The organism is Sphingobium sp. TB-6, from assembly GCF_012927365.1.
Taxonomy (GTDB): Bacteria; Pseudomonadota; Alphaproteobacteria; order Sphingomonadales; family Sphingomonadaceae; genus Sphingobium.
This window is the reverse complement of the sequence record NZ_JABBGL010000020.1, coordinates 1-57,671: the sequence shown is the minus strand read 5'-3', so window position 1 is coordinate 57,671 and position 57,671 is coordinate 1. Positions and strand designations below refer to the sequence as shown.

The following is a 57,671-nucleotide window of genomic DNA, read 5'->3' as shown; positions in this document are numbered from 1 at the left end:
CCTGCGCGCGATCGACAGCCTGCAGCTTACCGACGCCCGCAGCATCGCAACGCCGGTCAACTGGAACCCAGGCGAGCCTGTCGTCATCTCGCCCAAATTGTCCGAGGAAGAGGCATCGCGCCTGTTCCCGCAGGGGTACACCACCCTCAAACCCTATCTGCGGGTCGTCGATCTCGAGAAGACTGGTCAGTGATGAGCCTGCGGGAGAACAGGGCGGTCGCAAAACCCGCCACCGTGACGCGCGGTGACGATAATGACCTTGCCGACCTGTTCGCCCGCAATCAGGCTTGGGCAAATTCCAAGACTTTGGTCGATCCGAGCTTCTTCAGCCGCCTCGTCGGCCAGCAGCGGCCCAGCTACTTCTGGATAGGATGTTCGGATAGCCGCGTGCCTGCGACCGAGATCGTCAACCTCGATCCCGGCGAGATGTTCGTCCACCGCAACGTCGCCAATCTCGCAATGGAGAATGATCCCAACTTTGCAGCAGCGCTGCAATTCGCGATCGAGGCGCTGCACGTTCAACATATTATCGTCGTCGGCCATTATGGCTGTGGCGGCATTCAGGCCGCCATGGCGCCCGCAACCGCCGATGCGATCGGCGATTGGCTCGCACCGGTGCGGGAGGTTCACCACGCGCATCCCTGCAAGGCCGCACCTGATCAGGCCGACGCCAATGCGCTGTGCGAGCGGAACGTCGTCGCTCAGGTCGAAGCCCTCGCCGCCAACCGCCTCGTGCGTACTGCATGGGCGACCCAAGCCGACCTGACGTTGCACGGATGGGTTTATGCGATCAGCGATGGTCTGTTGCGCGCGGTCTGCGAGCCGGTCCACCGGGATGGTCGCGGCGTGCCTCCACCCGACGGCACGGCGCGCGCGCGATGAGCATGCTTCGCTCACCGTCGGCCTTGGCCGCTGGCCGTGGCGGAGCGCAGCTCGCGGTCGCCATTGCGGCCTGCCAACGGGCCATCACGTCAAGTCGCGTGCTCGATGGCGAGATCGCCTTGGCCGTGTTCCCCGCTTTGATCGAACTGCCGCGTATCGAGGCCGGGATCTGGTCGCAAGCCGACGGCACACGCGTGCGGGCGCTGCGCTATTCCGAAGTCCGCTCGGCAGCCGCGACCCTTGTCCCGCCAGGCTGCTGGATCGAAGAGGACGGCGCCCACGCAATCGTCGCGGGCGCGCAAGGATCATGGGCGGGCGACCATGCACATGGTGCGATTTCGCTCTGCATCGCGGCGCTAAGCGCGCGCGTCGCGGGAGCCGGCCATGATCGCTGAGCTGCCGAACAGCGCGCCAGCCAGTCGCCGGTGCATGCGAACTGCTTCTGTTCCCTCAAAATCTGGAGATTTACCGTGGCTGATCTAGGCTCAAGCACCTTACGGTCCTCTGTCGCAGGCGCCGTCGCATTCGAACTCCCTCCCCTTCCCTATGGCATCGATGCTCTGGTGCCCGTCCTCTCCGCGGAGACGTTGACGATCCATCACGGCAAGCATCATGCGCGCTATGTCGAGACGCTTAATCGTCTGCTGGCCGAACGGAATGAAGCGGCATCGACACTCGAGTCCGTCATTCGCGCCGCCCATGCGAACGGCGCGCAAGGGTTGTTCAACAATGCAGCCCAAGCCTGGAACCATGGCTTCTTCTGGGAAAGCATGACGCCGGCGCCCACTCAACCGGGCGATGTGCTCACCACTGCCATCAACGCCAGCTTTGGCGGGCTGGAAGCGCTCGGAACGCGCTTCGTTGCAGAAGGCGCAGGCCATTTCGCGTCCGGCTGGGTCTGGCTCGTGGCGCGGGGCAACAGGCTTGAGGTCATCTCAACCCATGATGCCGGATGTCCTGTTCTGGATGACGGTGTCACCCCGCTCCTGTGCTGCGACGTGTGGGAGCATGCCTATTACATCGACTATCGGCAGGATCGCGCCCAGTGGCTGACGCTGTGGTGGACCAAGCTCGCCAACTGGTCCTTCGCCGAGAAACAATATGACGCCGCCCTCGGCCGAGGCGAGCCCTGGCAATATCCGGCGCCGTCACCTGTTTCTGTCAAATGAAGAGGAAACGAGATGCTAGTCGATGTCTTTGATGGTCGCGACCATAAGAATGCCACACCCACCGGATGCTTCCATTTTGCGCGCTCCCCAACCCCGGGCGAGCAGGTCGAGATCAATGGCAAGATCCAGATCGTCACCCGCGCCTGGCATCAGCCCGGCCGCTGCTATGCCGGCGCGAAATTCGCCATTTTGATCAGCGAGCAGGTGGCACCGGTCGGCGAGACGGAACCGTCAACCCCTGCCTATGACGTGGCTGGAGAAGTAGTCTAGCGCGCGGTCCGCAGCATGAGACCGACGCGCTGCGGAAAGAAACCATCGAGCGGCGCGGAGAGGTATGTATAATGGAGAACCCGCAAGGGTCCGCGCCGGATCACAATATCGTCCTCGTCGTTGAGGACGAACCGCTTGTGCGCATGTTCGCCGCCGAAGCCCTTATGGATGAGGGTTATCGCGTATTCGAGGCTCATGACGCTCGTGATGCGCTCACGATTCTCGACCATCGTCGCGATATCGGCGTTGTCGTCACTGACGTCGAAATGCCGGGTGGCATGGACGGCCTGGCGCTCGCCAGCACGATCCGCGACCGCTGGCCCGAAACGGTCATTCTCGTAAATTCAGGACGCGTACGTCCCGAGCCCAATGCCTTGCCAATCGGCGCGGGCTTTATCGCCAAGCCCTATCGCATAAGCGAGCTGGTGGACCAGCTTGAGAGGTTGTTGGAGCAAAACGGCGTGCGTCGGCGCTCCGACGACGATATTCTCGAAGCGTGGTACGCGGCCGAAATCGCGCACGCCAAGGCCGATCCCGTCGATAAACCCACCCTTCGCGCGCGCGCCATGGCAGCCGAACAGATGGCGATTGCACGCTTTGGGTACGGTGCTCATTCCGCTGTCTATGATGCGCGGTTCCCCGACAGACCGCCGCCGCGCCCATAGGGGAATCACTCGGGTGACGAGCCGGCGCTTCCCATCGACAAGTCGATCGATCCAGCGAGCTTGCACAGGGACTGGTGGGGGTCGGTGGAATCGACGCCACAGGGAAAAAAGAGATCAAAGGTGGTGCCGACATCGATCGCGGTGTCGATCCTCAAGAAGCCTCCGGACTGTCGCATGAACGCATCAACCTGCGGGATGCCCAGTCCCGTACCGGCGCTCGCCTTGGTGGTAAAGAAGGGATCGAAGATTCTGCGCCTGACGCCCGCGTCCATGCCCGTACCATTGTCTCTCACGCGAACCCGGACGTAATGATCGGACCCTAGGTCGCGCGATACGGGTCGTGAAACCAGAGCGGTGCTAATCTCGATGGTCCCACCGTCGGGCATGGCATCCCGCGCGTTGACGACGAGATTCATGATCGCGGCGTTGAACTGCGGAAATTCAAATTCAAAATCCGGGACGTTGGGACCGAGCTGTACCACAATCCGAATACCCGATCCGGCAGCATATCGCAGCAGGCTTTCCAATCGTACCAGGGCATCATTGACGTTTTGAGCGTGGATGTCGCAATCATGGCCGCTCGCGAAGTTGAGTAGTCGAGCGGTCATCCGCAACCCGCGCTCTACCCCTTCCTGCGCGCCCACGAGAAAGTCGGTGAACAAAGAAGGATCGTCAGCATGTCGTTCGGCAAGACGCACCGCGGCGGAAATCACGCCGAGGACGTTCCGGAAATCATGCACGAAACCCCTGCTCATCTGACCTAGAGCGAGCATCCGCTCGATCGCGCTGGAGCTCAGTGCTGGTGGCGCGTGATCCTTATTGGTTGGCGTTGCAATGTCGCGCGCACGGCCTGACATCCCGAAACCGACCGACGAGCTCAATGGTGTATCGACCGGCATATGAGGGTGTCCCTTCCTGCCACATGACGCCGAGCGTCATCCCTACGCGATTCGTGTACCAACAATTGCGCGCAGGCTTAAAGGAAGTCGAATTAATATTATTGCCCGTTTGTAACACCAAAATTGCATATAAATCCCCTTTAGAGCAACACGGATAATATAGACGCCCTCTTCCGCTATGTGGACGCTCTGCTTGTGCCACCTCACCCTGCACGAATGCGAGCACATGCCCCTCGCCCTTCCCTAAAGGCTGGTTGTCGAACCCCCCATCGCTCGTCCCGACGCTTTCTACTTGGGAAGCGCGCATCGGCGTGTCCGGCAGTCTGATCGGCCCCGTGATCCACCCTCTTCCCATTTTTCGGGAACCTTTTGCGATGCGTCTCATCAAATGGACAAAAGGAAACGATCGACGATGGGTGACCACAAGTTGCTCGGAGCCGACTGGACAACGGATTCTTCGCAAAGCGGCGGCGGGAGATGTCCGACCAACAATAGTGATCCAAGAAGGAGGACCAGCAAGATGATCGATATCCCGAGCAGCAGCCGCCGCGCCGTTCTTACCCGTGGCGTGACCACGCTTTCCGCGGCCGGACTGGTCGCTTTACTTGGCGGCGGCGTTCCAGCTGCGGCGAGGCAAGCCGATCGGCCGGCGCAGGATGTGCAACTTCTCAACGCCGCCCTGGCGCTGGAGCATGAAGGGATCGCCGCCTATCAGATCGCCGCACAAAGCGGACTTCTGTCAGCGGATGTCCTCAAGGTGGGCATCACCTTCCAAAGCCATCACAAGACGCATCGCGATGATCTGGCGGCGGCAATCGGACGCCTGGGTGGCGTCGCTGCCACCAGCAAATCGATCGCTGACTATGCCGCTTCGCTCGGCGCAGGCGCCCTGAAAACCCAGGCTGATGTCCTCAAGCTCGCACTGCGCCTCGAGCGCGGTGCCGCAAACGCCTATCTGGGCATCATCCCGTCGCTCCAGGCGACCGAGTTTCATCTGCTCTCCGCGCGCCTGGCCGGCGATGAGGCATTTCATGCCGCGATCCTTGGGAATGTTCTGAACGAACCCATTCCGCAACAGGCGCCGATTTTCGGATAGGCTTTATGGCCGACGCCAAATTCCGAGCGGGAACACGCGCGCTCGCGCTTGCGGCGGTGATAGCGATCAACGGCGCGGCACTCGGGGGGGGCGGCGCGCCGCGCGGCGATGCGGTCCGCGGAGCCGACCTCTATCAGGCGAAATGTGGCGCATGCCATTCGCTTGATAGCAATCGCGTCGGACCGGCACATCGCGGCGTCGTCGGACGACGGGCGGGCCATGTTGCCGGCTTCCACTATTCAACGGCGCTCAGCGCGTCCCACATTGTCTGGACCCCCGCCAATCTCGACCGTTGGTTGACAGCACCGACAGTCATGGTGCCCGGCACTATGATGGGCTTTCGTGTGAGTTCGCCGCAAGAGCGGGCCGATATCATCGCTTATCTCGCGCAAAATCCATCCCGCCGGTGAGCGTCCGGCGACAACCAAGGGATTTCGGTCGCGGTGCCGATGACCCCAAGAAACGGAGAAACCTCATGGCGATCGATGACGCCGCAGATTTACCACGCGAAGCAGTCGGCATTTTTCACAGTTCGGAGCAGTTGCAGGACGCGATCGACGCGCTGCTCAGCTCGGGCTTCCATCGGTCCGAGCTCAGTCTGCTGGCAAGCGAACAGGCAGTCGAGGAGAAACTGGGCCATCGCTATTCCAGAGTAGATATTCTCGCCGACAATCCGGACGTGCCACGCGCCGCCTTTGTGTCGACCGAAGCGATTGGCGACGCGGAGGGCGGTATCATCGGCGGGCTGGTGTATGTAGGTGCGCTCGCCGCGGTCGGTGCGATCGTCGCAACAGGTGGTACGCTGCTCGCCGTCATCACGGGTGCCGCCCTTGCGGGTGGCGCCGGTGGACTCGTCGGTTCGGTGCTCGCCAAATGGCTCGGAGAGCATCATGCGCATTATCTCGAGGAACAAATCATACGCGGCGGACTGCTGCTGTGGGTAAGAACGCGAGACCCTGCGAGCGAGGTGCGCGCCATCGATATTCTGAGGAAATACTCAGCGGATCAGATTCACATCCACAGCCTGCCCCACGCCGCGCTGGACGCGTGAACGATCTGGAACACTTGCTGGCGGAGGTCCGGGCTTGCACCGCATGCGGCGACCTCTTGCCCCTCGGTCCGAGACCGGTCCTGCAGATGTCCGCAACCGCCCGCATACTGATTGCAAGCCAGGCGCCAGGCACCAAGGTCCACGCCAGCGGCGTTCCCTTTTCCGATCCGTCGGGCGATCGGTTGCGCGACTGGATGGGTATATCTGAGGATCAATTCTACGACGCCGCCCATATCGCCATCCTTCCCTTGGGCCTGTGCTATCCGGGGCGCGCTGGACAAGGTGACGCCCCGCCCCGCCCGGAATGCGCACGGCTGTGGCGGGAGCGGCTGCTCGCAGCAATGCCCGGGCTACGCCTGACGCTTCTGGTGGGAAGCCATGCCCAAAATCATGTGCTCGGTCCGGGACACCTTACCGAACGAGTCCGCGATTTCGCATCCTATCTACCCACCTTGTTCCCGCTTCCGCACCCCTCATGGCGCGTGACGATCTGGGCGCGAAAACACCCCTGGTTCGAGGAGGAGGTTCTTCCACACCTGCGCGCCGCGATCCGGCAGGCCTGGCCCGAGCTGGAAAAGATCGCGCGGCATCGCGGCGCCGCGACCGACGTGCGGGGCTAAGCGTTCGATGTCGGCCGCCCAACCCATCTACACGGTCGGACATTCGACACGGTCGATCGCGGATTTCGTCGCGCTGCTTCAAGTCGGCAAGGTGGAACTGGTGGTGGACATTCGCAGCATCTCCCGCTCGCGCGCCAATCCCCAATTCAACCGCGACACGCTGCCAGCCACCCTTGCGTCATGGCAGATCGACTATGAGCAGATCCTGGCATTGGGCGGCCTGCGCAAGAAATCGAAGACGATTCCGCGAGAGCTCAATGGCTTCTGGATCAATCCGAGCTTCCATAATTATGCGGACTATGCCCTGTCCGACACATTTCGGACCGGCTTGGATCTTCTTCTCGCGCATGCGGCGGATCGACGCTGCGCGATCATGTGTGCCGAGGCCGTCTGGTGGCGATGCCATCGCCGGATCGTGGCCGACTATCTCCTGCTGAAGCAGCAAGACGTCTTCCACCTGATGGGGCTTTCCCGCATCCAACCTGCCGTCATGAACGCCGCGGCACGGGCCGACGCGGGTGGTCTCGTTTACCCGGCTGTTGCTGCGGATTGAGCCGGCCCCTTCAGTGGGCATGATCGCCAGCGGCCTCTCTCCGGGCGAACACGCCTTCGACGATCGTCTGGGCATCGCGCTGAATCGCGCGCAAATGGTCGGCACTGCGGAAGCTCTCGGCGTACAGCTTGTAGATCGGCTCGGTTCCGGATGGGCGCGCGGCAAACCAGCCACCCGCGGTTATGATCTTGATACCGCCGAACGGTTCGCCCCCGGCAGGTGCGGCGGTCAGTTTCGCCTCGATCGGTTCGCCAGCGAGTTCGGTGGCGGAGATCCGATCGGCCGTGGCGCGGCGCAGCACATCCATCTGCTCCGGCGCTGCCGGTGCGTCGATCCGTTCGTACCAGAATTGCCCAAATTCTTGTGTCAGCGCGTCATAGGCCTGGTTCGGATCGGACCCGGAGCGCGCCGTGATCTCGGCTGCCAACAGGCCTAGCGCCAAACCGTCCTTGTCGGTCGTCCAGACCAAACCATCGCGGCGAAGTAAGGAGGCGCCGGCACTTTCCTCGCCAGCAAAGCCAAGGGTGCCGGAGTAGAGGCCGTCGACGAACCATTTGAACCCGACCGGAACTTCGACAAGCGGCCGGCCAGCGCGGTGCGCGATGCGATCGATCACACTGCTGCTCACCATCGTCTTGCCGATACCGCAGCGCGGCGTCCATTGCGGGCGATGATCGATCAGATACGCGATCGACGCCGCCAGAAAATGATTGGGCGTCATCAGACCACCTGTCCGCGTGACGATGCCATGGCGGTCGGCGTCGGTATCGTTGCCGAACGCAAGGTCGAAGCGGTCGCGCATGCCGATCAGCCGGGTCATGGCATAAGGCGACGAGCAATCCATTCGGATCTTCCCGTCCCAATCCGCGGTCATGAAGCCGAATGTAGGGTCGACCATGTCCTCGACGACAGTTCCATTGAGGCCGTACCGGTCGATGATCTTGGGCCAATAGTGCACGCTGGCACCACCCAAAGGATCGATGCCGAGTGCCAGCCCTGACCCCGCAATCACCTCCATGTCGATCACGCCGGCGAGATCCCCGATATAGTGATCCATATAGTCGTGGGAGTGCACGCGCACCGATTGGCGCGCCCGTGCATAAGGAACACGCCGGACATTTTGAATGCCGGCCTTCAGCAGTTCGTTCGCGGTGGCTTCGATCCAGCTGGTAACGTCGGACCCGGCGGGGCCGCCCGTCGGCGGATTATATTTGAAGCCGCCATCTTCCGGGGGATTGTGCGAGGGGGTGAGCACGACGCCATCGGCCAAGCCGGCCGTCCGGCCACGGTTATAGGTCAGGATGGCATGGGAGATGACGGGGGTCGGCGTGAAGCCCTCGTCGGCATCTATCATCGTCTCCACGTCGTTCGCGACGAACACCTCCAGCGCGGTGACAAATGCCGGGCGCGAGAGGGCGTGGGTGTCGACGCCAAGGAATAGCGGACCATCAATACCCTCGCGCTTGCGATGCAGGCAGACGGCCTCGGCCACCGCGATGATATGTGCCTCGTTGAACGCATTGTGGAACGCCGATCCGCGATGGCCCGAGGTGCCGAAATGGATGCGCTGCGTCGCCACCGACAGGTCCGGAACGCCAGCATAATAGGCATAGATCAGCTTGGCGGGATCGATGAGCTGGGCGGGCCTCAACAGCTTTCCGGCAGCCGGATCGATGAAATCGCCGCTCATGGCGCGACCGCATGGAAGCGCCGACAAGGTGAATATTTAACAGCAATATCTTTCATGTAAATGCCCAATAATATTCATTTGCTACATGAGATTAGCGGGCCGATGATGCCTCCTGCAAGATGGAGTTTGCGCACTCGCCCAAAAGCATCCGCGAACATCATCTCGAACATTGTGTGGTCGAGACGAATATTGAAAGCGCAATGGCCAGTTTTCTAACTGTTCGGCGCCTTGGAATTCATCCGGGCAGTAGCACGGCACGCTTCCAGGCACTGGGTTCTGCCCTCCGCTAAGCGACGGGGACCTGGCGCTCTGTCCGTCGCGACGACAGATCGCCGATCTGGCGTGAAATCGGGCCTTCGCAACCCTCGTAACGCGGAGTGAACCGCGGCGCGGCCGATCGCGGCGATTGTCGCATCTCTCTTCCCCGGATGCGAGGTGAATGGAGGCAAATATGTCCGCTTGTTCTGGCGCCGCGTTTCATCCCGGCATTTCCGCTGCTCCGCGCGGCGACGCCCGTTCCAAACTTGAGCTGGCCTCGGAGCTCGCCCTCGTCATGCAGCGCAATGATCGGCAGTTGCAGCGCACCGCCTGGCGGATCCTGCGCAATCGCGAGGACGCCCAAGATGCCGTCCAAAGCGCCTACCTCAACGCGTTGGCGGGTATCGGCAGCTTCGCAGGACGATCGACACTTTCGACCTGGTTGACGCGCATTGTCTCCAATGCGGCGCTTGCGCATGCCCGCTTGGTACAGAGGCGCCGAGCATGGCTCGAGCAGCCTACGTCGATCGCGGAGAGCTATTGCGAGACGCTAATGCGCGGCTCGATCCCGAGTTCGCCCGAACGGGCCTATGCGCGCCACCAGATCCTGCAACTGATCAATGATGCGATCGACCGGTTGCCCGCTCAGTTCCGCACGGTCTTCGTGCTGCGACAGATCGAGGAACTCGATGTTGGCGAGGTCGCCGAACTGCTCGGCATCAACACCGCCACGGTCAAGACCCGGCACCTGCGTGCGCGACGGCGGCTCCAGCGCGCCCTTGCTCCAGCGCTCGGAGCTGCGCCCGCGAGCATGTTCCCGTTTGCCGGCGACGCCCGCGACCAAGCGGTGGGCCGATCACCCGAGGCCGCACCGCTTGCAGACTGGTCGAACGCACGGGGAGAGATCGCATGAAACACGGTCGCGACGGCATCACTGTCGTGAAAGCGCCCGCGACGGCCCATGGTCCGCAGCATCTTCTTCACGCATTCTTCAAGGCCGCTTCCCCCAAGCCGCCGTGGGACGACACGGCGGCCATCCGCGAGGCGCTCTTCAGCGTCGAGCGGCTGGAGGAGCATGCCCACAGCCTTGCGCGCGCCCAGACCGTCAAGCCCCACCGACAATTAGGCCACCCGCTGCTCGACCGGCTCGCCGACAATGAAACAAGTCTCGTGCAATCCTATCGATCGATCTGTTCGGCCATCGTCGACAAGGCCGCCATCACCCCGGCCGGCAGAATGGCTCATCGACAATTTCCATCTGGTCGAACGCCAGATCCGAGAAGTGCGGCTCGACTTGCCGCCGCGTTATTATCGACAGCTGCCCAAGCTTGCCGGTGGTCCCTTCGCTCGCCTGCCCCGAGTCTTCGGTTTGGTCTGGGCCTATGTCGCCCACACCGATAGCCGCTTCGACGCGAACAGCTGGTGCACCTTCATCCAGGCCTATCAGGAGGTGCAACCGCTCACGATCGGCGAATTATGGGCTTCGGCGATCACCCTGCGCATCATCCTGATCGAGAATCTGCGGCGAATTGCCGAGCGGATCGTCTACAGCCGCGACGAGCGCCGGATGGCCGATGAGATCGCCGACCGACTGTTGAGCGCAGCGGAGAGCGACCAATCGGACACCGACCTGGTCGACCAACTCGGCCGGGAAGCGCCCTCCGATGCACTGGCACTCCAACTGGCCCATCGGCTTCGCGACCAGAACCCGGCGCTTACCGCCATGCTCGGCCGCCTCGACGAACGTCTCGCGACGGACGGGCGGACGATGGACAGCGCCATCCGCGACGAGCAGCAGAGGCAGATCGCGGCCAATGTGACGGTGCGCAACATCATCACCAGCATGCGTCACATTTCGGATGTGGACTGGGCCGTCCTCTTCGAGCGCGTCTCGCTGGTCGATCCTGTGCTTGCCACGGGATGCGCGTTCGCCGAGATGGATTTCGCCACCCGCAACCTTTATCGCACATCCGTCGAGCAACTCGCCCGAGGTTCAGACTGCAGCGAGTTGGATGTCGCGCGCCTGGCCGTCGAAGCCGCGGCCGCGGCAACCGAACGCCGCCGCAAGGATCCGGGATATTATCTAGCGGCCGAGGGCCGCCCGGAATTCGAGGGCACGCTGGGCTTTCGTCCCTCCTTGGCGACGCTCGCAAGCCGCGGCTATCGGGCGCTCGGCGTCGGCGGCTATGCCGGGGCGGGCGCGCTCATCGCCTTGCTCTTGCTGGGCTTCCCGGTGATCTTTCACGTCGAGGCCAGCGTCGATTGGATATTGCTCGGATTTCTCGGCCTCTTGGGCGCGGTACCTGCGATCGATTCCGCTGTCTCGCTTGTAAACCAGGGCTTGACCCACCAGTTCCGCGTCACCCAGATTCCCGGTCTTGAGCTGCGCGGTGAGGTTCCCGCCGAGTTGCGCACCCTCGTGGTCATACCCACCCTGCTGACCAGTTCCGACGCGATCCTCGAGCAGGTCGAGCAACTGGAAAGCCACCACCTTGCCAGCATATGCGGCGACATCCAGTTCGCGCTGCTTTCGGATTGGCGCGATGCGGCAAGCGAGACGGTCGATGGCGACGACATCCTCTTGCAGACAGCCATCGATGCCGTCGCGCGCCTGAACCAGCGGCACCCGCCCTCGCCCAGCGGCGCCAGGTTCCTGTTGCTCCATCGCCGCCGCGTCTGGAACGAAAGCGAAGGCCGGTGGATGGGCTGGGAGCGCAAGCGCGGCAAGCTCCATGAACTGAACCGCCTGCTCCGCGGCGCCAGGGACACGACATTCATCGCCCTCGCCGGGCAGCCGCCAACGGTATCCGAGGGCGTTCGTTATGTGATCACCCTGGACGCGGACACCCGCCTTCCCCCCGACACGGTGCGCCGGCTGATCGGCAAGATGGCGCATCCGCTCAACCACCCCATCGTCGACCCCGTCAAACGCCGCGTCATCGAGGGCTACGCCATCCTTCAGCCTCGCGTCACACCCAGCCTGCCAGTCGGAGCGGAGGGCTCGGCCTATCAACGGGCCTTTTCCAGCCCAAATGGCATCGATCCCTATTCGTCCGCGGTTTCCGACGTGTATCAGGACCTGTTCGGCGAAGGCTCCTATGCCGGCAAGGGCATCTATGCGGTCGATGCTTTCGAGACCGTGCTCGCCGATCGCGTGCCGGACTCGACCCTGCTGAGCCATGATCTGTTCGAGGGCGTATTTGCCCGGACCGGCCTCGCAACCGACGTCGAGGTCGTCGAATCCTACCCGACCCGCTATGACGTCGCGTCACTTCGCTACCATCGCTGGGCGCGGGGTGATTGGCAATTATTGCCCTGGATCCTCGGTTGGAGCGTGCTGCTCGGAAAATCGCGGCGCTTGCCCGCCCAGATGCCGGCTAGCGGCCGCTGGAAAATGATCGACAATTTGCGGCGGTCCGTCACGCCCTTGACCTGCGTGCTGGCGCTGTTGGCGGGATGGGCGTTGCCGTTCGATGCGGCCCTCGTCTGGACGCTCTTTTTCCTGGGGACGATTGCGCTACCGAGCCTGGCGCCCGTTTTCGCATCGGCAGGTGCCCGACATCCCGGCATCCCGGCACGCGTGCATTTGGCGAGGGTGTTGCACGATCTTGGCGACGCGCTCTGGCAAATTCTGCTGATCGTGACGCTGCTCGCGCACCAGGCCTGGCTGATGGCCGACGCGGTCATACGAACCCTGACGCGCCTGTTCATCACCCGCCGCAATCTCCTCCAATGGACACCCGCCGCCCAAGCGACGATCGGCCGCGATCCGAGCCTCGGCACCTATTACAGCTGGATGGCGGGCGCCGTTGTGACGGGCGTCGTCGCGATAGCTGGAACCGCGTATTTCGGGGACCGCACCTTCTATCTCGCTGCGCCCTTCGCGATCCTCTGGATCCTTTCGCCCGCAATCGCGCGATGGGTGAGCCGACCGTCCAGCGCCGTGCCGGAACAGATATTGAGCGATACCGACCGCCAGGCCCTACGACTGATTGCACGGCGCACCTGGCGCTATTTCGAGACCTTCGTCACGCCCCGCGACCACATGCTTCCCCCGGACAATTTCCAGGAGACGCCATCGCCGGTGCTCGCGAGGCGCACTTCACCGACCAATATCGGCCTCTACCTCCTGTCGACCGCAAGCGCCCATGATTTCGGCTGGGCAGGCGCTATCGATACAGCTGAGCGGCTCGAGGCGACGATGGCGACGATGGCGAAGCTCGACCGCTATCGCGGCCATTTCTATAATTGGTACGACACCGAAAATCTGCGCGCCCTCGATCCGCAATATGTTTCGTCCGTCGATAGCGGCAATCTTGCGGGCCACCTCATCGCGCTCGCCCGTTCGTGTGAAGATTGGTCCGTCCGCACACTTGATGATGCGGAACGGCTTGCCGGCATCTTCGATGCACTCTTGCTCGTGCGCGAGGAGGTCGAGGCCCTTCGCGACGCACGGCGCACCGAAACCGTCACGTGGCGGCAGCTCGACGATGAAGTCGCGCTCATCTTCGCTCAGCTGGAAACCACACCAGCCGAGGGCACAACGCTGGCCGAGCGGCTCCATCGGCTGGCTGCACCTGCGGAGATTCTCGTCGATCTCGCCAAGGCCTTCGCGGCGGAGCGCGGAGAGGACGCCTCGAACATCAAGTTTTGGGCGCAGGCGGTTTGCCATTCGATCGCCAGTCACCAACGCGACCTGTCGGCCGACGGCGATTTCGCTACCCGCCTGACCGCCATCGGTCGCAGCGCACGGGAAATGGCGTTGGCGATGGAGTTTGACTTCCTCCTCAACCAGGAGCGTCAGCTTCTTTCGATCGGGTTCGTGGTGCGCGACGGCGCGCTCGATGAGAGCTGTTATGACCTCCTCGCCTCGGAAGCCCGTCTGGCAAGCTTCATCGCGATTGCCAAGGGCGACCTACCCGCCCGGCACTGGTTTCGGCTTGGACACAGCGTCACCCCGATCAAGGGCGGTGCTGCATTGCTGTCTTGGTCCGGCTCGATGTTTGAATATCTTATGCCCGCCTTGATCATGCGCGCGCCGAGCCAAAGCATCCTTGGGCGCACCAATCGCGCCGTTATCCGCCGCCAACGAGATTATGCCAAGGCGCTGGCGATGCCGTGGGGCATTTCCGAATCCGCCTATAACGCCCGCGACCTCCATCGCACCTATCAATATTCCAACTTCGGAATACCGGGCCTCGGCCTCAAGCGCGGTCTCGGTGAGGATGCGGTGGTCGCGCCTTACGCCACAGCGCTCGCCGCGCTCGTCGAGCCGGTCTCAGCGGCGCGCAACTTCACCCACCTGGCACAATATGGCGCGCGTGGCCGGTTCGGATTTTTCGAGGCGCTCGACTTCACCACCCGCCGTCTGTCGGAGGGGCAAAATGTCGCGATCGTCCAGGCCTTTATGGCCCATCACCAGGGGATGACCGTCGTCGCACTAGCCGATACGGTGCTTGGCGGGATGATGCGCGAGCGGTTCCATTCCGAACCGATCATGCACGCGGTGGAATTGCTTCTGCATGAGCGCATGCCCCACGAAATCGCCGCGGCGCCGTCCTGGGCAAGCGATGCCAAGCCCGACGCGAAGATCCGCGAATTCGCGACGATCACCGCTTGGCGACACGTCGATCCGCATGCTGCTTCGCCGGCCACGCATCTCCTCTCCAACGGGCGCTACACTGTCATGCTGACGGCGGCTGGGTCGGGCTACAGCCGTTGGCGAGATCAGGCCGTTACCCGCTGGCGCGAGGACACGACGTGCGATGACTGGGGCTCCTATCTCTATTTGCGCGATGTCGAGAGCAATCAGCTTTGGTCAGCGACCTATCAGCCGACGAGCGTCGAGCCGGATTATTATTCCGTCGAGTTCAACGAGGAACGCGCGACATTCTTGCGCCAGGACGGCGATCTCCATACGGCGCTCGAGGTGGTCGTCTCGACCGAGGACGACGCGGAGGTGCGCCGCCTCACGATTACCAATAATGGACGCCGTCCCAGAGAGATCGAGGTAACCTCCTACGCCGAGATCGCCATCGCACCGCAAGCGGCCGATGTCGCGCATCCGGTGTTCTCGAAACTCTTCATCCAGACCGAGTTTGTCGCCCGCTTCGGAGCCATCCTCGCGACCCGCCGCCGGCGATCAGCGGACGAAACAGAGATCTGGGCGGCGCATCATTCGGTCGCTTCAGGTGACGTTGTCTCGAACGCGGAATTCGATTCCGATCGAACCCGATTTCTGGGACGCGGGCTCGGCGTTCGCACCCCGGCCGCAGCTATGGATGGTCGACTCCTCGCGCGCTCTACCGGTACGATTCTGGACCCCGCATTCGTCCTGCGCCGGCGGGTCCGCTTGGCGCCGGGTGCCGCCGCGCGCATCGACTTCTGGACGGTGGTGGCGGACTCGCGCGAAAAGCTGCTCGACGTTGTCGACAAAACGAACGACATCAGTGCCTTCGAGCGGGCGGTGACGCTGGCTTGGACGCAGGCTCAAATCCAGCTCCATCATCTCGGTATTGAGCGGGATGAGGCGAACGACTTCCAACGTCTCGCTGGCCATCTCATCTATGCTGGTCCATCCCTTCGATCCTCCTCGGAAATCATCACGAGCGGCGCAGGCCCGCAATCAGGCCTTTGGCCACAGGGGATCTCGGGCGATCTGCCGATCATCCTGCTGCGCATCGCGAACATCGAGGACATAAGGCTCGTCCATCAGCTGCTGCAGGCCATGGAATATTGGCGCAGCCGCAGGCTCGAGGTCGACCTCGTCATCCTCAATGAACGTGCCGCCTCCTATGTTCAGGATTTGCAGACGGCGCTTGAGACCACATTGCGCACCAGCCAGGCCCGTCCACCCGCATCGGCAGAAGGGCTGACGGGCCAGGTATTCATCCTGCGTGCCGACCTTGTTTCCGCCGAAACCAGTGCCTTGCTGGCCTCTGTCGCGCGCGTCAGACTAACAGGAGATGGCGGCGGTCTCGCTGAGCAACTCAACCGCATCAAGGCCCCGATCCCTCCCCTACGCACAGATCGCCGGACGGCCGCGCAAACGGCCCCATCGCAACCCGACACCGAGGCCGGGGCGCCGCTCGAATATTTCAATGGAATCGGCGGCTTTGCCGACGACGGCCGCGAATATGTCATCACCCTGGGCCCCGGCCAGTCGACCCCTGCGCCATGGATCAACGTCATCGCCAACCCGAACTTCGGATTCCAGATTTCAGCCGAAGGATGCGGCTTCACCTGGTCGGTCAATAGCCGCGAACACCAACTGACTCCTTGGTCGAACGATCCCGTCACCGACCGTCCCGGCGACGCCATCTATCTGCGCGATGAGGACACAGGTGAGCTCTGGTGTCCGACAGCGCTTCCCATTCGCGACGAAATGGGGGTCTATGTCACCCGCCACGGCTGGGGTTATAGTCGCTTCGAGCATATGGCGCGCGGCATTGCATCGGAAATGACGACGTTCGTGCCCAAGGCCGATCCCATCCGGATCACGCGATTGAAATTGCGCAATCAGAGCGATCGGCGGCGGCGTGTGTCCGTCACCGCCTATGTCGACTGGGTTCTAGGCACATCGCGGGCGGCAGCCGCGCCCTATGTCTGCACCGAAGTCGATCCGGACCTTCAGGCGATCTTCGCGCGCAATCCGTGGAACGCCGCCTTCGCCGGCAGGGTCGCCTTTCTGGACCTTGCCGGCCAGCAGACAAGCTGGACAGGGGACCGCCGCGAGTTCATCGGCCGCAACGGCTGCCTGTCTGATCCGGTCGGGCTAGCCGGATCAGCACGGCTGTCGGGCAATGCCGGGGCAGGTCTTGATCCGTGCGGCGCCATGGCAACAACGCTCGAGCTGGCGCCAGGCGCCGAGAGTGAAATCGTCATCCTCCTCGGCGACGCCACCGGGCCGGAGGAAGCCACCGCACTCATCAATCGCTATCGCGAGGCGGATCTCGATGCGGTGTTCACCGAAATTCACGATCAATGGGAAGAGCTGCTCGGCACCGTCAAGGTAAAGACACCCGACCGATCCCTGGACATCATGGCCAATGGCTGGCTCCTTTACCAGACGATCGCCTGCCGCCTATGGGCGCGTTCCGGCTTCTACCAGGCGAGCGGGGCTTATGGTTTCCGCGATCAGCTCCAGGACGGCATGGCGCTGGCCGCCCTGCATCCGTCCTTCACGCGCGAACATCTGTTGCGCGCCGCCGCGCGCCAATTCGCCGAGGGCGACGTCCAACACTGGTGGCTTCCTCATTCAGGCGCAGGCGTCCGCACCCGCATCTCCGACGACAGGCGCTGGCTCGCCTTTTGTGTAGCCCAATATCTCGACGTGGCCGGCGATGCCTCGCTGCTCGACGAGGCCGTTCCCTTTCTGGAGGGGCAGAAGCTGAAGGACGACGAACATGACAGCTTCTTCACGCCCACCGTCTCGGACCGAATAGCGAGCGTATACGAGCATTGCGCGATCGCGCTCGACGCCAGCCTCGCGCGTGGCGCCCACGGTCTTCCCCTTATCGGCGGCGGCGATTGGAACGACGGCATGAATCGGGTGGGCAGCGGGGGTCAGGGTGAAAGCGTATGGCTCGCCTGGTTGTCGCATATGGCGCTCACCGCCTTCGCCGCGATAGCCGAGGCGCGTGGTGAAGCGGCGCGGGCGTCGACATGGCGCGAAGCGGCGAAGGCATTGCAAAAGGCGCTGGAGGACAATGCGTGGGACGGCGGATGGTACCGGCGCGCATGGTTCGATGATGGCACCCCCATCGGGTCGGCGACGAACGACGAATGCCGGATCGATTCGATCGCGCAATCCTGGGCCGTCATTTCGGGTGCCGCGCAGTCAGAGCGCGCAGCGCGGGCGATGGACGCCGTCGCGCGGGAACTGATCCGCGACGATGATGGTCTTGCCTTGCTGTTCACGCCACCTTTTGATCGAACGCCTCACGATCCCGGCTATATCAAAGGCTATCCACCGGGAATTCGCGAGAATGGTGGCCAATATACCCATGGCGCCGTCTGGTCGATCATCGCGCTTGCGCGGCTCGGCCAAGGCGCGAAGGCAGCCTCTCTCTTTTGGCTTCTCAACCCGATCAACCACGCCCGCAACCGCTCCGATCTGCGCCGCTACAAGGTGGAACCCTATGTCGTCGCGGCCGACGTCTATTCCGCGGCGGATCATGTCGGCCGGGGGGGATGGACCTGGTATACGGGATCAGCCGCCTGGCTGTATCGCGCCGGGGTGGAAGAGATATTGGGGCTGCGCTTGCGCGGAACGGCGCTCCATCTCGATCCGTGCATTCCCGATAGCTGGCCCGGCTTCGAGATTTCGCTGCGGCGCGGATCGACCCGCTTCGAGATCCGTGTCGAAAATCCCTGGGGTGTCGCAAAGGGGATCGCCTCGGCGCGGATTGACGATACCGAGATCGCCGAGCGTCCTTTCGAGATCGATCTCCCCGATGACGGCAAAACGCATCAGATCCTGGTCGTCATGGGATGAACCGCCCGTCCGAACGGTCGGGCGCCGCCCTCGTATGGCAGTCGTTCGAGGATGCGGCAGCAATGGCGGCTCCGGTCGCCGACGTCGTCCAGTCGATCCTGAGGTCCGCGATCGCAGCGCGCGGTTCGGCCGTCATTGCTGTACCCGGCGGCCAGACACCCAAGCCGATCTTTCACCAGCTCGCCGTCCGCGACGTCGACTGGCCGCGCGTGACGCTGCTGCCGACCGATGACAGGCTGGTGCCAATCGACGATCCGCTTAGCGGGGCCGGCTTGATCCGTACCTATTTCGGCAGCACCGGCGCGATGCTCCTCACCTTGTTCGACGGCGAAGCCGATCCCCGGTCCGCCGGCGACACGGCCGACCGCAAGCTGCGCAGGCTACGATGGCCGCTGGACCTTGTGTGGCTGGGCATGGGCGAGGACGGACATGTCGCATCGATCCTCCCCGGACCCGATTTCGATGCCGCGCTGAACGCTCCCGCGCGCCGGCTCGCCTATGGCGTGACCCCCGACCCGCTTCCGGCGGCAGCGCCCGTCGCACGGGTCACCTTGACACGCGCCGCGCTTGTGGCGACCCGCTGCCTGCTCCTGACGATCACCGGCGAGACAAAGCGCGCCGTCGCGGAACAAGCGATCAGAGAGGGATCCTCGTCCAATCTCGCCATTGGACGCGTGCTGTCATCGATCCGCGCGCCGGTCGCGATCTACTGGGGCCGGTGAGCGCATTCAGCGCCGTGCCCCGATCGACCGCACGCACAAAGGCCCGTCCAGCACTGCCAAGATCAAGATCGGGCAATTCTTGGACGAACGAACCGATGGACGGCGTCCGCGACACCATCCTCCTCGTTGCTGGCCGCGGTCGCGCTCGCGGCCGTCCGAACGCTGGCGGGCGCCTGCCCCATCGCCACCGCAAATCCCACGCGGGCGAACATCGGTACATCATTGGGCATGTCACCAAGCGCGGCGACCTGGGCCAGTTCGACCCCGAACGCCCGGGCCAGCGCGGTTATCCCGTCGCCCTTGTTGGCGAGGTTGTGGGTCACATCGAGATAATAAGGCTGGGAACGCACAACCGCCGCTTGCTCGCCGACCATTGCCTTTGCGCGCTCCTCGAGCTCGCGGAGCAGATCATGGTCATCACTGACGCCGATGATCTTGTCGACACGGCCGTCCAGGCCCGCAAAATCGGTCCGGATTACCGGTGCGATTCCCGCTGCGAGCCGCTCGCGGGCGAGATGCGGATTGTCCAGTCGCGTGACGAACCACGCGCCATCGGCATAGACCCAGGGTGCGACGCCCGGTCTGTCGATCAACCGCAGGATCGTCGCGGCAACGGCACCTTCAAGCCGGTGGGCGAAGTGGATCGTGCCGTCGCGATCGAACAGGGTTCCGCCGTTGAATGCGGCAAATGGTCCACTGAGGTGCAACGTAGCAGCCAGTTGCAGAATGCCGCGCGGCGGTCGCGAGCTTATCAAGGTGGTCGCCACACCTTCAGCGGCCAAGGTCAGAATCGCATCGCGATTGACGTCGGACAAGCTCTTGTCGTCGCGCACCAGCGTACCGTCGATGTCCGATACGAGAAGCCGGATCTCCTCGGGAGATGACACACCTGATCTCATCGCGCGATCGGATGCCAGGCGCGTCCATCGCGAGCGAGCATTGCATTGGCCTCGTCCGGTCCATCGCTTCCGGCAGCATAGCATTGGGGCCGTCCCTCGCCACTGCCCCAGACATCGAGGATTGGCTGCACAACTGCCCAGGATGCCTCGATCGCATCAGCGCGCTGGAACAAGGTTTGATCGCCGATCAGCAAATCATAGAGCAGGGTCTCATAGCCGGTAAGCTTGCCCAGCTCGAAACGATCCGCATAGCGAAAATCCATGGTGACCGGTGCCGCCGCAATCGCCGGTCCCGGCAATTTAGCGAGGAAGTCGAAACTGATCCCCTCATCGGGCTGGATCTGGATGATCAAGCGATTGGGCGGGAGGCCGTTCATATCGCTATGACGAAACAAGGCGCACGGGACCGGTTTGAACTGGAGCACGATCTCCGTATCGCGCCGCGCCAGCGCCTTGCCGGTCCGCAGGTAGAAGGGAACACCCGACCATCGCGATGTGTCGAGCAAGAGCTTCACCGCAACAAAGGTTTCGGTGTCACTGTCCGGATCGACATCGGGTTCGTCCGAATAGGCACTTCGCGGCTCATCGCCGACGCGTCCCGCGCCATAACGGCCTCGCACAACGTCCGTCGTCACCTGCTCGGGCAAAAATTTGCGCATCGCTTCGATGACTTTGCTCTTCTCCGTCTGGACGGCGGCGGCAGCGAAGCTGTTGGGAGGCTCCATCCCGACCATCGCGAGAAGCTGGAACAAATGGTTCGGCACCATATCCCGCAGCGCGCCCGTCGCATCATAGAATTTCCCTCGCCGACCGACCCCGACAGTCTCCGCGGCCGTAATCTGTACATGATCGATATAGCGATGGTTCCACACCGCCTCGATCATCGGATTCGCAAAGCGCGCGACGAGGATGTTCCGTACCGTTTCCTTGCCCAGATAATGATCGATCCGATATATTTGGGATTCCCCAATCAGCTTTAGGAGGCGGTCGTTGAGCGTGCGGGCCGAAGCGAGATCGTGCCCAAACGGCTTTTCGATCAGGACACGACGAAAGCCCGCATCCTCCTTGAGCAAATCGGCCACCGATAACCGCTCGACAATAGGCGCGAAAAATTCCGGAGGCGTAGCGAGGTAGAAGGCGGCATTGCCGGCGTAGGCGAGCTGCTGGCCAAGCGCGCGATAGGTCGCCGGATCGTCGAAATCACCCTTTAGATAGGTGATGCGATTGCGCAATTTGCTCCAACCGGATGGGCTGGGATCGGTGAACGTGTCGAGACGGGCGCGCAGCGCCGCGTCATCCATAGCCTCATAGCCGATGCCGAGGATCCGCAGATCGTCTCCGATCCGGTTTTCGCGCCGAAGATTGGCGAGGGCCGGGACCAGCAAGCGGCGCGTCAGATCTCCGGTCACACCGAAAATCACCAGGGTCGCGGCGGGAGCCTGATCCGAATTGCCGGTCATCATTGCGGAATCTCGACATGCCCTCCGAAGCCGAAGCGCATCGCGGACAGGAGCTTGTCACCGAAGGTAGTATCGACGCGGCTGCGGTACCTCGCAAAGAGCGCCGCCGACAAAACATATGCCGGCACCGCCTCTTCCATCGCCGCATCGACCGTCCACCGACCCTCGCCGCTGTCCGCGACATGGCCGCTATATTTTTCGAGGGTATGGTCGCGCGCAAGCGCGGCAGCGGACAGGTCGAGCAGCCAGGAGGAAATGACACTGCCGCGCCGCCACACCTCCGCCACGTCAGGCAGAGCGATCGTGAACCGCTCGTCTTCGGGAAGCTTCTCCGACGCCCTGGCGTTCAGAATGTCGAAGCCCTCGGCATAGGCCTGCATCAGACCATATTCGATGCCATTATGGACCATTTTGACGAAATGCCCCGCGCCCGCTGGTCCGACATGGACATAGCCACGCTCGGCGCGTTTACTAGGACCATCGGCGCCGTTGGTACGCGTTATGGTCCCAAGGCCGGGTGCCAGCGCCTCGAAGATCGGGTCCAGTTCGTCCACCGCCCTGTCGGGGCCGCCGATCATCAGGCAGTAACCACGCTCGAGGCCCCAGACACCCCCCGAGGTGCCGACGTCAACATAGTCGATACCCAGCGCCGCGAGCGCTTTGGCCCGGCGGATGTCGTCCTTGTAGAAGCTGTTGCCGCCGTCGATCACGATGTCGCCGCGCGCGGCGATCGTCCCGAGCGCGGTGATGGTCTGTTCGGTCGCCTCGCCGGCTGGCAACATCACCCAGAATATCCCGGGTGTTGCCAGTTTGTCGGCCATATCCTCAAGCGAGGCGGCCGCGATGGCACCGTCCGCCACGACCGTCGCGATCGCTTGTTCCCCATGGTCCCAGGCGACGACCTCATGCCCACCGCGCATCAGTCGCCTGGTGATGTTGCCGCCCATGCGGCCAAGCCCGATCACGCCTATTCGCATGTCGTCACCTCCTGTTTTTCAGGCGAGCGCGGCGGCGATAAGCCGGCCGAGTTCGGCAAGCCCTTCCGCCTCCGCGCCGTGGATATGGACACGAAGCCATCGTCGGCCGCGTTCGGCCAGCACCTCGATGTCGCCAAGCGCCTGCGCCAACTGGACCGTGCCGAAGCTGGCGCGATGGTCGGGAATGGCGAGATCGGGATCAGCATCACGGGTGAGGATGAGGAACACACCGCCCGCCGGGCCGCCCTTATAGGCTTGGCCCGTAGAATGGAGAAATCGCGGGCCGAACCCCGCAACCGTCGCAACACGCAGAGCGTCGCGGACCATCACGCGCATCTGGCTCAGCGCCAGTTCATGCGAATCGCTGCGCTCGATATAGGCGAGAAATGCCGCATAGCCGCCGGACCCGAGCGCGTGAAAGTGCGCCTTCAACAGGGTTACGGCGTCTTCGGCCGGCCGATTTGCAAAGAAGCTGAGCGTTCCCGCACGCACGATCGGCGTCTGTGGAGCGACCGAACCCGTCCGTTCATAGGAATCGACCAACGCGCGGGCCTTCACCTTGGCGGCCTCCACATCGGGTTGATCGAACGGATTGATGCCGAGCACAGCCCCGACAACCGCGGTCGCGATCTCCCAGCGGAAAAACTCCTGCCCGATCTGGAGCCGCTCGGTGATCCCGATCCGCACCACGGGCTGCCCCGCCGCTTCCAGCGCCGCAACGCGGCCATCGAGCGCCGCATCCTCGTCGCCTATGAGCCTGAGATGGACGAACAGGCGATCCTGACCATAGGCGTCCGGCGTGCCGATGGGTTCGAGATCCACCGGAATGACGCCGATGCCGTGCTTGCCGGTCGATTCGGCGAGCAACTGCTCGAGCCAGGCACCAAATGGCGTCATTCGCGCGCTTGCCAGGATCGTCAGCTTGTTGCGCCCCGCCTTGGCGGCTTCGCCGATGATGACGCCAAGCCGAATACCGGAATTGACCGCCGGGGGCACGTCACCGCCACAGGAATCCGCCATGACGCAACTCGCCGAGAGCAATGCCGGCACGTCGACGCCGATCGCCGCCGCCGGCACCAGACCGAAGGGCGAAAGCACCGAATAGCGGCCGCCGATCTGCGGATCGCCGGCAAAGATATGCTCGAACCGGGCGGCGCGTGCGCGTTTTTCCAAAGCCGAACCAGGATCGGTGATGGCGACGAAGTGCGGCCCGGCTTCACCCTCGCCAACTGCCCGTTCGACCCGTTCACGGAAGAAACCGCGCAGCAGGTCCGGCTCCATCGTCGTGCCGGATTTGCTGGACACGATGAAAAGGGTTTTCGCCGGATCGATCGCGGCGGCGACCGTCTGGATCTGACCGGGATCGGTTGTGTCGAGCACATGCAACTTGGGATGACCGGTGGCATGGCCCAGCACACGGCTGATTACTTCGGCTCCCAGGCTCGATCCACCCATCCCCAGTAGGACTATGTCGTCGTAGCGGCGCGTCTCGGCGGCGAAGGTAGCCAGCGCGTCCCTATCCACCGCCTCACCGCGACCAGCGCGCAGCCAGCCCAACCAGCGGTTTTCATCGGCCTCCGTCCACAGGGTCGCATCTTCGCTCCATAGCCGCCGCGACCAGTGTTCAGCGCCCGCCCTCTCGAGCGTGGTGTCGACCAAGCCGCGCAGAGGCTCGGGCAAACTCGCTTCAAGCCGATTGATCGTCCCATCGAGCATCTCGCTGCGCGCCCTGGCGATCGCTTCAAAAAGCGCGTCGGCGGCATCGGAGAATTTATCTATGCCATCGACGACCAGGGCAGCGGTGACGCCCGCCATATCGAGCCCCAAACGGTCGGCCTCCGCGAGGATCACGCGCGCATCATCAATGTCCGTGGTCAGCGATTGGCTTGTCACGCCATGATCGAGAAAGGCCGCGATCGTATTGGGCGGCATCGTGTTGATCGTATCACGCCCGATCAGGCGCTCCACATAGAGCACGTCGCTAAAACTTGGGTCCTTCGTCCCAGTCGATGCCCAGAGCAGCCGTTGCGGCCGCGCGCCCTTTTTGGCGAGCCCCTGCCAGCGCGTGCTCGCCATCAGCTCCAGATAATATTGGTAGGCCAGCTGAGCGTTGGCAATCGCGACCTTGCCGCGCAATGCGGCAAGCGCGTTGGCCTCGGCGTCACCCGCCTTCCTTCGCGCATCGATCGTCGCGTCGATCCTGGTGTCGATCCGGCTAACGAAGAAGCTCGCTACCGAGGATATACCGGTGATGTCGTCGCCCCTTGCGACCCGGTCCTCGAGGCCGGCGATGAACGCCTCGGCCACCGCGGCATACATGTCGCGCGCGAACAGCAAGGTGATATTGACGTTGATCCCTGCGGCAGTGAGCGCCCGGATCGCCGGCACCCCTTCGCGGCTGCCCGGGACCTTCACCATCAGATTGGGCCGATCGATGGCGGCCCAGAGACGGCGGGCCTCGTCGATGGTCCCTTGCGTCGAGTGCGCGAGGAACGGCGAAACTTCGATGCTGGCAAAGCCGTCGGCACCGTTCAGACGGTCGTAAACCGGCCGCAGGGCGTCGGCGGCGGCCTGGATGTCGGTGATTGCGAGATGCTCGTAGATCTGGCTGATCGTCGCACCGCCGTCGTCGAGAACCGCGGCGATCTCCTCGTCATAGTCACGGCCGTGGCCGATCGCCTTTTCGAAGATGGACGGATTGGACGTAAGGCCGGTCACCCCGTCCTCTTCGATCAAGCGCGTGAGACCGCCTCCGGCGAGCAAGCGCCGGTCCAGAAAATCCAGCCAGACCGCTTGACCCTCCGCTTCGAGGCTGCGCAACCGATTGGTCATCATCTTTCCTCCGCGGACAACACGCTCCGGGCCACCGCGACGACATGATCGATGGTGAAGCCGAATTTTTCCCGCAGCCTGGCGTACGGCGCCGATGCGCCGAAACTGGCCATCGTCACGGTTGCGCCGCCGGGACCGACATAGCGGTCCCATCCCAGCGCGCAGGCCTGCTCCACCGCGACGCGGGCGCGCACCGCCGGCGGCAACACGGTATCGCGGTAGCGACGCGGCTGCTTCTCGAACAAGGCCCAGCAAGGCATCGAGACAACGCGCGAACGGACACCTTGCGCCATAAGGCGTTCATGCGCGCCAAGCGCCAGCGCGACCTCGCTGCCGGTGGCAAGCAGCAACAGTTCCGGATCGCCCCCATCTATGTCCGCCAGCACATAGGCGCCATGGGCAAGGCCATCGGCGGCCGCATAACGGTCCCGGTCGATGATCGGCAGCTTCTGCCGCGACAATATGAGGCAGCTCGGCGCTTGGCTCTGTCCCATGGCGACCCGCCAGGCTTCCACGGTCTCATTGGCGTCTGCAGGGCGGATGACATTGAGACCGGGAACGGCGCGGAGCGCGGCCAGATGCTCGATCGGTTGATGCGTCGGCCCGTCCTCACCAACCCCGATCGAATCGTGACTGAAGACGAAGATCGTGGGCAGTTCCATCATCGCCGCAAGGCGGATGGGCGGACGCATATAATCGCTGAATACGAGGAAGGTCGCTGTGAATGGCCGGAGATTCGAGAGCGCCATGCCGTTGGCGATCGCGCCCATCGCATGCTCGCGGACGCCGAAATGCATATTCCGCCCGCCCTGGCTCTCTGCGCCGAGATCGCCCGCGCCATCAAAGGTGAGCCGGGTCTTGGTCGAAGGCGCCAGGTCAGCCGCGCCCCCCACCAGCGCCGGCACATGCTGCGCGATCACGTTAAGCGCCTTTCCCCCGGCGTCGCGCGTCGCGATCCCAGTAGCGTCAGTCGCGAATTGCGGCACGTCGCTCTCCCAGCCTTCAGGCAAGGTGCCGCGCAGCATCGCCTCAAGCTGTTGGGCAAGTTCGGGATACTGCTTGTGATACTGACGCTGCATCTCCTCCCAGGCTTCGCGCCGCGGTCGTGAACGGTCGGCGAGGCTGGCGCGGACATGATCCGCGACCCCAGGCGGAACGAGGAACTGCGCGTCCTCGGGCCAACCATAGGCCCGCTTGGTTTGCCGGACCGCGTCCGACCCGAGCGGATCGCTATGCGCCTTAGCCGTGCCGGCGATCGGCGAACCCCAGCCTATGATGCTATCGACGACGATAAGCGTCGGTGCGTCCTTGCTTTCCCGGAACGCCGCCAGTGCCCGCGCGATCGTGTCGGTGTCATTCGCGTCATCGACGTGTAGGACATTCCAGCCATAGGCTCGAAACCGTGTCGTCACATCCTCGCTGAAGGCAAGGTGGGTATCGCCTTCGATGGTGATGCGGTTGCTGTCGTAGATCCAGCACAGGTGCGACAACTTGAGATGGCCGGCGAGCGATGCCGCTTCGCTCGCCACGCCCTCCATCATGTCGCCATCGCTACACAGCACATAGACGTCATGGTCGAACAGCGTGGCGTCGTCGCGATTGAAATGGGCCGCCAGCCAGCGTTCGGCGATCGCCATGCCGACGGAATTGCCGCACCCCTGTCCGAGCGGGCCGGTGGTCACTTCCACGCCCGTCGTCACCCCATATTCCGGATGACCGGGCGTCTTGGAGGATAATTGCCGAAACTGCCTGATGTCATCGAGGCTGACCGCCGGCTGTCCGGTCGGCCTGCCTTGCGCATCGATCTCCACTATCCCGGCGAGGTGGATAAATGCGTAGAGCAGCAGCGACGCATGACCATCCGAAAGCACGAAGCGATCGCGGTTTGGCCAGTCCGGCCGATCGGGATCATAGCGAAGGAAACGGCTCCACAGCGTATAGGCCAGCGGTGCCATGGCCATCGGGGTTCCCGGATGACCCGACGACGCTTTCTCGACAGCGTCGATCGCGAGTGTTCGCACCGTATTGATGGCCAGCGCGTCAAGGGTGCGAACGGCGTGCTCTTGGAGCTCAGTCGTCATATCCTCTCTCCAAAGCGCCAATCGCGGAACCGGAGCCCGAACAATCCGGCGGGGGCGGCCCCCCGCGAACTGTTGACCCGTTCCATGTCATAGGATCACACCCTGCGCGGCGCGGATCAGGTGCGCGACACCGTCTCGTCGGCCGACAAAGGCGGCATCGATCTCATCGAGGAAAAGACCGTGACCCAGCACACCGGGGATTGCAGACAAGTCTGACGCCAGACCTTCAGGATCGGCGAGCGCGCCGAAACCGCAATCGAGCACGATATTATTCTGGTCGGTGCGGTACGGAACATTGCCCGCCATCCGCATGCTGACACTTGCGCCCAACGCCTCGACACGATGCGCGACGAAGGTGGCCGCGAACGGCAACGTCTCAACCGGGAGAACACCGCGTCCGAGGGTCACGACTTCCTTGCTCGCATCGATGATGGCGACCATGTGCGCAGCCGCCGCCGCGACGATCTTCTCGCGCAGCATTGCACCACCATGGCCCTTGATCGCACGCAACTGCACATCGAGTTCGTCGGCGCCGTCGATTGCGAGATCGACACTCGCGAGGCTATTGAAGGGTCGGATCGGCAAGCCCGCTGCGGCGGCCTGACGCACTGTGGCATGCGATGTGGCGACAATCTCTATTCGCAAGCCGGCCGTGACGCGCCTCCCCAAACCGGCGATAAGGAAGGAGACCGTCGTTCCCGTGCCTAGGCCCACGAGCATACCATCCTCGACCCGCGCGATCGCGGCATCTGCGGCGGCGCGTTTGAGCGCCGCGATAGTCCCGGGGTCATGGAGACATTCCATCATGTCGACTGCTCCTGATGGCGCAGTTGACATCCAAGTCGTCTGTCTTGCTAAGAAGCCAGTGCGCCTAATATTGGTCCCGCGTTCGTGTGCGAACACGCATGCAGTGAGCACCCCGATCATCGATGCGATGGAAACGCCGACCGGATCGCTCCAAATTTCAAGACCAAGGTAAGAGCTGCAAGCGCCTACACAACTTCATTATTTGCGGCTTATCCAACAGAAATCTTGCATTTAACTGCCCGAATCCCAATTGATATCGCAGTATCGTGAGCGCTCGTGAATGGTCTCCCGGCGACAATTGAATGTCGCCGGGAGTGGTCAGCCGCGCAAGGGAGCGGGGCTTCGCGCAGGCCTATAGCGCATCATGGGCCTCACGCACGCCCGCCATGGTCGCAAGACGCCAAAGCGCACAATCAGTGGGATAAATAGCCGTCTATGCTCCCTGAGGCAGCGTCCAGAATCGGTCCTATTCGCCAGACTATCGGCCACCGGATCAAGATACCCTTCCACCCGATGCATAGGTAAGCGCGTTCCGAGCCGGATCAGTGGGAAGCCGGTGCCGCCCACCCGCCACCCAGCGCCAGAAAGAGCGCAATCTGATCCTCGTTCATGGCGGCTTTCGCCTCGGCCACGGCTTGTTGCGCCGCGATAAAATCGCGTTCGGCTTCGAGCGCAGGAAGCTCATCAATCTTACCGCCCCGCCGCAGCTGCGCGGTACGCTGCGCCGCCCGGGCCGCTTCATCGCGCGACCGCTCGAGATTTTCCAATTGATCGATACCCGCGGCGTAAGATGTGAGCGATGATTCAACCTCGCGCAGCGCTTTGATGACCACGCCATCAAATGCCGCCAGATCAGCCCGGCTTTGCGCTTTTGCCGCCTCGATGTTGCCACGCACCGCATGACGGTTGATCGTCCAGCTGATCAACGGTCCCAACCCGAAACGGTTGGTCACGGGCGAGAGAAAATCAGCCGTTGCCCCAGTCGACCCGATCGACGCTCCCAATTTGATGTCCGGATAGAGATCGGCCGTCGCCACGCCGATCCGCGCCGTCGAGGCGGCCAGGCGACGTTCGGCTATTCGGATGTCAGGGCGCCGCCGCAACAGCCCCTGACCGTCTCCTACGGGCAGGATCTGGGTCATTTGCAGCGCATGATGGCAGTTTAGAAGCGCGAGATCAGCCTCGCTCGGCGTGCGTCCCAACAGCGCCGTCATCCGGAACAGCGCGTTGCGCTGCCGGGCGGCGAGACGCGGAAGGCGGGATCTGGTCAAATCCAACGCCGCTTGCCGCCGATCGAGCTCATAAGGGGCGACGCGGCCATGGCTGATGAGGATGCGGGTCAGAGCGACGCTCTTGGCCTGAAGCGCGACGACGCTGTTGAGCAGATCGATCTGGGATCCGCTGTTGCAAATCTCAGCATAGGCCCGCGTCGCTTCGGCGGCGACGTTGACCCGCACGAGGTCGCGGGCCGCTGCCGCCGCCTCGCTATCGGCGCTCGCCGCCTCGATCCCGCGCCTCAGACCGCCGAAGAGATCAAGATCATAGCTGACACCGATACCGGCATTGTAAATCTGGCGCGTCGGCGGTTGAACATGCTGCAGTTCCGCCTCTGCGGATCGCTGCGCATAGCTCGTGTCCGCGCTGACGCTGCCTTGCAATTCGCGGCTTGCGCCGCGCGCATCGAGAAGAGCGAGGCTGCGCTGGAGATTGGCTTCGGCAACCCGCAAATCGGTGTTCGCCTCGAGCGCCTGAACGACGAGCGCGTCGAGTGCGGGATCATTATAGAGCGTCCACCACCGCTCAGGCAGCGGTTCGGCGTTCGCAACGGCCTTACCCGACAGGAAATCCCCTTGCGCACCCGATTGGCTGATCATCGCACCCTCGGGCACATGATAATCCGGTCCCACCACCGCACAGCCCGTGAGCAGCGTGATCGAGAGAAACGAAAGTGCACACTTCACCACGGCAAGCTCCTGTGGATCTCGCGCCCATCCTTGCGGGGATGCACGATCACCGTGACCGTCTGTCCCGGGATCATCCGGACGTTCCTGGGAATCTTGTCGATCGCGATCCGGACGGGAATGCGCTGCGCGAGACGAACCCAGGTGAAGGACGGGTTCACATTGGCGAGCTGCCCATCGGCACCGGCCCGTTCGCGATCCTCGACACCGCCCGCGATACTCTGCACATGGCCCTCGACCTCATCGGCGATGCCCATCAGATAGACACTCGCGCGATCGCCGACCCGAATGTCGGGCAGCTTGGTTTCCTCGAAATACCCTTCGACGCGGAGGGAGGCATCGTAAACGAGCGCGAAGGCGGGCTTGCCCGCCGTCAGATAGACGCCCGGCTGCAGCGTCATATTTGACGCCGTACCACCGACAGGCGCCCTGACCAATGTCCGCTCAAGGTTGAACTGGGCCAGATCCCGCGCGGCAACGGCCTGGCCGATGCTTGCGCGTAACGTCTCGACCCGCGCCCGCCCCTGCTCGATCACTTCGGTCGCGATCACCTCGGGCATGGCGCGGTTACGCCGGTCCTCCCGGATGGCCTGCGCCAGGGCGACCTTTTGGCTCGCGACATTCGCCTCGGCCTGCTCCAGCGCGAGCCGATATCGAGGCTGATCAATCGTGAAGAGCACATCGCCCTTCTTCACAACCTGATTGTCGTGGACGCGGACTTCGGTAACGAGCCCGCTGACGTCGGCTGCGATCGGCACCATATCAGCCCGGACCTTGCCGTCGCGGGTGACGGGCGCGACCTGATAGCGCAACCACAACGCATAGATCCCGCCAAGCGTAGCCAGGATGACGAGGAGTGTCGTGATCGAACGCACGAGATTTTGTTTATGCAGCATGATCAAGAGATGAGCCAGGAATAGAGGAACATGTCGGCAAGGACGCTCAGCCCCCACCACAAGAGAACGAAGCAGGCGAGCTCGAGCAGGCTGGGATGCCACAGCGCGCGGTAGACAGGCAGACGCTGGAGAGGCGCGCGGACCAGATAGATCAGGACAGCCGCTAGCACCCCCCATAATAGCGCGGCGGGAATATAGACGCCGAGAATATTGATCTCTTCGATCATGGCATCGCTCCGCTCGGCTTCCCGGCGGATGGGAACAGATTGCAGCGCATGCCGACCAGTGCCCGCACCGCCTGCCGCCGATGTTCGTCGCCCGGGAGTGCGACTAACGCGTGCAGGGCGGAATCCATCGCGGCGAGCAAGGCAGGCGGCGGAGCATCGGGAGCACCGTTCCGCCAGCGGGTCGCATAGAAGGCGCTCAGCCCCGACAAGACAGCGCCTAGGCCATGGCGAACGTCATGGGGGACGTGGGGCAAGGATCGCCGCAACGGGATGATATTGCGGCCAATGCGCAGGTCGGAAAGCCCATCGGCCGCATGCAGGGCGTCGCTCGGTGACGCGATGGCCATCCGTGCGGCCACCTGCCCCAAACGGTCGACCGCCATGGCCGTCCAACGCTGCGGCACGAATGGCGTGCGAATGTCCGCCAGGCGAGACAGTTCGCCCCAATTGCTCCGCAGAATGCGCCGCGCCGTCCACAACACATTGGCCGAGCGAAACAATTTAGTGACCGCGAGCGCCGCGACGATCCCGCCGATCTGCGCCAGCCCGGTGTTGATGAACGCTGCGAAATCGGCCTGGAATCGCGCGAGAAAACCCATGGCCACGATGAAGCAGGAGAACATCGGCAGCGCCTCCGGCGACCGCTTGGGATCGGCCTGAATATAGCCCATCCACAACAGCGCCGGCGCGAGCGTGATGATCAGTATCTCATAACCGTCCACCCGCGGGAGGACGACAAAGAGGTACAGCGCCGCGAGCGGGAATGTCTTGAGGGTGGCTGTAAGATAGCGCCCGATCACCGGAGCCGGATCATCCTGTGCTGCAAAGGAGCAGGTAATCAATGCGGCAAAGGCCGCAGTCGCCGATCCGTTAGGCCAGGCCAGCAGGATCCAGACCGCGCAATAGAGCATGATCGCAACCGTCGTCGCGAGACCTGCCAAGGCGGCGACACCGTGATCGCGCGCCAGCGCGAAACGCTCGACAACCTCATTCTTGAAATTCGGGCGCCCCGGCGAGCCAATGCGGTTCACCAGTCGGCGACTGGCTGCGAGCGCCGTAAGAAAATCCGCCATGCGGATGCACGCGCTCGCGGTGAGCAACGACGCCCAGTCCGCCTTCGCCTCCATCTCCTGCGCGAACGTCTCGCACTGCCTGACGAGTTGTCCCGCACGTTCCGGTCTGGCGTCCTCATCCGCCAGCCAGTCCGACACCTCGCCCACCAACGCCGACAGGTCGGGTCGCAGGGGTGCCATTGCGCGCAATTGATCCAGGCGGTTGGCGGCAGCCGATGCGAAGGGCAGCACATTGGCGAGGTGCTGCTGCAAGGCCATGACTCGGCGCCGGGTCGCCGGCGCCCAGCGCTGGTCAAACGGGAGATGAATGGCGATCATGCCCAATTCGGTGACGTCAGCTGCCAGCATCCGCCGATGCTCATATTCAAGCCTGGTGTGCTCACTGCCCAGTGCCTCGACGGTCCAGCGCCGCGCATGCGTCAAGAAGGATAGCGCCCGCGCCCGGATGACCGGTGTCGCGCTCCACGGCTGCAACAGGGCATGAACGGCCGTCACCGACAGGATCGCGACGGTCATCTCCTGGACCCGGGCAATGGTGGTGTCGAAGATGTTCGCGGGATCGTCGAGATAGGGAAAGCTGATAACGGCCGCGCTAAACGCCGCCATCTGGAACAAAAAGGCGCGCGGTGTCCGGTCGAGTACCGCAAGATAGATGCACAGGCCCGCCCAGGAAGCGAGGCAAAGCACGAGCAGTTCGGGAGAATTCTGGAGATTCGGCACCAACAGGATCGTCATGCCCGCGCCGATCAGGATCCCGCCGAGCCGATACAACACCTTCGGCCGGAAAGCGCCCGCCATTGGTTGCGCTGTCACATAGACCGTCAGCAGCGCCCACCAGGGGCGCGGGAGGCTGGCCGAAAATGCGATAGCCAAGGTAATCGATGCAGCGATCAAGCTGCTCATCGAAAAGAGCAGCCTCTGCGGATCAACATGGATATTGGGTAATGGCAGGCGTATTCCGCCTGCAAGCGAACTCGGCATACTCATCAACCGTGACAATGGGTAATTGTCACGATCAGTCTAAGACCGTGGTCATCACCTCCCTATGGTGCGGCCCTATTACCCGAGCTTTTTGCCCTTCTCGTAGATCAAAATATTGATGGTAAGGCGCAAATATTCTGTTGGAAAGTTCGCGGGCGCGACCGCGCCTCCATCAGGGCCCTCGGTGCGCGGCCGCGTCTTATTGGCACCGTTTGTCCTTGGGGGCAGGCTGGTCGTCCGAGCGATCCTGCCCCTTGCCAGAGAGACAGAATGCCGCCACCGGCACCGCGACGAAGACCAGCAGAATGAGCATCTCCTCGCTCAAAATGCGGGACTTCTGCAGGGCAACGAGGCCCGCGGTGCCGGCCGCCATCGCAAGCGTCCATAAAACCCCGGACCATGAAAACGGGCTGCCCAGCGCTCGTTTCTTCGGCACCTGCCCCATGCGTAAGGCGTCCTCTCCTATCGGGCAGGCCCCGGACCAGATTCTCCTCGACTGGAGTTTGAGCGTGGGCAAGATGACCCGCTCAGGCAAATGAATAGTTTTGCGGTTTAACTCCAAAATTATTGGTCGTCGGTACCTGCGGTCATCGTCGATTCGACGATCTTGCCGACTAGAGTCACCCCGCGCTCGACAGCGGCACTGAGCGCCGCGATAGCAGCGTCATTGTCGGCTATCGCGGCAACAGCCTCGGCCAGGCTGGAGTCTATTTCCGCCGCACCTTGTTCGGCCTGCGCCGCAAGCGATTTCATCTCTACCGCCACAATCCCAAAGCCGCGCCCCTCATTACCCGCGCGGGCGGCCTCGATCGAGGCGTTGAGGGCGAGGAGTTTGGATTGACCCGCGACGGCGCGGATAATGCTGCTGATCCGCGCTATGGCATCGAGCTTCTGATGCAATACGCTCGTGGTCCTATTGGTGCGCTGCGTCGCATCCGCAACATCTGAAGCGACGTCGTCCAGGGCTGGGATCAGGCGTGCTGTTGCATCGATCGATTCGGTCATCGGCTCATTTCATCATTGGAAATTTCAGCGTCGAGGGAGAGCAACAGTTGGTTGTGAATGACCGATGAGTTTAAGTTCGAACGTTGCAATTGTCCTCAAAGGCTCCATCCCCAAGCCTCGGACAGGCAAACCCCAGCTTGGCAGAGAAAGATCAGGATTTCACTTCGAGCTTCCCGAAAATCTGATCAAAATCGCGAGGGCTGGCAACGAGATCGACCAACGTATAGCGGTCGAGCACCGAAAGGAATGCGCGAAGTGCCTCTTTGAGGATGCCGGTCAACCGGCACGCCGGCGCGACGATGCATCCGTCACAGTCGACCAGATCAAAGCCTCCTTCCGTATGTCGGACGAGCGAGCCGATGTTGATCTCGGCGGGGCGCTTACCGAGACGGATACCGCCACTGCGCCCCCTGAGGCTATCGATATAGCCCGAACGAGCCAAATCGTTGACCACCTTCATCAGGTGGTTCTGTGAAATCCCATAAGCCCGGGCGACTTCCGCAATCGAGCACAGGCGATCCGGTCGCGCCGCGAGATAGAGCAGCACGCGCATCGAATAATCAGTGAACAGCGTCAGCTTCATGCTCGTTCCTGTCGGGCCTTCACCGACCCGATGATTTTATATGCATTTCTGTTGCATCTTTCAAACGCTCATCATAGATGTATTCGCAATGCATGATTGAAGGATGAGTCGTGAACGGTCCCTCAGCGATCAATGAGAGCAGTCTCGCGCATTTGGTGAACGCCTTTTACGCTCGCGTCCGGGCAGACGTCGAGTTGGGACCGATCTTCAACGACGCAGTGCATGATTGGCCCGAACATCTAGAGAAGCTGGCCCATTTCTGGTCATCGGTGATGCTGACGACCGGACGCTATAAGGGTCAACCTGTCCCGGCACATCTTAAGCACAAAGATCGGATCACCCCGGCCCTCTTCGATCGCTGGCTGGATCTTTGGCAGCAGACCACTGACGAACTGATGGAACCTGCAGCCGCGGTCGCGCTCCAATCAAAGGCAGCACGCATCGCGGAGAGCCTCCAGCTCGCAATATTCTTCAAGCTCGGTCCCGCGCCCCAAAGCCGGGCCGGCCGCGCCATCGACCAAGACCACAGAGGTACAGTTTCGTGAGTGAAAGCCGTCCCTATCGATCCACACCGATCTTTGATGAGCACACGCTCCCGGCAGCCTTGCGCGCGCGGCATGACACCAAGGCGGGCGTGTGGGGTCTGATCCGGGTCATCGAAGGAGCGCTCACGCTCACCTATGTCGATCCGTCTTCGGAAATCGTGCTGACGCCGGACAGGCCAGGGCTCGTCCTTCCGCAACAGCCGCATTTCGTAACCCCGCTCGGGCAGATGAAGATGCAGGTCGATTTCTACGATCATCGCCCAGACGTCTGATCGTCGATCCTCGGATTGCACCACCGTTTTTTAACCTCAAAGTCAGGAGAATATGATGTCGCAACCTCTCAGCGAACAGACGATCGCGCTCGTCAAGGCGACCGTTCCCGCACTGGAAGCCCATGGCCTGGATATCGTCAATGAGATGTATGCCCGCATGTTTCAGAACCCAGAGATCCGCGATCTGTTCAACCAGTCGCACCATGGCGATGCTGGGTCGCAGCCGCGGGCGTTGACGGGTGCGATCCTCGCTTACGCTAGCAACATCGAAAATCTTGGCGCGCTGGCACCGGCTGTCGAGAGGATCGCACAAAAGCATGTCGGTCTCCAGATCCTGCCCGAGCACTATCCGCATGTCGCAGAGGCGCTCCTCGGGGCCATCAAGGCGGTGCTCGGCGATGCTGCGACCGACGAAATCCTGGCGGCCTGGGGCGAGGCCTATTGGTTCCTCGCCAATATCCTCATCGCGCGCGAAGGCCGCATCTATGGCGAACAGAAGGGCGCGAGCGGAGGCTGGAATGGCTGGCGCGACTTCCGCGTCGACGCTGTGGTTCGCGAGAGCAGCGTGATCAACTCGTACATCCTGCGTCCGGTCGATGGCCAACCGGTGATGGGCTATAAGCCCGGGCAATATTTGACATTCTGGCTGGAGATCCCCGGCCACCCGCCGGTCAAGCGGAACTACTCGATTTCGGCTGCGCCCAACGGCGAGACCTATCGCATTTCGGTCAAGCGCGAAGAGCTTGGTCTGGCTTCAGGATGGATCCACCGGGACGTCAAAGTGGGCACAGTCCTGAAGGTGGCCGCCCCGGCTGGCGAATTCTTTCTCGACGATCATGACGAACGACCCGTCGTGCTGCTCTCGGGAGGTGTCGGCCTCACGCCGATGGTCGCTATGCTCGAAGCCCTCGCCAACGAGGATGCCGGCATCCCTGTTCAGTATATCCACGGCACCCACGACAAGCTGACGCACGCGATGCGGGATCATGTGCGCACGCTAGCGACCGGCGCCAAGGCGATCCAGGTGATCGACTTCCACCAGACACCGCTCGCCGACGAGGTTGCGGGCCGCGACTATGACGTCGCCGGAATCATTTCCGACGAGTGGCTGGTCGCCAACACGTCGGTTGCCGACGCCCATTATTATATTTGCGGGCCGCGACCGTTTCTGCGCCACGCGGTCTCGACCCTGTCGCTGGCGGGTGTGCCGTCCGATCGCATCCACTATGAGTTCTTCGGCCCTGCCGACGAATTACTGGCGGCCTGACGCTAGCGCGATGGGCGACGCACTGGCACGCGCACTGCACGTCCTCTCGATCGTTGTTTGGATCGGAGGGGTCGCGTTCGTCACGCTTGTGGTGATGCCGTCCACCCGTCGCGGCTATCCACCCGCCGAGAGATTGGCAGTGTTCCGGCGCTTTGAGGAGCATTTCGCCCCTCAAGCCCGGATCTGGGTTCTGATCGCCGGGGCGAGCGGTCTGTGGATGGTCTATCGTAGCCAGATGTGGGGTCGCTTTGTCGATCCCCGCTTCTGGTGGATGCACGCCATGGTATGTCTATGGGCGATTTTCGCGCTCATGCTCTTCGTCATCGAGCCTCTGGCGCACCATCATCGCACCGCTGGCGCGGTCCATCCCACCCGCGATTTCGTGCGGATGGAGAGACTGCACCGGATCGTCCTTCTCCTCTCGGTCGCGACGATCATGGGTGCTGCAGCCGGCAGTCATGGTCTCCTCTGAGCGAAGCGACATCGTCGGCGAACATGAGAATGCCTCATGCTAGCTTCAAAATCTGAATCAGTGCGACAAAACTGATTCAGCTTATCAATTGGACGGGCCGCAATCCCATTGGCACGTTCCTCCCATGTTCGAGCCGCCAACCCAACTCGTCGATTGGTGCTGTGCCCTTGAGGCGGTCGATGCCGAGCGCAACATAGCACGGGCGTATCATATATACGCGTCACAGGATCTATTTGGGCATGTCATCGTCGCGCTCCGTTGGGGACGCATCGGCCGCACGCATTCGAGCATCACTGTTTCCTTCTCCAACGAGGTAGCGGCGCGAAAATTCATCGAGCATACATTGGGAAAACGCGCGAGCGCGCCGCGCCGGATCGGAATCGCCTACAATCTGGTGAACGACTAGCTGATTGCGACCCGGATGAGCGATCTGTGCGCACTCCATTCTTGGTTATGCAGCCAATATGGATCTAATTCAGACATGTTGATGCCAGCCTGCTACGATTATAGCTACAAGCGCGAAGGTAGACGGCAGGCAATATGCAAAAGCAAAGGGACGCGGAGAAGCCTTGTCGCTGATGAAGAAGGCGTTGGCTCTTCTTGACCAGGTTAACGAACGCGGCACCGTTGCGGTCCATCTACAAAGCGCGATCGATGCCATCGATGACAAGACCGTCGAGGAACGGCAGGCCGATGCAGCCGCGCTTAGGGAACGACTATTCCCTTCGCTAAAGGATTAAAGATGGGAATGGCCAAGCCTGAGAGAATGCCAATCGAAATCATTGATGTTGCTCATGACACCGTCGTGCTCGGCAATCGTGCAATGCACTGGTCCGAACCATGGAGCGCCGTCCGTCAGGTTTCGGTCGCATGCCTGCCTTATAGCGCTTCAACGATTTTTATCGTCATGTTGACCATCGATTCCGTGGATGGCGAGCGGACGATCATGATCAGCGAGAAACATGAGAACTGGCAGCAGGTCCTTGATGCATTGCCTCGCACACTACCGGGCATCGAGGCTTTCGAGATCTGGAGCCGACGACCGGACATCGGTTCGCGGGCGGTCATCGTCTACAAACATGAGAGGTAGCGCATGACGCATTGGTTCCGCGCATTCCGAATTCGAGGGTTGCTCCGCTGATGAGACGCCTACCGCGACCGAAAAACGTTTCACTGCGGGTCGGACGCGCATGGGCGCCGAGTCCACCATCGCCGCTACCCGCGCGGATTCTGAGACCTGAGCCACAGGTCAGTCCGAAGCCATAGAAACGCTGTCGCGCAACACAATAACTGATCGCCGAAATAGGTCTCCACGAACAGCGGCACGACGAACAGGCGTCAATCCCTGGCGCTGTCAGAAGCAATGCGTCCGTAGCAGCGCACAAAATCGGATCATGGCGCACGAGGTGAACCGAGCGGCAAATAATCTGCCAACATCATACAAAATAGGAGTGTCGATTAATCGACCGCGATACACGGCCGAACCTGCCTTTGAGACACGACAAACGGTCGAGATTGGCCGCGGCGCCCAGTATTGAACAATAATCGTTATGGCTGACCCAACCAATGTTTTGGTTGATTCAATATCCTCGATGAGCCAAATTTCTGAAAAGACGGTGAAAGGATGCGGCCTATGGCACAGCGCCACGCCCAGGCAGGTGAGATCGTGGACTTGCGGCCATTCGGCAAAGATTTTCCGAGCCAGCAAACGACCGCAATCGTCAAGACAAAGAGCTTCGAGGCGATCCGTCTTGTCATCCCTTCCGGCAGGGAAATACCAGCGCACGAAGTCACCGGGGACATCACGCTCCATTGTCTGGAAGGCCGGATCACGCTTGGTATCGCTGACACCGAATGCGAGCTTTCCGCCGGCGACTGGATTTACCTGGATGGCGGCGCAAGCCACCGGCTGAGAGGCATTGAGGACGCATCCTTGTTGCTGACGATCCTGTTCGCACAGTGAACCGAGCCAACTGAGCACACGGCAGGGAGGGCATGCCAGCGATGACAAGAACGGAGCCTGTCGAAGACCTGTCGCATTGGTGGCGCCGGGCCGTGATTTTCACCATGGTACTGGGCTTTGGCGTGCTCGGCCTGCTTATGGTGAAGACCTATACGAACGCCCCACCTGTCCCCGAACATGTCGTGGACTCACGCGAACAAGTCGTTTTCACTGGAGCCGATATCCGCGCCGGCCAGCAGGTGTTCCTCAAATACGGCCTGATGAACAACGGCTCCATCTGGGGGCATGGCGGCTATCTCGGGCCGGATTTCAGCGCATCCTATCTTCATGCCTGGGCACTCGCCGTCGCGGAGGAACGCGCCGAGACCCGCTTCGGCAAAGCCTATGTAGCACTAACCCTGGCCGATCGTGCCGCCATCGATGGTGAGGTGGCGCTGCAACTGCGCGTCAACCGTTACGATCCAGCAACGGCCACCCTCACCCTGCTCCCTGCCGGCGTCACCGCCTTCGATCAGCAGCAGAGCCGCTGGGCCAGCTATTTCGAGCATCCGGAACGCAACGGCGGTCTGGCTCCCAGCCTCATCACCGACAAGAGCGAGCTTCGCCAGTTGACCGCTTTTTTCGGCTGGGCGGCCTGGGGCTCAGTCGCCGAGCGGCCAGGAACCGGTCACTCCTATACCAACAATTTCCCCTATGATCCGCTTGCGGGCAATCGCCCGACCGGCGCGGCGCTGATCTGGAGCGCGCTCAGCTTTATCGCCTTGCTCGGCGGCACGGCGCTGGCGCTGCTTGCCTTCGGCCGGTTCGACTATCTGGGCTGGCACGGAACACCTGCGTCCATGCAAAACTGGGTCATCAGCGACGCACAGCGCGCCACGGTCAAATATATGGGCGTGGCCGCCCTTCTTCTGCTCGGCCAAGTCTTCTTCGGCGCGGCGATCGCGCATTACCGGGCGGATCCAGGGGATTTCTACGGTTTTGACCTCGCCTCCTGGTTTCCCAGCAACCTGATGCGGACCTGGCACCTGCAATCGGCGCTGTTCTGGATCGCCACCAGCTTCGTTGCGGGTGCGCTGTTCGTCGCGGAACTGCTCGGTGGAAAGACGCCGCCGCGGCAGCGTCTCGCCATTCACGTGCTGTTCGTCGCCTTCGCGATCGTCATCGTGGGCAGCATGCTGGGCGAATGGGCGGGAATCCTGCAATGGCTGCCGCTTTCGTGGTTCTGGTTCGGCAACCAGGGTTGGGAGTATCTCGAACTCGGCCGGTTCTGGCAATTGCTGCTGATCGTCGGGCTGTGCATCTGGTTCGTTCTCTTGTGGCGGGCGGTGGCGCCCGCGCTGCGCGACCCCGAGCACAAGTCGCTCGCCCGCTTCTTCCTGCTGGCCGGCTTCGCCATTCCGATGTTCTACCTGCCGGCGCTGTTCTTCGGGTCCGAAACCAATTTCACGATCGTCGATGCCTGGCGCTTCTGGATCATTCATCTGTGGGTTGAGGGCTTTTTTGAATTCTTCGTCACCGTCATCGTCGCGATCCTGTTTTACAAGATGGGGCTCGTGCATCGTCTGACGGCGCTGCGGACCATTTATCTCGACGCCATTCTCTATTTCGGTGGCGGCCTGATCGGCACTGGCCACCATTGGTACTGGACCGGCCAGACCGAAGCCAACATGGCGCTCTCGGCCGTCTTCTCGGCGCTTGAAGTGGTGCCCTTGACGATGATCACGCTCGATGCCTGGTCATTCGTCCGTACGACGAAAGGACAGGATTCCGTCGTTGAACGCCATCGCTGGACCTTCATGTTCATCATGGCGGTCGGTTTCTGGAATTTTCTTGGCGCCGGCGTGTTCGGCTTTCTCATCAACACGCCGATCGTGAGTTACTATGAAGTGGGGACGATCCTGACGCCCAACCATGGCCATGCCGCACTGATGGGCGTGTTTGGCATGCTCGGCATCGCCCTCATGGTGTTCGTCCTGCGCGAAGCGATCGAGGAAGAGGTTTGGTCCAAAATCTCAAGATTGATCGCCATTGCCTTCTGGGGATTGAATATCGGCCTCGCGCTGATGATCCTGCTCAGCCTATTGCCGGGCGGCCTGCTTCAATTGCATGCCGTGATCGAGAATGGTTATTGGTATGCGCGTGAACTGAACTTTACGGGCGCACCGCTGCCGCGTCTGCTGGAATGGCTGCGCATGCCGGGCGATCTTATCTTCATGTTCGCCGGCGTCCTGCCCCTGATCGTGGCGGTCGGCTGGGGCTATGCCAGCCTTCGACGGCGGCCCGGGCATGATCCGCAAATCCGATTGTCACCTGTTGAATGTTGAGAAAATTGGAAGACAGGAATTTTTCTCAAAGTATGTCGTGCATGAGGATCAGTCCATCGCCCAATGTCATTGCCTTACGGAAGGCACCCTACTGGAAAGCACAATGCTCCAAATCTGTGACGGCGCCCTTTGCACCTTTGTCGGTCTGAGACGCGCTCTTTCAGATATCGTAGAGCCTGTTTGGAAATGCGCCGACCGTTCGCGATAAACGAGTAGCCGAAGAGCGTTGAACACGACCCGCAGCGATTAGAGCCCGGCAGCTTTGTCGCGCATGAGCGCGGGTTGCCGATTGCCGGCATGCCGGTCGAATAGGGTTGCGTTGGCGACACGCGATTTTCGGGGACCGCCGTTTGGGTTCCAAAAACCCGACAGTTCGCGGACATTAGGCCATTGCATAGCGCCGATCACGGTTGTCGAGCGGCGTTCGCAATGCGATAGGAGTAGCGGGTGCCGCGCTCGTTGAGAGTGCATGGCAGGTTAATACGCTGGTCGGGCCGCCAACGATGAGCAATTGCACCCGGAGTAAACCTTGGCCCTCAAGAATTTCGTCAGCCCTAGCGCGTTGCGCCAATTCCTAACCCATCAATCCTCCGCCGGTCTCATCCTGCTGGCGACTGCCCTGCTCACGCTGCTCGTCGCCAACTCGTCGTTACACAGTGGCTACGAGCAAATCCTGCGTAGTCATCTCGGCCCGCTATCGGTCAAGCATTGGGTCAATGACGGCCTTATGGCGATTTTCTTCCTGCTGGTCGGGCTCGAGATAAAGCGCGAGATGCTAGACGGGCAGCTTTCGACCTGGTCGCGGCGCATCCTACCCGGCATCGCAGCCGCTGGCGGCATGACGGTGCCCGCTCTGATCTTCCTCGGATTCAATAGCGGGGCGACCGCTCGCGGGTGGGCGATCCCGGCAGCGACCGACATCGCCTTCGCACTCGGCGTGCTGTCGCTGCTCAGTAAAAGGGTGCCGGCATCACTCCGGATATTCCTCTCCGCGCTGGCAATCCTCGACGATCTCGCCGCCGTGATGATCATCGCTGTGTTCTACACCGCCGAACTAAACCTCTCCTATCTGCTGGGTGCCGCGACCATCACTTGCGCACTCTACGCGATGAACCGCTTCCGTGTGGTGCGGCTGACACCTTATCTTCTCCTCGGTCTGGTGCTGTGGTTCTTCGTGCTGCGCTCGGGCATTCATGCGACAATCGCGGGCATCGTCCTGGCGCTGATTATCCCGTTGCGGACCAGCCCGGGCACCCTTGAAGACGAAATCCATAGCCCGCTCCACCGGCTAGAGCACCTGTTGCATCGGCCGGTCAGCTTCCTGATCCTGCCGATCTTCGGGTTCGCCAACGCTGGAGTGCCAATCCTAGGGCTTCCTGCTGCAGCGTTTGCAGCGCCGGTGACCCTCGGCGTTGGCTTAGGTTTGTTAGGAGGCAAGACGGTTGGTGTGTTCGGCTTTGCGCTGTTGGCGATCCGGCTCAAACTTGCAAAGATGCCGTCGCACGCACGGCCGAGTCAGCTGTTGGGAATCGCCCTGCTCTGCGGCATCGGTTTCACGATGAGCTTCTTTATCACGCCCCTCGCCTATCCGGGTGACGCATTGCTTCAGACAGAGGCAAAGATCGGCGTTTTGCTCGGTTCTCTGTTCGCCGGGGTCGCCGGCTTTGCGGTGTTACTGGCTGGCCGTAGAGAACCTAAAGTGGTGCCCGGCCAACCCTGGTAATTTCGAAATTGCCGATCCGGATTAGGTCGTAGCCGTACCGAGAGGCGGCGTTGCAAGGCAGGCGGGGTACTCGGCCTCGCTGGCGCCTTCGCCGCCTCCCGCTGGTGACGATCATGCTGCGGCGCCTTCCATCCGAAATAGCACGCTCTTATCCTCCGTCGACTGCTTGATATCGTCGAGGAAGCCCTTCGCGGCGCTATCGCATCACGATCGGCTCCCCCGCACCGGGCGGGGGAGCCTGCGCCCCTCACCGTCAGTCGGCGAGCTCGGGCTTGGACGAAAGTTCCGCCGGGGGCTTCGCCATCATGTCCAGAGCCTTGGCCACGCCCGCGCCATAAGCCGGGTCGCAGCGCGTGCAGTTGTCTATATGGCGCTGCTTGATGAAATCCGGCGCATCACCCATCGCGCTGGCCGTGTTATCGAACAAGACCTGCTGCTGCGCCGGGCTCATCAGCTGGAAGAGCTTGCGCGGCTGGGTGAAATAATCATCGTCATCCTCGCGGAAATTCCAGAAGTCGGCGTTGCCGTCGATCTTCAGCGGCGGTTCGCGAAATTCGGGCTGATCGACCCACTGGCCAAAGCTGTTCGGCTGATAATGCGGCAGCCCGCCATAATTGCCGTCCATCCGGCCCTGCCCGTCGCGGTGGTTCGAATAGACCGGGCAACGCGGCGCGTTCACCGGAATCTGGTGGTGGTTCACTCCCAGCCGGTAACGCTGCGCGTCCGAATAGGCGAACAGGCGCGATTGCAGCATCTTGTCGGGCGACACGCCGATACCGGGCACCAGGTTCGACGGCGCGAACGCGCTCTGCTCGACATCCTGGAAGAAGTTCTCCGGGTTGCGGTTCAGTTCGAACTCTCCCACCTCGATCAGCGGGTAATCGGACTTGTACCACACCTTGGTCAGGTCGAACGGGTGGACGGGATAAGTCTCGGCCTCCAGCTCGGGCATGACCTGGATGTACATCTTCCACTTGGGAAAATCGCCGCGCTCGATCGCTTCGTAAAGGTCGCGCTGGTGGCTTTCGCGATCGCCGCCGACCAGCTTGCCCGCTTCGTCATCGGTCAGGTTTTCGATGCCCTGCTGGGTCTTGAAGTGGAACTTCACCCAATACCGCTCGCCCGCGTCGTTATAGAAGCTGTAAGTGTGCGAGCCGAAGCCGTGCATGTGGCGATAGGACTTGGGAATGCCGCGATCGGACATCACGATCGTCACCTGGTGCAGCGCTTCGGGCAACAGCGTCCAGAAGTCCCAGTTGTTCGTCGCCGAACGCATGTTGGTGCGCGGATCGCGCTTCACCGCCTTGTTGAGATCGGGGAACTTGCGCGAATCGCGCAGGAAGAAGACCGGCGTGTTGTTGCCGACCATGTCCCAGTTGCCTTCTTCGGTGTAAAACTTCAGCGCGAAGCCGCGAATGTCGCGCTCGGCATCGGCGGCGCCGCGTTCGCCCGCCACCGTGGTGAAGCGCGCGAACATGTCGGTCTTCTTGCCGACTTCGCTGAAGATCCTGGCGCGGGTGTAGCGGGTGATGTCTCCCGTCACAGTGAACGTGCCGAACGCGCCCGAGCCCTTGGCGTGCATGCGTCGTTCGGGAATGATCTCGCGGTTTAGATTCGCGAGCTTTTCGAGCAGCCAGACGTCCTGCATTAGCAGCGGCCCGCGGGGGCCCGCGGTCAGCGAATTCTGGTTATCCACGACCGGCGCGCCAAATGCTGTGGTCAGGTGGGTGACCGGACACTTACTGCGGTTGGGGGTATCTTCAGACATCATCCATCCTCTGTTTTGCTTTCGACCGAAGCGTTATAGCTGACCCGGACTCTGCAGCGAAGTCGATTAAATGCGCTTTTGTGATCGGTAATTCCGATCGAATAGTGTCGATCTGGTCATGGAGTCGGCCCGAGATCGCGATCAATTTCGGTACAGCCAATTCGCGCGTTGTGCATAGCAATGAAGGATCGTCTTCGGAGAGGCTCCGCTATGCTGCTTCTCGCGGCGCTTGTCCAACCTGTTCCCTGCGGAGCTGGAGCGCAGGCCATGGTCGATCGCACGCCCGCCAATCTCAATATCGGAAGGCTGCGCTCTCGCGACGTTCTCTAGGGCATCGGCGCGGCCAAGGGCCGCTTGCGCTACGCGCTGTCCTGGACTGCCAATGGCAGGCGCGCCAGCCAGCCCGGACCCTCATTGGTGTTTCCGCCATGCGACGCAGATCGAGCGCAGCGCAATGGTAACTGCCGCCAACAATAGAGGTATGAACAATACCTCTTTAATGCTACGAGTACGCCACCTGCCGGAGGGAGGGACTCGGAGCGTGGTATCAGGGCTGACTGTAAACGAGCGCCAGTGGAGCATGGCGATACTCGTAATCCTGGCTTTCGTCGGACTGGCGATGGCTGCAGCCGGCGCGAGCCGCGCAGATCCCATGGAAACGCATGGTTTTCTCGTGATGGGCTTCAGCCTCGTCGTTCTTTGCTTCGTGCTCAAGGGCTTCTATGACCCTGAACCTGCCCCGACCCGTCTACAAAGCTACTACGACGACCCCAGTAAGGCGGGCATTGTTCTTGCCATGTGCTGGGCCGTGTTCGGCATGTTCATTGGCGATTGGGTCGCGTGGCTGTTGGCATTCCCCGATTTCACGTTTGATAGCGCCTGGTCAAGTTTCGGACGTTTGCGGCCTGCGCACACCACAGGGGTCATATTCGGGTTCGGCGGCAATGCTCTGATTGCGACGTCTTTTCACGTGATGCAGCGTACCTCGCGCGCGCGCATGCCCGATCAATTCAGCCCCTGGTTCGTGCTCATCGGGTACAACCTTTTCTGCCTGCTGGCCGTTTCCGGCTACTTCTTGGGCATTACCCAATCGAAGGAATATGCCGAGCCCGAATGGTATGCCGACATCTGGCTGGTCATCGTCTGGGTGACTTACCTCGTGCTCTATCTACGCACGCTCGCGAGGCGGAAGGAACCGCATATCTATGTCGCCAACTGGTACTATCTGGCGTTCATCCTCGTCGTGGCGATCCTCCATGTCGTGAACAATCTCGCGGTCCCGGCCTCGTTCGGCGGCGCCAAGAGCTATTCGCTGTTCTCGGGCGTCCAGGACGCGATGACCCAGTGGTGGTACGGCCACAATGCCGTCGCCTTCTTCCTGACCGCCGGCTTCCTGGGCATGATGTACTACTATCTGCCCAAGCGTGCCGAGCGGCCGATCTACTCGTATCGGATGTCGATCATCGGTTTTTGGGGTATCACCTTTTTCTACATGTGGGCGGGTTCGCACCATCTCCACTACACCGCCTTGCCGCAATGGGTGCAGACGCTGGGGATGACCTTTTCGGTCATGCTGCTGGTGCCGTCATGGATCGCGGCCGCGAATGCGCTTTTGACGCTCAACGGCGCCTGGGACAAAGTGCGCGACGACGCGACGCTGCGCTTCATGATGATGGCCGCGATCTTCTATGGGCTCTCGACATTCGAGGGTTCGTTCATGGCGATCCGCTCGGTCAATGCGCTATCGCACTACACCGACTGGACGATCGGACACGTCCACGCCGGCGCCATGGGCTGGGTCGCGCTTATTACGTTCGGCTCGATCTATGCAGTCGTCCCCTGGCTGTGGAAGCGCGAGCGCATGTATTCTCCCGCACTCGTCGAGGTCCATTTCTGGCTCGCGCTGTCTGGAACGCTCATTTACGTTTTCGCGATGTGGAACTCGGGCATCATCCAGGGCCTGATGTGGCGCACCTATAATGATAGTGGCACGCTTACATATTCATTCCTCGATAGCATGGTGGCCATGCATCCCTATTACGTGGCCAGAGCAATAGGTGGGCTGCTTTTCCTGATCGGCGCCCTCGTCGGCTGCTACAACATCTGGATGACAATCCGCCGCCCGTCCGGCGCGCCAGCGACGTCAGGCGACACTCCCCTGCCCGCCAGCCTCCAGCCTGCGGAATAAGCGCCGATGTTCGGAACCCATTACCGCATCGAACGCAAATCGGTCGTGCTGGCCGTCGCGATCATGATCGTCGCGAGCATTGGCGGGCTGATCGAGATCGCACCGCTCTTCACGATCGACGAGACGGTCGAGAGTGATCCCAAGATGCGCGTCTACACACCGCTCGAGCTCGCTGGCCGCAATATATATATTCGTGAAGGCTGCTACGCCTGTCATTCGCAAATGGTGCGCACGCTCCAGGACGAGGTGGAGCGCTATGGTCCCTATTCGCTCGCGGTCGAGTCCAAATACGATCATCCGATGCTTTGGGGGTCCAAGCGCACGGGCCCCGATCTCGCGCGGATCGGCGGGAAATATTCGGATCAATGGCATACCGCGCACCTCAACAATCCGCGCGATGTCGTGCCGCAGTCTATCATGCCGCGTTACAGCTGGCTGCGTGAGCGCGAGTTGCAAACCAAGTATCTGGGCGATGATCTGCGTGCGCTCCGGGACGTCGGAGTCCCCTATACCGATGACATGATCGCGAACGCGCCGGCGGACGCGGTGGCTCAAGCATCACCTGACGACGATACGGCGGCTCTTGTGAAGCGTTACGGCAGTGCAACCCAGATCCGCTCGTTCGATGGCGACAACGGCACGATTTCGGAGATGGATGCGCTGGTCGCCTATCTCCAGGTCCTGGGCAAGCTGAGCGATGCCGCGCAGCCGACGCCGGCAACCCCGAAGAAGTAGGCCCCGTATGGATATCGGACATCAAGCGCTGGTTGGTTTCTCCAAATCGTTCGGGTTGTTCTACCTGGTCGCGATGGCGGGCGTGGCTCTGCTCTACGCATGCTGGCCTGCGAACAAGGGTCGGTTCGACAAGGCCGCACGCGACATCATCGAAGACGAGGACAAGCCGTGGCGGTAAGCGAGCGCGATCCCCATAGCGGGCACATGACGACGGGCCATGAGTGGAACGGGATCAAGGAGCTCAACACACCGGTGCCAAAGGCGGTGTGGTTCTTCCTGATCGTTACCGCACTCTTCTCGCTCGGTTACTGGGTACTAATGCCCGCCTGGCCTCTGGGCAAGACCTACACACGAGGCCTGCTCGGGAGCGACCAGAAGGATATCGTCGCCACGCGCGTCGCTGAGGCCCGCGATGCACGCTCTGCCTGGACCAGGCAGGTTGCGACGATGAATTATGATCAGATCAGGGCTGATCCTGCACTGATGACACTTGTGCGAGAGGACGGGCACCGTCTGTTCGGCGACAATTGTGCGGCCTGCCATGGCATGAACGCGAAGGGAAACGGGGGATTTCCTGATCTCACGGATCGTGACTGGCTGTGGGGCGGCACGCCGGACGCGATTGCGCACACGATCGCGGTGGGGGTCAATAGTCCTGCAAGCAAGGAGACCCGCGTCAGTCAGATGCTTTCATTCGGCAAGGACGGCATTCTCGACAACGACGCCGTACTGGCGGTTGCCGATTATGTGAAGACCTTGTCGGATCCTGCCTGGGCAAAAGGCAAGGCGGCATCGGTGACGAAGGGACGCGAAGTCTTCGCCACGAATTGCGTAGCCTGCCATGGGGATCAGGGCCGCGGCAATCCACAAGTCGGCGCACCCGATCTGACCGATCGGACGTGGCTCTTCGGCGGTGACATCGAAACGATCTACACGACAATCTACAATGGTAGGCAGGGCGAGATGCCGGCGTGGGAACATCGCCTCAGTCCAGTCGACCGCAAGATCCTGACCACTTATCTGCTCGACCAGGGCCGCAAGCCATGAGGCTTCCGCGTTCGCGCAAGTTCTACCTCGCACTGGCGGTCGCGGCGCTAGGCGTGGTCCTGCTCGCGAACGCTCATCTGGTCTATGTCGCTTCCACGTCGCAGCCCAGATGCGTTGACCATGCCAAGAGCGACGGGACGGTTAAGGCCGCAGGCGTGTTCGGTGCCGCCAAGTCGTCTTGCTGAGATGATCGGGAGAAGAAGATGACCACGATCCCGCCTGTCGTTCCGCCGCTTCCGACCGAACGGCGCTATGTCCGCGACCTGACGCCAGGAGACGTCTTCGTCTGGCTGCGGGATGGATGGCGCGATCTTGTCACCCATCCGGGGCCGAGCCTGCTTTATGGCCTGTTCGTCTTCCTGCTTTCAGCGGGAATCGTCGCGGGACTGGTGGGCCTGGCGTGGGATTTCGCACTGTTCCCGGCGATCGCGGGATTCCTGGTGTTCGCCCCAGCGCTGGCCATCGGGCTCTACGACAAGAGCCGTGCGCTCGAGCTCGGCGAGCCGGTTTCGCTGCGTCACATGCTACTGCCCCATGCACGCGCAGGCGGCCAGGTTCTCTTCACCGGCGCGCTGCTCTGCGGGATCATGCTGCTTTGGATGCGCGCGGCGGTCATCATCTACGCGCTGTTCTTCGGCATCCGCCCATTTCCGGGTCTCGATCATATCACGCTAATGCTGTTCACGACTACCAGCGGGATCGCGATGCTGGTCGTGGGATCGCTTGTCGGCGGGCTCTTTGCCGCATTCTCTTTCGCAATTTCGGCCTTTTCCATTCCCATGATGCTCGACAAGCGGGTCGATGCGCTAACGGCCATGGGCACGAGCTGGGCGCTCGTCTGGAACAACCTTGCGACCATGCTGGTCTGGGGTCTCCTGGTGCTGCTGCTCTTTATCCTGTCGGTCGCAACCGGGTTCGCCGGCCTGATTATCGTATTCCCGTGGTTAGGTCATGCCACATGGCATGCCTACCGTGCGGTGCGGTGAAGGCGTGACAATCGCGTCCGCCCTCCCTGGAATATCGGGCGAAGAACTTTTGCTGGCGAGCCGGCAGATCGATAGCGGATTGCGCCATACAGACCTGTCGGTCCCGGGTATCAGTTGTGGCGGGTGCATTCGTAAGATCGAGGATGCGCTGAGCCGTCTCCCCGGGGTGACGCGGGCCCGCGTCAATCTTTCGACCCGGCGCGTTACGGTGGATTGGCAAGAGAACGAGGGGCCGCCACCGCTTGGCGAAACGCTCTCTGGACTCGGCTACGAGGCCCATATTCACGAGCCGCAAACCGATGCGAAAGATCCACGTTTCGGGCATCTCGTCCGGGCTCTCGCGGTTGCCGGCTTCGCCTCGATGAACATCATGGGGCTTTCGGTCTCGGTCTGGTCCGGCGCTGCAGGCGAGACCCGGGACCTGTTCCACTGGCTGTCGGCCGCGATCGCGCTTCCGACGCTCGCCTATTCCGGCCAGGTGTTCTTTCAGTCGGCCTGGCAGGCTTTGCGAAACGGGCAGACCAATATGGATGTGCCGATCTCGATCGGCGTTCTCCTGGCGTTCGCAATGAGTCTCTACGATACGATCCATCGTCAGCCCTATGCGTATTTCGACGCGGCAGTGACGCTGCTGTTCTTTCTGCTGATCGGCCGAACCTTCGACTATATGATGCGCGAGAAAGCCCGCGCCGCCGTGAAGGGACTTCGTCGACTGACGAGTTATGGGGCGACGGTGGTCACGGCTGATGGGAGCCTGACCTATCTCGCCGCCGAAGATATCGGGCCCGGCATGACCATTCTTGTGCGGCCGGGCGATCGCATCCCGGTCGACGCAGTTGTGCTCGATGGACGTTCGGATATCGATGCTGCGATCGCGACCGGAGAAAGCCGGCCGGAACAGATCCTGCCGGGTAGCCGACTTCGTGCGGGGACGCTCAATCTGACAGGACCGCTGACGATCTGCGCCACGACCACGCCGCAGGAGAGTTTCCTGGCGGAGATGGTCCGGCTCATGGAGGCTGCCGAAGGTGGACGTGCCCAATTCCGGCGCATCGCGGACCGTGCGGCGCGGCTTTACGTTCCGATCGTGCATAGTGCCGCCGTGCTGAGCTTCCTCGGCTGGATGCTGGCTACCGGCGACTGGCACCGCTCGCTCACGATCGCGGTCGCGGTGCTGATCATCACATGTCCGTGCGCGCTCGGGCTCGCCGTACCGATGGTCCAGATTGTCGCTGCGCGAGCGCTTTTCGAGCGCGGGATACTGGTCAAGGATGGCGCCGCCATGGAGCGGCTTGCCGAGATCGATACGGTCATCTTCGACAAGACCGGGACATTGACGCTGGGCCAGCCTCGTTTGCGCCAAGACCCCGGCACTCAGTCCAGCTATCTGACCATTGCCTCGCAAATGGGCAAGAATTCAAATCACCCCTATGCCAAGGCCCTCGCGGCGGCGGCTTCGCCTATGGCGATAGCCTTCGACAGCATCGTCGAGCATGCAGGGCTTGGCCTTGAAGCCCGGATCGGGGAGGACGTGTGGCGACTTGGCCGAGCCGAGTGGGCCCTCGGCAGGAACGGCCCCGGCGACGTGGCAGGGACCGTGCTCGGCTGCAATGGGGTCCTCGCAGAAGCGTTTACTTTTACCGATACGCTGCGGCCGGGGACGGCGACTGCGCTCGCGGAGTTGCGCGCTCGCGGCTACGATGTCGAGATCATGTCGGGAGACACCCCGGAGGCGGTCGCTATGGTTGCGGCCGATCTCGTCATTTCACAGGCCCGCGCTGCGTTGCTGCCTGCAGAGAAGACAACCTATCTGGATGGGCTGGCACGAGCGGGCCGCAAGGTATTGATGGTCGGCGACGGACTGAACGATGCGCCAGCCCTCGTCGCAGCGCATGTCTCCATGGCTCCAGGAAATGCCGCGGACGTCGGGCGCCAGGCGGCAGATTTCGTTTTTCTTCATTCCGATCTCGGGAGTGTCCCTTACGCCATCGAAACCGCGCGTGCGGCCGACTGTCTGATCCGGCAGAATTTTGCATTCGCGGCTCTGTACAATCTGGTCGCGCTGCCGATCGCGATAGCAGGGTACGTGACACCTCTGCTGGCTGCGCTGGCGATGTCAGGGTCTTCGATTTTCGTCGTTGCCAATGCTCTGCGACTGCGCGCCGGAGCTGTGGGACGGTTTGGCGCGGGTCGCCCGAAATGAATGTCCTGTGGTACCTGATTCCGATCTCGCTGACGTTGGGGGGTATCGGACTCGGCCTGTTCTTCTGGGCCTTCAAAAGTGGACAATATGAGGATGTCGCAGGTGCCGCAGAGCGCATCCTGAACGATGAGGACCGCCCTCTTTGATCAGAGGCGCGGGCAAGGAGGTTCCATGCCATCGTCGCTATCCCTATCGAACCTCGGCCGCGCCCCGCACCGGCTGATGTTCTTCGTCGGCGGGCTCAACCTATTGCTGGCGATGGCATGGTGGGCTACCTGGCTATCCGCGGTGCGGTGGGGCTGTTTCGCGATGCCGCAGCCAGCCTTCTACGCGGGCCGCGTCCATGCATTCCTGATGCAGTACCAGGTGCTGCCCAGCTTTTTCTTCGGATTCCTGCTGACGGTCTTTCCGCGCTGGATCGGCGAACCGGATCTCGACCGGCGCAAAGCATGGCCCGTTGGAGCTGGTCTGCTGATCGGCCAACTGCTGACACTCGCCGGGGCGCTCGGCTGGCATGCAGGCATGGTTGCCGGCGCACTTGCGACGCTGGCCGGCTGGTGCATCGGCCTCGTTCCTCTCGCGCGGCTGGCCGTGCGCGACGCCGGGAAGACATGGCATGCGCAAGGATGCCTGGGTGCCATGTGCCTCGGCGCGATCGGGCTCGTGTTCTGGATCGCCTATTTGACAACGGCGAACGAGGCATTGGCCGACGCGGCCGTCAGGATCGGGACGTTCGGGCTATTGGTTCCGGTGTTCTTTACCGTGGCGCATAGGATGATCCCGTTTTTTGCGGCGAGTGCCATCGAGGGCTATGAACCTTGGCGCCCGTCATGGGCTCTCATGGCGGGTTGGGTACTCTTCGCACTTCAACTGGCCCTGCCGTTACGCTGGCTCTGGATATCGGATCTGCCGCTATTCCTGCTGACGTTGCTTCTATTCGTTCGCTGGTGGCCGGGCCGGCACATGCCCCCACTACTGCTCGTCCTGTTCATCGGGCTGGCGTGGCTACCGATCGCTTTCGCGCTCTCCACGGCTCAGAACAGTGTGTTTGCGATCAGCGGGCAGCTCACGCTGGGCAAGGCTCCGGCGCATGCATTGTTTGTCGGGTTCTTCGGCAGCATTCTCATCGCGATGGTGACGCGTGTCACCCAAGGGCATTCGGCACGCCCGCTCATCCTGCCGCCGATTGCCGCCTATGCTTTTGCGGCGGTGCAAATCGTTTGCATCATCCGGATTGGCGCAGAGCTCGCGCAAGACTGGCTCGCCTGGCAATCCATCGCCGCGGCCGGATGGCTCATCGCCTTCGTGCCATGGGTGGTATGGGGTTCGCGCATATATTGGACGCCTCGTCTCGATGGCCGTCCCGGATAATTCGGCCGATTCAGTACAATATTGCTGAACTCAGCCCACAATATATTGCGGTTTTGCGATCTGATTACCGCCCTAAAGGAATCGTATGATCTTCAGAACGCTGATTGTGCTCGCCGCTTTTTCCATTTCTCCAGCGCTTCACGCAAAGGGGCCTCAGGATCCAGGATTACTTTTCTCGGCACTCGAAGACGACTACCAATGGGACAACAAACTGGACCATGCGAGAGCGACACTTTCGCGGGCAATACCTCTTGGTTCGTCTTTCTGGACGGCCCTCGCCATCCTCGAAAAAGCAGGCGCGCGTTGCACCGGGGATCGCCACGAGCCCGAGATTGCGCGCTGCCTCTACTCCGCCTCGATCACCGTCCACGACTATTATCAAGGCCACCTGTTCTGGACTGTTGAAGTCCATCTGAAAGACAGGAAAGTCGGAGCACTCGCACTTGACCGCATCGTCGATGAGAATTGATCAAACGCGACTCACCCGCTCGTTTATATGAGCACGCTGCGAGGCCCTATCCGAGCGCTTCATATCTCAACGCCGAGGCACAACTGCAGCCACCTTGAGTATGGCGAGCAGCATCGCTATGCTGCATTCTAGATGCATGTTTTCCTGTGTAGCACAGGATGGGTTTTTGGGGATGTTGGTCCATGACACCACAAAGCACTGTCGCACCGATAGCCGAAACACCGCAGCGACAGTGTCCAAGTCGCTATCAGACGATGTTTGATGCGGCACTGGCCAAGCTCCATGGTGAAGGACGATACCGCGTCTTTATCGACATCCTGCGTAACAAAGGCTCCTTTCCCGATGCGCGCTGCTTTGCTGGCCACAATGGTCCCAAGCCGATCACCGTCTGGTGTTCCAATGACTATCTCTCGATGGGCCAACATCCCAAGGTAATTGCGGCCATGGAAGAGGCGCTCCATGACGTCGGCGCGGGTTCTGGCGGTACGCGCAATATCGGTGGAAACACGCACTATCATATCGATCTCGAAACCGAGCTCGCCGACCTCCACGGCAAGGAAGGCGCATTGCTTTTCACGTCCGGCTATATATCGAACGAGGCGACGCTCTCCACGCTCGCAAAGGTCCTACCGGGCTGTGTGATCTTCTCCGATGCGCTCAATCATGCGAGCATGATCGCGGGCATTCACTCTTCGGGGTGCGAAAAGAAGGTCTGGCGGCACAACGACCTTGAGCATCTTAAAGAACTGCTTGCCGAAACGGCCCCCTCGCTTCCCAAGCTGATCGCCTTCGAGAGCGTCTACTCTATGGATGGCGATGTCGCACCCATCCATGCAATTTGCGACCTTGCCGAGAAATACGACGCGCTCACCTATCTCGACGAGGTTCATGCCGTGGGAATGTATGGTCCTCGCGGCGGTGGGATTTCCGATCGGGATGATGCTGCCCGGCGGCTCACTGTGATCGAAGGTACGCTGGCGAAAGCGATCGGCGTCATGGGCGGCTACATTGCAGCGGATCGCAGCATCATCGATGTGATCCGCAGCTATGCGCCGGGCTTCATCTTCACGACATCGCTCTCACCCGTGCTGGTGGCCGGCGCACTGGCCAGCGTCCGGCACCTTAAGTCATCGAGCGCAGAACGGGAGGGGCAGCAGGCCGCGGCCGCCATGCTCAAGCAGCTGCTCGCAGATGCGCGGCTGCCTGTCATGCCGTCGACGACCCATATCGTGCCTCTTATGGTTGGCGACCCGGTCAAGACAAAGCAGATCAGCGACATCCTGCTCGCTGAATATGGAATCTACGTGCAGCCAATCAATTTTCCGACGGTTCCCCGTGGCACCGAGCGGCTGCGGTTCACGCCCGGACCGACCCATAACCTCGAGATGATGCAAGCACTGACCGCTGCACTGGCTGAAATATGGGAACGGCTCGATATCCGATTGGCCGCCTGACGGGCGGCTTCGACGGCGCCCTTCCTTCAGACAGTTCCGATGCCGATAGGGGACTCGCGGTTCATCAGCCGGCGCATCGCATCTTTGTCGATCAGCAGATCGGCGATCGTGTAGGAATCGAACACGGCCATCATCGCCTGCATGCCTTTAGCGAGGACACCGGTCAGTCCACAGGCCGGCGAGAGTGCGCAGCCAGAGCAATCAGCCAACTGGAAGCCTTCCTCGGTCCGGCGAACGACGTCGCCCACAGTGATTGTTTCGGGCGCACGAGCAAGCTGCATGCCGCCGCCGCGGCCGCGCACCGTCCTGATAAAACCGTCATGGGCAAGCGCGTTGACGACCTTCATGAGGTGGTTATGAGATACATCGTAGGTGCGCGACATCTCGCCGATCGAGCATAGCCGCTCATCGTTCAGCGCCAGGTGGATCAGCACCCTGAGCGAATAGTCCGTGTAGCGTGTAAGGCGCACGCACCTCTCCTGAGAGCATCAACGCGTCGCTATACCTGTATCGCTATGACATGTTAATATGCTTGCTACTAGCGCCCGCCGTAGTCGCACGCCTTTGTATCATCCAGAGATGAAAGCCTTGCGCGGACTTGAAACAATAGACGCGAGAAGGACGGCCGGAATTTCCATTCCCTCCGGGTCTCTCAAAGGGTCCTTACGCAAGCCCTCGATTAGCGGCTCGAGATGTTCTTCGCCGCGCAGAGCCGATCACCGGCAAAGGCACGACAGAATATTGACGCCGATTCGGCTTTGAAGGACAACCGGTTTCGGACGCCCCTCGAAAAAAGCTCGAGTCATAATGAAACACTTGCGCGCTGGATAACGCCTATTCAGCACGAAGAACACGCCTCCAAATGCAATCGCGACAAGCAGGCTGTTGAAGCGCGCTGCGCTCCACGCGCATCAATGTGTCAAACCGCGAAAGCTCGCTATGGCTCATCACCACCACCGTCATAAGCGCGTCCTCCCGAACTGCCAGGAGGACCATGCCATCGAGCTCCGCTAAGGACGCCCAAGGGTATCACTTCTATCCAGCGCTTACAAAGCCGAAGCCCGATAGTGTATCTTATGTTTACTTTATCAATGTCTTACGAGGTATCATACATTGCCGATCACCGTACACGACAGAGTGTCGAAGGGCGGCATGATGTGCTTGAACTGAAGATTCTCGACCAAGAGGATCTACGATGTTCACAGCTTGTCATGCCGCCCTGATGAAGACGTTATGCCGCCAGTTCAGGCTGGGCAAGAGCCGGCTTGAAACATTGGCGGTGCTTGTGATGGCGCTTGCGCAATCGCGGACAGTGAACCTGACACATCTGGCCTGTCATTTGCCCGGGCAAGCAACGCACGCTTCGGGCTATCGCCGACTGCAGCGCTTTTTCCAGCACGTTCAACTGGAATCGGATCGGCTGGCGCTGCTCGTGGTGAGCATGCTCAATCTGTCCCGCAAGAAATGCCTGGTACTCGATCGGACCAACTGGAAGATCGGCTCGACCGACGTCAACATCCTCATGCTGGCGATCGTGACGCGCCGTTTCCGAGTGCCGTTGCTGTGGAGCATGATCGGACATCAGGGCTGTTCCGATACCGATCAGTGCTGATTCCGAGGGAAACCGCCCCCTCATTCCGAAATGATGCCGCCCCCCTGTTCCGAGAATTACTCGCCCCCTGATTCCGAGATGATGTCGCCCCCTTGGCGGGGATGACGATGGAGGGCCGC

53 protein-coding genes (1 of these 53 running past the window's edge) are annotated in these 57,671 nt (G+C 61.8%); 36 read left to right on the top strand and 17 right to left on the bottom strand.

Annotated features, from left to right (window positions below; all coding sequences use genetic code 11):
- The 6 genes from HHL26_RS20070 to HHL26_RS20045 all read left to right on the top strand — a co-directional run.
- A protein-coding gene (locus tag HHL26_RS20070) for a peroxiredoxin (RefSeq protein ID WP_169576654.1) crosses the window boundary here: on the top strand, nt 1-193 show its end. The gene continues 449 nt to the left of window position 1, outside the view; 193 of the gene's 642 nt are visible here — the last part of the coding sequence; the start codon falls outside the window, past its left edge; its stop codon occupies nt 191-193.
- Nucleotides 193-882 carry a carbonic anhydrase gene (locus HHL26_RS20065; RefSeq protein ID WP_169576653.1) on the top strand — a complete coding sequence of 230 codons (690 nt, stop codon included), beginning with the start codon at nt 193-195 and terminating at the stop codon, nt 880-882. The genes HHL26_RS20070 and HHL26_RS20065 overlap by 1 nt, the downstream gene beginning before the upstream one ends.
- Nucleotides 879-1,277, top strand: coding sequence for a hypothetical protein (locus tag HHL26_RS20060; protein ID WP_240962534.1), 399 nt, complete (start codon nt 879-881; stop codon nt 1,275-1,277). The genes HHL26_RS20065 and HHL26_RS20060 overlap by 4 nt, the downstream gene beginning before the upstream one ends.
- Before the next feature lie 75 nt (nt 1,278-1,352).
- Nucleotides 1,353-2,051: a superoxide dismutase gene (locus tag HHL26_RS24635; protein WP_169576652.1), complete on the top strand. Its 699-nt coding sequence runs from the start codon at nt 1,353-1,355 to the stop codon at nt 2,049-2,051.
- Between the two features lie 12 nt (nt 2,052-2,063).
- The gene (locus HHL26_RS20050) at nt 2,064-2,321 is read left to right on the top strand and encodes a hypothetical protein (RefSeq protein ID WP_169576651.1); all 258 of its coding nucleotides are present in this window, start codon (nt 2,064-2,066) and stop codon (nt 2,319-2,321) included.
- A gap of 71 nt (nt 2,322-2,392) precedes the next feature.
- Nucleotides 2,393-2,986, top strand: coding sequence for a response regulator (locus tag HHL26_RS20045; protein WP_169576650.1), 594 nt, complete (start codon nt 2,393-2,395; stop codon nt 2,984-2,986).
- Between the two features lie 5 nt (nt 2,987-2,991).
- On the opposite strand, the gene HHL26_RS20040 is transcribed toward HHL26_RS20045, so the two are convergent.
- Nucleotides 2,992-3,885, bottom strand: a complete 894-nt coding sequence (locus HHL26_RS20040; RefSeq protein ID WP_240962533.1) for an ATP-binding protein — start codon at nt 3,883-3,885, stop codon at nt 2,992-2,994.
- Nucleotides 3,886-4,405: 520 nt separating this feature from the next.
- Here HHL26_RS20040 and HHL26_RS20035 point away from each other — a divergent pair.
- The 5 genes from HHL26_RS20035 (at nt 4,406) to HHL26_RS20020 (ending at nt 7,205) form a co-directional block, all read left to right on the top strand.
- On the top strand, nt 4,406-4,981 hold the full coding sequence (locus tag HHL26_RS20035) for a ferritin-like domain-containing protein (protein WP_169576649.1): 576 nt from the start codon (nt 4,406-4,408) through the stop codon (nt 4,979-4,981).
- 5 nt (nt 4,982-4,986) lie between these two features.
- Nucleotides 4,987-5,391, top strand: a complete 405-nt coding sequence (locus HHL26_RS20030) for a c-type cytochrome (RefSeq protein WP_169576648.1) — start codon at nt 4,987-4,989, stop codon at nt 5,389-5,391.
- A gap of 65 nt (nt 5,392-5,456) precedes the next feature.
- On the top strand, nt 5,457-6,032 hold the full coding sequence (locus HHL26_RS24070; protein WP_206377554.1) for a hypothetical protein: 576 nt from the start codon (nt 5,457-5,459) through the stop codon (nt 6,030-6,032).
- A gap of 86 nt (nt 6,033-6,118) precedes the next feature.
- A complete protein-coding gene (locus HHL26_RS20025) occupies nt 6,119-6,652 on the top strand; it encodes a uracil-DNA glycosylase family protein (RefSeq protein ID WP_240962532.1) in 534 nt (177 codons plus the stop codon).
- A 7-nt stretch (nt 6,653-6,659) separates the two neighbouring features.
- Complete coding sequence (locus HHL26_RS20020) at nt 6,660-7,205, top strand: DUF488 domain-containing protein (protein ID WP_169576646.1); 546 nt, start codon at nt 6,660-6,662, stop codon at nt 7,203-7,205.
- Nucleotides 7,206-7,215: 10 nt separating this feature from the next.
- Here HHL26_RS20020 and pgm read toward each other — a convergent pair whose 3' ends face one another.
- Nucleotides 7,216-8,895, bottom strand: a complete 1,680-nt coding sequence (gene pgm, locus HHL26_RS20015) for a phosphoglucomutase (alpha-D-glucose-1,6-bisphosphate-dependent) (RefSeq protein ID WP_169576645.1) — start codon at nt 8,893-8,895, stop codon at nt 7,216-7,218.
- A gap of 451 nt (nt 8,896-9,346) precedes the next feature.
- Between pgm and HHL26_RS20010 the strand changes: the two genes are divergently transcribed.
- From HHL26_RS20010 to pgl, 3 genes are all read left to right on the top strand, one after another.
- Nucleotides 9,347-10,066 (top strand): sigma-70 family RNA polymerase sigma factor, encoded by a 720-nt coding sequence (locus HHL26_RS20010; protein WP_240962531.1) that lies wholly within the window; start codon nt 9,347-9,349, stop codon nt 10,064-10,066.
- A gap of 243 nt (nt 10,067-10,309) precedes the next feature.
- Entirely contained in the window at nt 10,310-18,649 is an 8,340-nt protein-coding gene (locus HHL26_RS20005; RefSeq protein ID WP_206377553.1) for a glucoamylase family protein, read from the top strand.
- Nucleotides 18,646-19,371 carry a 6-phosphogluconolactonase gene (gene pgl / locus HHL26_RS20000; protein WP_169576644.1) on the top strand — a complete coding sequence of 242 codons (726 nt, stop codon included), beginning with the start codon at nt 18,646-18,648 and terminating at the stop codon, nt 19,369-19,371. The genes HHL26_RS20005 and pgl overlap by 4 nt, the downstream gene beginning before the upstream one ends.
- 62 nt (nt 19,372-19,433) lie before the next feature.
- Here the strand turns inward: pgl and HHL26_RS19995 are convergent, their stop codons facing one another.
- From HHL26_RS19995 to HHL26_RS19935, 13 genes are all read right to left on the bottom strand, one after another.
- Complete coding sequence (locus HHL26_RS19995) at nt 19,434-20,258, bottom strand: HAD family hydrolase (protein WP_346765608.1); 825 nt, start codon at nt 20,256-20,258, stop codon at nt 19,434-19,436.
- 8 nt (nt 20,259-20,266) lie between these two features.
- Nucleotides 20,267-21,733, bottom strand: coding sequence for a glucose-6-phosphate dehydrogenase (zwf, locus tag HHL26_RS19990; protein WP_240962530.1), 1,467 nt, complete (start codon nt 21,731-21,733; stop codon nt 20,267-20,269).
- Nucleotides 21,730-22,707 carry a phosphogluconate dehydrogenase (NAD(+)-dependent, decarboxylating) gene (gene gnd, locus HHL26_RS19985; protein ID WP_066564435.1) on the bottom strand — a complete coding sequence of 326 codons (978 nt, stop codon included), beginning with the start codon at nt 22,705-22,707 and terminating at the stop codon, nt 21,730-21,732. Before gnd ends, zwf begins: the two co-directional genes overlap by 4 nt.
- Before the next feature lie 18 nt (nt 22,708-22,725).
- Entirely contained in the window at nt 22,726-25,542 is a 2,817-nt protein-coding gene (locus tag HHL26_RS19980; RefSeq protein ID WP_240962529.1) for a bifunctional transaldolase/phosoglucose isomerase, read from the bottom strand.
- A complete protein-coding gene (gene tkt, locus HHL26_RS19975; RefSeq protein WP_169576642.1) occupies nt 25,539-27,620 on the bottom strand; it encodes a transketolase in 2,082 nt (693 codons plus the stop codon). Before tkt ends, HHL26_RS19980 begins: the two co-directional genes overlap by 4 nt.
- 87 nt (nt 27,621-27,707) lie before the next feature.
- Nucleotides 27,708-28,424: a ribose-5-phosphate isomerase RpiA gene (gene rpiA / locus HHL26_RS19970; RefSeq protein WP_169576674.1), complete on the bottom strand. Its 717-nt coding sequence runs from the start codon at nt 28,422-28,424 to the stop codon at nt 27,708-27,710.
- A 545-nt stretch (nt 28,425-28,969) separates the two neighbouring features.
- Nucleotides 28,970-30,391: an efflux transporter outer membrane subunit gene (locus HHL26_RS19965; protein WP_169576641.1), complete on the bottom strand. Its 1,422-nt coding sequence runs from the start codon at nt 30,389-30,391 to the stop codon at nt 28,970-28,972.
- On the bottom strand, nt 30,385-31,284 hold the full coding sequence (locus tag HHL26_RS19960) for an efflux RND transporter periplasmic adaptor subunit (RefSeq protein WP_066564428.1): 900 nt from the start codon (nt 31,282-31,284) through the stop codon (nt 30,385-30,387). The genes HHL26_RS19965 and HHL26_RS19960 overlap by 7 nt, the downstream gene beginning before the upstream one ends.
- Before the next feature lie 2 nt (nt 31,285-31,286).
- The gene (locus tag HHL26_RS19955; RefSeq protein WP_066564426.1) at nt 31,287-31,511 is read right to left on the bottom strand and encodes a DUF1656 domain-containing protein; all 225 of its coding nucleotides are present in this window, start codon (nt 31,509-31,511) and stop codon (nt 31,287-31,289) included.
- Nucleotides 31,508-33,571: an FUSC family protein gene (locus HHL26_RS19950; protein ID WP_277349427.1), complete on the bottom strand. Its 2,064-nt coding sequence runs from the start codon at nt 33,569-33,571 to the stop codon at nt 31,508-31,510. The genes HHL26_RS19955 and HHL26_RS19950 overlap by 4 nt, the downstream gene beginning before the upstream one ends.
- Nucleotides 33,572-33,764: 193 nt before the next feature.
- Complete coding sequence (locus HHL26_RS19945; RefSeq protein WP_169576628.1) at nt 33,765-34,010, bottom strand: hypothetical protein; 246 nt, start codon at nt 34,008-34,010, stop codon at nt 33,765-33,767.
- Nucleotides 34,011-34,129: 119 nt separating this feature from the next.
- Nucleotides 34,130-34,570: a methyl-accepting chemotaxis protein gene (locus HHL26_RS19940; RefSeq protein ID WP_169576639.1), complete on the bottom strand. Its 441-nt coding sequence runs from the start codon at nt 34,568-34,570 to the stop codon at nt 34,130-34,132.
- 151 nt (nt 34,571-34,721) lie between these two features.
- The gene (locus HHL26_RS19935; RefSeq protein WP_169576638.1) at nt 34,722-35,153 is read right to left on the bottom strand and encodes an Rrf2 family transcriptional regulator; all 432 of its coding nucleotides are present in this window, start codon (nt 35,151-35,153) and stop codon (nt 34,722-34,724) included.
- A gap of 110 nt (nt 35,154-35,263) precedes the next feature.
- Here HHL26_RS19935 and HHL26_RS19930 point away from each other — a divergent pair, with 110 nt between their 5' ends.
- The 10 genes from HHL26_RS19930 (at nt 35,264) to nhaA (ending at nt 43,719) form a co-directional block, all read left to right on the top strand.
- Nucleotides 35,264-35,698 carry a group III truncated hemoglobin gene (locus HHL26_RS19930; protein ID WP_169576637.1) on the top strand — a complete coding sequence of 145 codons (435 nt, stop codon included), beginning with the start codon at nt 35,264-35,266 and terminating at the stop codon, nt 35,696-35,698.
- A complete protein-coding gene (locus HHL26_RS19925; protein WP_066564414.1) occupies nt 35,695-35,970 on the top strand; it encodes a DUF1971 domain-containing protein in 276 nt (91 codons plus the stop codon). Before HHL26_RS19930 ends, HHL26_RS19925 begins: the two co-directional genes overlap by 4 nt.
- A gap of 55 nt (nt 35,971-36,025) precedes the next feature.
- Nucleotides 36,026-37,237: an NO-inducible flavohemoprotein gene (hmpA, locus tag HHL26_RS19920; protein WP_066564760.1), complete on the top strand. Its 1,212-nt coding sequence runs from the start codon at nt 36,026-36,028 to the stop codon at nt 37,235-37,237.
- A gap of 10 nt (nt 37,238-37,247) precedes the next feature.
- Nucleotides 37,248-37,709: a hypothetical protein gene (locus HHL26_RS19915; RefSeq protein WP_169576636.1), complete on the top strand. Its 462-nt coding sequence runs from the start codon at nt 37,248-37,250 to the stop codon at nt 37,707-37,709.
- A gap of 124 nt (nt 37,710-37,833) precedes the next feature.
- Complete coding sequence (locus tag HHL26_RS19910) at nt 37,834-38,115, top strand: WGR domain-containing protein (protein WP_169576635.1); 282 nt, start codon at nt 37,834-37,836, stop codon at nt 38,113-38,115.
- Between the two features lie 163 nt (nt 38,116-38,278).
- Nucleotides 38,279-38,449, top strand: coding sequence for a hypothetical protein (locus tag HHL26_RS19905; protein WP_158511799.1), 171 nt, complete (start codon nt 38,279-38,281; stop codon nt 38,447-38,449).
- Nucleotides 38,450-38,451: 2 nt separating this feature from the next.
- Entirely contained in the window at nt 38,452-38,799 is a 348-nt protein-coding gene (locus HHL26_RS19900) for a hypothetical protein (RefSeq protein WP_169576634.1), read from the top strand.
- Between the two features lie 543 nt (nt 38,800-39,342).
- Nucleotides 39,343-39,672 carry a cupin domain-containing protein gene (locus HHL26_RS19895; RefSeq protein WP_066564400.1) on the top strand — a complete coding sequence of 110 codons (330 nt, stop codon included), beginning with the start codon at nt 39,343-39,345 and terminating at the stop codon, nt 39,670-39,672.
- 41 nt (nt 39,673-39,713) lie between these two features.
- Nucleotides 39,714-41,996 carry a cbb3-type cytochrome c oxidase subunit I gene (locus HHL26_RS19890; RefSeq protein ID WP_169576633.1) on the top strand — a complete coding sequence of 761 codons (2,283 nt, stop codon included), beginning with the start codon at nt 39,714-39,716 and terminating at the stop codon, nt 41,994-41,996.
- A 529-nt stretch (nt 41,997-42,525) separates the two neighbouring features.
- Nucleotides 42,526-43,719 carry a Na+/H+ antiporter NhaA gene (nhaA, locus tag HHL26_RS19885; RefSeq protein ID WP_066564393.1) on the top strand — a complete coding sequence of 398 codons (1,194 nt, stop codon included), beginning with the start codon at nt 42,526-42,528 and terminating at the stop codon, nt 43,717-43,719.
- A gap of 253 nt (nt 43,720-43,972) precedes the next feature.
- On the opposite strand, the gene HHL26_RS19880 is transcribed toward nhaA, so the two are convergent.
- Entirely contained in the window at nt 43,973-45,487 is a 1,515-nt protein-coding gene (locus HHL26_RS19880; protein ID WP_066564758.1) for a catalase, read from the bottom strand.
- 580 nt (nt 45,488-46,067) lie between these two features.
- Here HHL26_RS19880 and ccoN point away from each other — a divergent pair.
- The 11 genes from ccoN (at nt 46,068) to hemA (ending at nt 55,940) form a co-directional block, all read left to right on the top strand.
- Nucleotides 46,068-47,675: a cytochrome-c oxidase, cbb3-type subunit I gene (gene ccoN, locus HHL26_RS19875; RefSeq protein WP_082749232.1), complete on the top strand. Its 1,608-nt coding sequence runs from the start codon at nt 46,068-46,070 to the stop codon at nt 47,673-47,675.
- Nucleotides 47,676-47,681: 6 nt separating this feature from the next.
- A complete protein-coding gene (gene ccoO / locus HHL26_RS19870; RefSeq protein WP_066564383.1) occupies nt 47,682-48,410 on the top strand; it encodes a cytochrome-c oxidase, cbb3-type subunit II in 729 nt (242 codons plus the stop codon).
- A 7-nt stretch (nt 48,411-48,417) separates the two neighbouring features.
- The gene (locus HHL26_RS19865) at nt 48,418-48,588 is read left to right on the top strand and encodes a cbb3-type cytochrome c oxidase subunit 3 (protein ID WP_066564381.1); all 171 of its coding nucleotides are present in this window, start codon (nt 48,418-48,420) and stop codon (nt 48,586-48,588) included.
- 26 nt (nt 48,589-48,614) lie between these two features.
- Nucleotides 48,615-49,457: a cytochrome-c oxidase, cbb3-type subunit III gene (gene ccoP, locus HHL26_RS19860; protein WP_206377551.1), complete on the top strand. Its 843-nt coding sequence runs from the start codon at nt 48,615-48,617 to the stop codon at nt 49,455-49,457.
- Entirely contained in the window at nt 49,454-49,642 is a 189-nt protein-coding gene (locus HHL26_RS19855; RefSeq protein ID WP_066564376.1) for a hypothetical protein, read from the top strand. The genes ccoP and HHL26_RS19855 overlap by 4 nt, the downstream gene beginning before the upstream one ends.
- An 18-nt stretch (nt 49,643-49,660) precedes the next feature.
- On the top strand, nt 49,661-50,443 hold the full coding sequence (locus HHL26_RS19850) for a DUF2189 domain-containing protein (RefSeq protein ID WP_066564374.1): 783 nt from the start codon (nt 49,661-49,663) through the stop codon (nt 50,441-50,443).
- 4 nt (nt 50,444-50,447) lie between these two features.
- Entirely contained in the window at nt 50,448-52,646 is a 2,199-nt protein-coding gene (locus HHL26_RS19845; RefSeq protein WP_169576631.1) for a heavy metal translocating P-type ATPase, read from the top strand.
- Nucleotides 52,643-52,792 carry a cbb3-type cytochrome oxidase assembly protein CcoS gene (gene ccoS / locus HHL26_RS19840; protein WP_066564372.1) on the top strand — a complete coding sequence of 50 codons (150 nt, stop codon included), beginning with the start codon at nt 52,643-52,645 and terminating at the stop codon, nt 52,790-52,792. The genes HHL26_RS19845 and ccoS overlap by 4 nt, the downstream gene beginning before the upstream one ends.
- Nucleotides 52,793-52,817: 25 nt before the next feature.
- Complete coding sequence (locus tag HHL26_RS19835; protein ID WP_066564371.1) at nt 52,818-54,017, top strand: NnrS family protein; 1,200 nt, start codon at nt 52,818-52,820, stop codon at nt 54,015-54,017.
- A gap of 85 nt (nt 54,018-54,102) precedes the next feature.
- Nucleotides 54,103-54,486, top strand: a complete 384-nt coding sequence (locus tag HHL26_RS19830; RefSeq protein ID WP_169576630.1) for a hypothetical protein — start codon at nt 54,103-54,105, stop codon at nt 54,484-54,486.
- Nucleotides 54,487-54,740: 254 nt separating this feature from the next.
- Nucleotides 54,741-55,940: a 5-aminolevulinate synthase gene (gene hemA / locus HHL26_RS19825; protein ID WP_066564365.1), complete on the top strand. Its 1,200-nt coding sequence runs from the start codon at nt 54,741-54,743 to the stop codon at nt 55,938-55,940.
- A 26-nt stretch (nt 55,941-55,966) separates the two neighbouring features.
- Here hemA and HHL26_RS19820 read toward each other — a convergent pair whose 3' ends face one another.
- Complete coding sequence (locus HHL26_RS19820) at nt 55,967-56,410, bottom strand: Rrf2 family transcriptional regulator (protein ID WP_066564362.1); 444 nt, start codon at nt 56,408-56,410, stop codon at nt 55,967-55,969.
- A 725-nt stretch (nt 56,411-57,135) separates the two neighbouring features.
- On the opposite strand from HHL26_RS19820, the gene HHL26_RS19815 reads away from it, so the two are divergent.
- Nucleotides 57,136-57,552, top strand: coding sequence for a hypothetical protein (locus tag HHL26_RS19815; protein WP_169576629.1), 417 nt, complete (start codon nt 57,136-57,138; stop codon nt 57,550-57,552).
- Nucleotides 57,553-57,671: the final 119 nt, after the last annotated feature.

What these genes read in the sequence shown, in the direction of transcription:
- HHL26_RS20065 (WP_169576653.1), top strand. Translation starts at nt 193, where the DNA reads ATGAGCCTGCGGGAGAACAGGGCGGTCGCAAAACCCGCCACCGTGACG.
- HHL26_RS20060 (WP_240962534.1), top strand. Translation starts at nt 879, where the DNA reads ATGAGCATGCTTCGCTCACCGTCGGCCTTGGCCGCTGGCCGTGGCGGA.
- HHL26_RS20050 (WP_169576651.1), top strand. Translation starts at nt 2,064, where the DNA reads ATGCTAGTCGATGTCTTTGATGGTCGCGACCATAAGAATGCCACACCC.
- HHL26_RS20045 (WP_169576650.1), top strand. Translation starts at nt 2,393, where the DNA reads ATGGAGAACCCGCAAGGGTCCGCGCCGGATCACAATATCGTCCTCGTC.
- HHL26_RS20040 (WP_240962533.1), bottom strand. Translation starts at nt 3,885, where the DNA reads ATGCCGGTCGATACACCATTGAGCTCGTCGGTCGGTTTCGGGATGTCA.
- HHL26_RS20035 (WP_169576649.1), top strand. Translation starts at nt 4,406, where the DNA reads ATGATCGATATCCCGAGCAGCAGCCGCCGCGCCGTTCTTACCCGTGGC.
- HHL26_RS20030 (WP_169576648.1), top strand. Translation starts at nt 4,987, where the DNA reads ATGGCCGACGCCAAATTCCGAGCGGGAACACGCGCGCTCGCGCTTGCG.
- HHL26_RS24070 (WP_206377554.1), top strand. Translation starts at nt 5,457, where the DNA reads ATGGCGATCGATGACGCCGCAGATTTACCACGCGAAGCAGTCGGCATT.
- HHL26_RS20025 (WP_240962532.1), top strand. Translation starts at nt 6,119, where the DNA reads ATGTCCGCAACCGCCCGCATACTGATTGCAAGCCAGGCGCCAGGCACC.
- HHL26_RS20020 (WP_169576646.1), top strand. Translation starts at nt 6,660, where the DNA reads ATGTCGGCCGCCCAACCCATCTACACGGTCGGACATTCGACACGGTCG.
- pgm (WP_169576645.1), bottom strand. Translation starts at nt 8,895, where the DNA reads ATGAGCGGCGATTTCATCGATCCGGCTGCCGGAAAGCTGTTGAGGCCC.
- HHL26_RS20010 (WP_240962531.1), top strand. Translation starts at nt 9,347, where the DNA reads ATGTCCGCTTGTTCTGGCGCCGCGTTTCATCCCGGCATTTCCGCTGCT.
- HHL26_RS20005 (WP_206377553.1), top strand. Translation starts at nt 10,310, where the DNA reads ATGAAACAAGTCTCGTGCAATCCTATCGATCGATCTGTTCGGCCATCG.
- pgl (WP_169576644.1), top strand. Translation starts at nt 18,646, where the DNA reads ATGAACCGCCCGTCCGAACGGTCGGGCGCCGCCCTCGTATGGCAGTCG.
- zwf (WP_240962530.1), bottom strand. Translation starts at nt 21,733, where the DNA reads ATGATGACCGGCAATTCGGATCAGGCTCCCGCCGCGACCCTGGTGATT.
- gnd (WP_066564435.1), bottom strand. Translation starts at nt 22,707, where the DNA reads ATGCGAATAGGCGTGATCGGGCTTGGCCGCATGGGCGGCAACATCACC.
- HHL26_RS19980 (WP_240962529.1), bottom strand. Translation starts at nt 25,542, where the DNA reads ATGATGACCAATCGGTTGCGCAGCCTCGAAGCGGAGGGTCAAGCGGTC.
- tkt (WP_169576642.1), bottom strand. Translation starts at nt 27,620, where the DNA reads ATGACGACTGAGCTCCAAGAGCACGCCGTTCGCACCCTTGACGCGCTG.
- rpiA (WP_169576674.1), bottom strand. Translation starts at nt 28,424, where the DNA reads ATGGAATGTCTCCATGACCCCGGGACTATCGCGGCGCTCAAACGCGCC.
- HHL26_RS19960 (WP_066564428.1), bottom strand. Translation starts at nt 31,284, where the DNA reads ATGCTGCATAAACAAAATCTCGTGCGTTCGATCACGACACTCCTCGTC.
- HHL26_RS19955 (WP_066564426.1), bottom strand. Translation starts at nt 31,511, where the DNA reads ATGATCGAAGAGATCAATATTCTCGGCGTCTATATTCCCGCCGCGCTA.
- HHL26_RS19950 (WP_277349427.1), bottom strand. Translation starts at nt 33,571, where the DNA reads ATGAGTATGCCGAGTTCGCTTGCAGGCGGAATACGCCTGCCATTACCC.
- HHL26_RS19945 (WP_169576628.1), bottom strand. Translation starts at nt 34,010, where the DNA reads ATGGGGCAGGTGCCGAAGAAACGAGCGCTGGGCAGCCCGTTTTCATGG.
- HHL26_RS19940 (WP_169576639.1), bottom strand. Translation starts at nt 34,570, where the DNA reads ATGACCGAATCGATCGATGCAACAGCACGCCTGATCCCAGCCCTGGAC.
- HHL26_RS19935 (WP_169576638.1), bottom strand. Translation starts at nt 35,153, where the DNA reads ATGAAGCTGACGCTGTTCACTGATTATTCGATGCGCGTGCTGCTCTAT.
- hmpA (WP_066564760.1), top strand. Translation starts at nt 36,026, where the DNA reads ATGTCGCAACCTCTCAGCGAACAGACGATCGCGCTCGTCAAGGCGACC.
- HHL26_RS19915 (WP_169576636.1), top strand. Translation starts at nt 37,248, where the DNA reads ATGGGCGACGCACTGGCACGCGCACTGCACGTCCTCTCGATCGTTGTT.
- HHL26_RS19910 (WP_169576635.1), top strand. Translation starts at nt 37,834, where the DNA reads ATGTTCGAGCCGCCAACCCAACTCGTCGATTGGTGCTGTGCCCTTGAG.
- HHL26_RS19900 (WP_169576634.1), top strand. Translation starts at nt 38,452, where the DNA reads ATGGGAATGGCCAAGCCTGAGAGAATGCCAATCGAAATCATTGATGTT.
- HHL26_RS19895 (WP_066564400.1), top strand. Translation starts at nt 39,343, where the DNA reads ATGGCACAGCGCCACGCCCAGGCAGGTGAGATCGTGGACTTGCGGCCA.
- HHL26_RS19890 (WP_169576633.1), top strand. Translation starts at nt 39,714, where the DNA reads ATGACAAGAACGGAGCCTGTCGAAGACCTGTCGCATTGGTGGCGCCGG.
- HHL26_RS19880 (WP_066564758.1), bottom strand. Translation starts at nt 45,487, where the DNA reads ATGTCTGAAGATACCCCCAACCGCAGTAAGTGTCCGGTCACCCACCTG.
- ccoN (WP_082749232.1), top strand. Translation starts at nt 46,068, where the DNA reads ATGGCGATACTCGTAATCCTGGCTTTCGTCGGACTGGCGATGGCTGCA.
- ccoO (WP_066564383.1), top strand. Translation starts at nt 47,682, where the DNA reads ATGTTCGGAACCCATTACCGCATCGAACGCAAATCGGTCGTGCTGGCC.
- HHL26_RS19865 (WP_066564381.1), top strand. Translation starts at nt 48,418, where the DNA reads ATGGATATCGGACATCAAGCGCTGGTTGGTTTCTCCAAATCGTTCGGG.
- ccoP (WP_206377551.1), top strand. Translation starts at nt 48,615, where the DNA reads ATGACGACGGGCCATGAGTGGAACGGGATCAAGGAGCTCAACACACCG.
- HHL26_RS19855 (WP_066564376.1), top strand. Translation starts at nt 49,454, where the DNA reads ATGAGGCTTCCGCGTTCGCGCAAGTTCTACCTCGCACTGGCGGTCGCG.
- HHL26_RS19850 (WP_066564374.1), top strand. Translation starts at nt 49,661, where the DNA reads ATGACCACGATCCCGCCTGTCGTTCCGCCGCTTCCGACCGAACGGCGC.
- ccoS (WP_066564372.1), top strand. Translation starts at nt 52,643, where the DNA reads ATGAATGTCCTGTGGTACCTGATTCCGATCTCGCTGACGTTGGGGGGT.
- HHL26_RS19835 (WP_066564371.1), top strand. Translation starts at nt 52,818, where the DNA reads ATGCCATCGTCGCTATCCCTATCGAACCTCGGCCGCGCCCCGCACCGG.
- HHL26_RS19830 (WP_169576630.1), top strand. Translation starts at nt 54,103, where the DNA reads ATGATCTTCAGAACGCTGATTGTGCTCGCCGCTTTTTCCATTTCTCCA.
- hemA (WP_066564365.1), top strand. Translation starts at nt 54,741, where the DNA reads ATGTTTGATGCGGCACTGGCCAAGCTCCATGGTGAAGGACGATACCGC.
- HHL26_RS19815 (WP_169576629.1), top strand. Translation starts at nt 57,136, where the DNA reads ATGTTCACAGCTTGTCATGCCGCCCTGATGAAGACGTTATGCCGCCAG.